General features: G+C 55.6%; 49 protein-coding genes (1 of these 49 cut by a window edge). 19 read left to right on the top strand and 30 right to left on the bottom strand.

Annotated elements, in window-relative coordinates; genetic code table 11:
* Positions 1 to 28: 28 nt before the first annotated feature.
* On the bottom strand, positions 29 to 1,519 hold the full coding sequence (locus AC6I6N_RS01600) for an MFS transporter (protein ID WP_497942804.1): 1,491 nt from the start codon (positions 1,517 to 1,519) through the stop codon (positions 29 to 31).
* Positions 1,520 to 1,631: 112 nt separating this feature from the next.
* On the opposite strand from AC6I6N_RS01600, the gene soxR reads away from it, so the two are divergent.
* Entirely contained in the window at positions 1,632 to 2,090 is a 459-nt protein-coding gene (gene soxR / locus AC6I6N_RS01595; RefSeq protein ID WP_497942801.1) for a redox-sensitive transcriptional activator SoxR, read from the top strand.
* Between the two features lie 120 nt (positions 2,091 to 2,210).
* On the opposite strand, the gene AC6I6N_RS01590 is transcribed toward soxR, so the two are convergent.
* From AC6I6N_RS01590 to AC6I6N_RS01580, 3 genes are all read right to left on the bottom strand, one after another.
* On the bottom strand, positions 2,211 to 2,747 hold the full coding sequence (locus tag AC6I6N_RS01590) for an AmiS/UreI family transporter (protein WP_094196416.1): 537 nt from the start codon (positions 2,745 to 2,747) through the stop codon (positions 2,211 to 2,213).
* A gap of 382 nt (positions 2,748 to 3,129) precedes the next feature.
* Positions 3,130 to 4,023 (bottom strand): arsenic resistance protein, encoded by an 894-nt coding sequence (locus AC6I6N_RS01585; RefSeq protein WP_420884932.1) that lies wholly within the window; start codon positions 4,021 to 4,023, stop codon positions 3,130 to 3,132.
* Between the two features lie 101 nt (positions 4,024 to 4,124).
* Entirely contained in the window at positions 4,125 to 4,367 is a 243-nt protein-coding gene (locus AC6I6N_RS01580; RefSeq protein ID WP_094196415.1) for a hypothetical protein, read from the bottom strand.
* 126 nt (positions 4,368 to 4,493) lie between these two features.
* Here AC6I6N_RS01580 and AC6I6N_RS01575 point away from each other — a divergent pair, with 126 nt between their 5' ends.
* The gene (locus tag AC6I6N_RS01575) at positions 4,494 to 4,937 is read left to right on the top strand and encodes a hypothetical protein (RefSeq protein WP_497942799.1); all 444 of its coding nucleotides are present in this window, start codon (positions 4,494 to 4,496) and stop codon (positions 4,935 to 4,937) included.
* Positions 4,938 to 4,952: 15 nt separating this feature from the next.
* Here AC6I6N_RS01575 and AC6I6N_RS01570 read toward each other — a convergent pair whose 3' ends face one another.
* Together AC6I6N_RS01570 and AC6I6N_RS01565 are read right to left on the bottom strand one after the other, a co-directional pair.
* Positions 4,953 to 5,876, bottom strand: coding sequence for a DNA/RNA non-specific endonuclease (locus AC6I6N_RS01570; protein WP_108727324.1), 924 nt, complete (start codon positions 5,874 to 5,876; stop codon positions 4,953 to 4,955).
* Between the two features lie 186 nt (positions 5,877 to 6,062).
* Positions 6,063 to 6,464, bottom strand: a complete 402-nt coding sequence (locus tag AC6I6N_RS01565; RefSeq protein WP_230018566.1) for a DUF1090 domain-containing protein — start codon at positions 6,462 to 6,464, stop codon at positions 6,063 to 6,065.
* A gap of 347 nt (positions 6,465 to 6,811) precedes the next feature.
* Here AC6I6N_RS01565 and AC6I6N_RS01560 point away from each other — a divergent pair, with 347 nt between their 5' ends.
* Positions 6,812 to 7,132: a DUF202 domain-containing protein gene (locus AC6I6N_RS01560; protein ID WP_230018568.1), complete on the top strand. Its 321-nt coding sequence runs from the start codon at positions 6,812 to 6,814 to the stop codon at positions 7,130 to 7,132.
* 17 nt (positions 7,133 to 7,149) lie between these two features.
* On the opposite strand, the gene AC6I6N_RS01555 is transcribed toward AC6I6N_RS01560, so the two are convergent.
* From AC6I6N_RS01555 to AC6I6N_RS01545, 3 genes are all read right to left on the bottom strand, one after another.
* Positions 7,150 to 7,617 (bottom strand): PaaI family thioesterase, encoded by a 468-nt coding sequence (locus AC6I6N_RS01555; protein WP_199827879.1) that lies wholly within the window; start codon positions 7,615 to 7,617, stop codon positions 7,150 to 7,152.
* 40 nt (positions 7,618 to 7,657) lie between these two features.
* Positions 7,658 to 9,487 (bottom strand): SLC13 family permease, encoded by a 1,830-nt coding sequence (locus tag AC6I6N_RS01550; protein ID WP_321266181.1) that lies wholly within the window; start codon positions 9,485 to 9,487, stop codon positions 7,658 to 7,660.
* A 112-nt stretch (positions 9,488 to 9,599) separates the two neighbouring features.
* A complete protein-coding gene (locus AC6I6N_RS01545) occupies positions 9,600 to 10,406 on the bottom strand; it encodes a sulfite exporter TauE/SafE family protein (protein ID WP_094196410.1) in 807 nt (268 codons plus the stop codon).
* A gap of 106 nt (positions 10,407 to 10,512) precedes the next feature.
* On the opposite strand from AC6I6N_RS01545, the gene AC6I6N_RS01540 reads away from it, so the two are divergent.
* Entirely contained in the window at positions 10,513 to 11,280 is a 768-nt protein-coding gene (locus AC6I6N_RS01540) for an AraC family transcriptional regulator (protein ID WP_497942792.1), read from the top strand.
* A gap of 121 nt (positions 11,281 to 11,401) precedes the next feature.
* On the opposite strand, the gene AC6I6N_RS01535 is transcribed toward AC6I6N_RS01540, so the two are convergent.
* A complete protein-coding gene (locus tag AC6I6N_RS01535) occupies positions 11,402 to 12,307 on the bottom strand; it encodes a hypothetical protein (RefSeq protein WP_249462124.1) in 906 nt (301 codons plus the stop codon).
* Positions 12,308 to 13,149: 842 nt separating this feature from the next.
* On the opposite strand from AC6I6N_RS01535, the gene dapD reads away from it, so the two are divergent.
* From dapD to AC6I6N_RS01505, 6 genes are all read left to right on the top strand, one after another.
* On the top strand, positions 13,150 to 13,968 hold the full coding sequence (gene dapD, locus AC6I6N_RS01530; RefSeq protein WP_497942789.1) for a 2,3,4,5-tetrahydropyridine-2,6-dicarboxylate N-succinyltransferase: 819 nt from the start codon (positions 13,150 to 13,152) through the stop codon (positions 13,966 to 13,968).
* A gap of 2 nt (positions 13,969 to 13,970) precedes the next feature.
* A complete protein-coding gene (gene dapE / locus AC6I6N_RS01525; protein ID WP_108727322.1) occupies positions 13,971 to 15,107 on the top strand; it encodes a succinyl-diaminopimelate desuccinylase in 1,137 nt (378 codons plus the stop codon).
* Entirely contained in the window at positions 15,101 to 16,024 is a 924-nt protein-coding gene (gene prmB, locus AC6I6N_RS01520) for a 50S ribosomal protein L3 N(5)-glutamine methyltransferase (RefSeq protein ID WP_094196406.1), read from the top strand. The genes dapE and prmB overlap by 7 nt, the downstream gene beginning before the upstream one ends.
* Positions 16,021 to 17,946 carry an ABC-F family ATP-binding cassette domain-containing protein gene (locus tag AC6I6N_RS01515; protein WP_094196405.1) on the top strand — a complete coding sequence of 642 codons (1,926 nt, stop codon included), beginning with the start codon at positions 16,021 to 16,023 and terminating at the stop codon, positions 17,944 to 17,946. Before prmB ends, AC6I6N_RS01515 begins: the two co-directional genes overlap by 4 nt.
* Before the next feature lie 494 nt (positions 17,947 to 18,440).
* Positions 18,441 to 18,818, top strand: a complete 378-nt coding sequence (locus AC6I6N_RS01510) for a hypothetical protein (protein ID WP_230018577.1) — start codon at positions 18,441 to 18,443, stop codon at positions 18,816 to 18,818.
* Between the two features lie 235 nt (positions 18,819 to 19,053).
* Positions 19,054 to 20,973 (top strand): metallophosphoesterase family protein, encoded by a 1,920-nt coding sequence (locus tag AC6I6N_RS01505; protein WP_497942785.1) that lies wholly within the window; start codon positions 19,054 to 19,056, stop codon positions 20,971 to 20,973.
* Between the two features lie 32 nt (positions 20,974 to 21,005).
* On the opposite strand, the gene sorU is transcribed toward AC6I6N_RS01505, so the two are convergent.
* The 6 genes from sorU to purN form a co-directional block, all read right to left on the bottom strand.
* The gene (gene sorU / locus AC6I6N_RS01500) at positions 21,006 to 21,314 is read right to left on the bottom strand and encodes a SorU family sulfite dehydrogenase c-type cytochrome subunit (protein WP_497942783.1); all 309 of its coding nucleotides are present in this window, start codon (positions 21,312 to 21,314) and stop codon (positions 21,006 to 21,008) included.
* 53 nt (positions 21,315 to 21,367) lie between these two features.
* A complete protein-coding gene (gene sorT, locus AC6I6N_RS01495) occupies positions 21,368 to 22,588 on the bottom strand; it encodes a SorT family sulfite dehydrogenase catalytic subunit (protein ID WP_094196402.1) in 1,221 nt (406 codons plus the stop codon).
* Positions 22,589 to 22,981: 393 nt separating this feature from the next.
* Positions 22,982 to 25,276 carry a UvrD-helicase domain-containing protein gene (locus AC6I6N_RS01490; protein WP_094196401.1) on the bottom strand — a complete coding sequence of 765 codons (2,295 nt, stop codon included), beginning with the start codon at positions 25,274 to 25,276 and terminating at the stop codon, positions 22,982 to 22,984.
* Entirely contained in the window at positions 25,273 to 26,499 is a 1,227-nt protein-coding gene (locus AC6I6N_RS01485; protein ID WP_094196400.1) for a DesA family fatty acid desaturase, read from the bottom strand. The genes AC6I6N_RS01490 and AC6I6N_RS01485 overlap by 4 nt, the downstream gene beginning before the upstream one ends.
* A gap of 99 nt (positions 26,500 to 26,598) precedes the next feature.
* Positions 26,599 to 27,864, bottom strand: coding sequence for an RsmB/NOP family class I SAM-dependent RNA methyltransferase (locus AC6I6N_RS01480; protein ID WP_230018809.1), 1,266 nt, complete (start codon positions 27,862 to 27,864; stop codon positions 26,599 to 26,601).
* Between the two features lie 173 nt (positions 27,865 to 28,037).
* Positions 28,038 to 28,694, bottom strand: coding sequence for a phosphoribosylglycinamide formyltransferase (gene purN / locus AC6I6N_RS01475; RefSeq protein WP_121738711.1), 657 nt, complete (start codon positions 28,692 to 28,694; stop codon positions 28,038 to 28,040).
* Between the two features lie 49 nt (positions 28,695 to 28,743).
* Between purN and AC6I6N_RS01470 the strand changes: the two genes are divergently transcribed.
* From AC6I6N_RS01470 to AC6I6N_RS01440, 7 genes are all read left to right on the top strand, one after another.
* Positions 28,744 to 29,709 (top strand): bifunctional riboflavin kinase/FAD synthetase, encoded by a 966-nt coding sequence (locus AC6I6N_RS01470; RefSeq protein ID WP_042487846.1) that lies wholly within the window; start codon positions 28,744 to 28,746, stop codon positions 29,707 to 29,709.
* Positions 29,699 to 32,539 carry an isoleucine--tRNA ligase gene (ileS, locus tag AC6I6N_RS01465; protein ID WP_497942779.1) on the top strand — a complete coding sequence of 947 codons (2,841 nt, stop codon included), beginning with the start codon at positions 29,699 to 29,701 and terminating at the stop codon, positions 32,537 to 32,539. Before AC6I6N_RS01470 ends, ileS begins: the two co-directional genes overlap by 11 nt.
* Entirely contained in the window at positions 32,532 to 33,065 is a 534-nt protein-coding gene (lspA, locus tag AC6I6N_RS01460; protein ID WP_497942777.1) for a signal peptidase II, read from the top strand. Before ileS ends, lspA begins: the two co-directional genes overlap by 8 nt.
* A gap of 20 nt (positions 33,066 to 33,085) precedes the next feature.
* Positions 33,086 to 34,270 (top strand): bifunctional phosphopantothenoylcysteine decarboxylase/phosphopantothenate--cysteine ligase CoaBC, encoded by a 1,185-nt coding sequence (gene coaBC / locus AC6I6N_RS01455; protein ID WP_497942775.1) that lies wholly within the window; start codon positions 33,086 to 33,088, stop codon positions 34,268 to 34,270.
* Positions 34,271 to 34,344: 74 nt separating this feature from the next.
* Positions 34,345 to 34,806: a dUTP diphosphatase gene (gene dut / locus AC6I6N_RS01450; protein WP_042487854.1), complete on the top strand. Its 462-nt coding sequence runs from the start codon at positions 34,345 to 34,347 to the stop codon at positions 34,804 to 34,806.
* Between the two features lie 136 nt (positions 34,807 to 34,942).
* Positions 34,943 to 35,938: a 23S rRNA (adenine(1618)-N(6))-methyltransferase RlmF gene (gene rlmF, locus AC6I6N_RS01445; protein WP_497942773.1), complete on the top strand. Its 996-nt coding sequence runs from the start codon at positions 34,943 to 34,945 to the stop codon at positions 35,936 to 35,938.
* A 324-nt stretch (positions 35,939 to 36,262) separates the two neighbouring features.
* Positions 36,263 to 37,447 carry a restriction endonuclease gene (locus tag AC6I6N_RS01440; RefSeq protein WP_497942771.1) on the top strand — a complete coding sequence of 395 codons (1,185 nt, stop codon included), beginning with the start codon at positions 36,263 to 36,265 and terminating at the stop codon, positions 37,445 to 37,447.
* Between the two features lie 429 nt (positions 37,448 to 37,876).
* On the opposite strand, the gene AC6I6N_RS01435 is transcribed toward AC6I6N_RS01440, so the two are convergent.
* On the bottom strand, positions 37,877 to 38,554 hold the full coding sequence (locus tag AC6I6N_RS01435; RefSeq protein WP_125277489.1) for a type 1 glutamine amidotransferase domain-containing protein: 678 nt from the start codon (positions 38,552 to 38,554) through the stop codon (positions 37,877 to 37,879).
* Positions 38,555 to 39,074: 520 nt separating this feature from the next.
* On the opposite strand from AC6I6N_RS01435, the gene AC6I6N_RS01430 reads away from it, so the two are divergent.
* Positions 39,075 to 39,764, top strand: a complete 690-nt coding sequence (locus tag AC6I6N_RS01430; RefSeq protein WP_094196390.1) for a VIT1/CCC1 transporter family protein — start codon at positions 39,075 to 39,077, stop codon at positions 39,762 to 39,764.
* 122 nt (positions 39,765 to 39,886) lie between these two features.
* Here AC6I6N_RS01430 and AC6I6N_RS01425 read toward each other — a convergent pair whose 3' ends face one another.
* Positions 39,887 to 40,531: a DJ-1/PfpI family protein gene (locus AC6I6N_RS01425; RefSeq protein ID WP_497942769.1), complete on the bottom strand. Its 645-nt coding sequence runs from the start codon at positions 40,529 to 40,531 to the stop codon at positions 39,887 to 39,889.
* 32 nt (positions 40,532 to 40,563) lie between these two features.
* Entirely contained in the window at positions 40,564 to 40,683 is a 120-nt protein-coding gene (locus AC6I6N_RS01420; protein WP_497942766.1) for an SDR family oxidoreductase, read from the bottom strand.
* Between the two features lie 785 nt (positions 40,684 to 41,468).
* Between AC6I6N_RS01420 and AC6I6N_RS01415 the strand changes: the two genes are divergently transcribed.
* On the top strand, positions 41,469 to 42,473 hold the full coding sequence (locus AC6I6N_RS01415; protein ID WP_441382427.1) for a hypothetical protein: 1,005 nt from the start codon (positions 41,469 to 41,471) through the stop codon (positions 42,471 to 42,473).
* A 256-nt stretch (positions 42,474 to 42,729) separates the two neighbouring features.
* Here AC6I6N_RS01415 and AC6I6N_RS01410 read toward each other — a convergent pair whose 3' ends face one another.
* The 11 genes from AC6I6N_RS01410 to clpS all read right to left on the bottom strand — a co-directional run.
* A complete protein-coding gene (locus AC6I6N_RS01410) occupies positions 42,730 to 43,467 on the bottom strand; it encodes an ABC transporter ATP-binding protein (protein WP_108727311.1) in 738 nt (245 codons plus the stop codon).
* Positions 43,464 to 44,300 carry an ABC transporter ATP-binding protein gene (locus AC6I6N_RS01405; protein WP_162496890.1) on the bottom strand — a complete coding sequence of 279 codons (837 nt, stop codon included), beginning with the start codon at positions 44,298 to 44,300 and terminating at the stop codon, positions 43,464 to 43,466. The genes AC6I6N_RS01410 and AC6I6N_RS01405 overlap by 4 nt, the downstream gene beginning before the upstream one ends.
* Positions 44,297 to 45,403: an ABC transporter permease subunit gene (locus tag AC6I6N_RS01400; RefSeq protein WP_376912741.1), complete on the bottom strand. Its 1,107-nt coding sequence runs from the start codon at positions 45,401 to 45,403 to the stop codon at positions 44,297 to 44,299. Before AC6I6N_RS01400 ends, AC6I6N_RS01405 begins: the two co-directional genes overlap by 4 nt.
* Positions 45,400 to 46,332, bottom strand: a complete 933-nt coding sequence (locus AC6I6N_RS01395; protein WP_094196387.1) for a branched-chain amino acid ABC transporter permease — start codon at positions 46,330 to 46,332, stop codon at positions 45,400 to 45,402. Before AC6I6N_RS01395 ends, AC6I6N_RS01400 begins: the two co-directional genes overlap by 4 nt.
* Before the next feature lie 128 nt (positions 46,333 to 46,460).
* The gene (locus AC6I6N_RS01390; RefSeq protein WP_094196386.1) at positions 46,461 to 47,618 is read right to left on the bottom strand and encodes a branched-chain amino acid ABC transporter substrate-binding protein; all 1,158 of its coding nucleotides are present in this window, start codon (positions 47,616 to 47,618) and stop codon (positions 46,461 to 46,463) included.
* A gap of 128 nt (positions 47,619 to 47,746) precedes the next feature.
* Positions 47,747 to 51,520, bottom strand: coding sequence for a trifunctional transcriptional regulator/proline dehydrogenase/L-glutamate gamma-semialdehyde dehydrogenase (gene putA, locus AC6I6N_RS01385; protein ID WP_497942753.1), 3,774 nt, complete (start codon positions 51,518 to 51,520; stop codon positions 47,747 to 47,749).
* A 111-nt stretch (positions 51,521 to 51,631) separates the two neighbouring features.
* Positions 51,632 to 52,246 (bottom strand): PqiC family protein, encoded by a 615-nt coding sequence (locus AC6I6N_RS01380; RefSeq protein ID WP_108727309.1) that lies wholly within the window; start codon positions 52,244 to 52,246, stop codon positions 51,632 to 51,634.
* Positions 52,243 to 53,895, bottom strand: a complete 1,653-nt coding sequence (locus AC6I6N_RS01375; RefSeq protein ID WP_321266150.1) for a PqiB family protein — start codon at positions 53,893 to 53,895, stop codon at positions 52,243 to 52,245. The genes AC6I6N_RS01380 and AC6I6N_RS01375 overlap by 4 nt, the downstream gene beginning before the upstream one ends.
* Positions 53,896 to 53,905: 10 nt before the next feature.
* Positions 53,906 to 55,195, bottom strand: a complete 1,290-nt coding sequence (locus AC6I6N_RS01370) for a paraquat-inducible protein A (RefSeq protein ID WP_497942748.1) — start codon at positions 55,193 to 55,195, stop codon at positions 53,906 to 53,908.
* Between the two features lie 3 nt (positions 55,196 to 55,198).
* Positions 55,199 to 57,520: an ATP-dependent Clp protease ATP-binding subunit ClpA gene (gene clpA / locus AC6I6N_RS01365; protein WP_094196382.1), complete on the bottom strand. Its 2,322-nt coding sequence runs from the start codon at positions 57,518 to 57,520 to the stop codon at positions 55,199 to 55,201.
* Between the two features lie 93 nt (positions 57,521 to 57,613).
* Positions 57,614 to 57,671 carry the 3' portion of an ATP-dependent Clp protease adapter ClpS gene (clpS, locus tag AC6I6N_RS01360; protein WP_026482895.1) on the bottom strand. It continues 266 nt past the right edge of the window, so the window shows 58 of its 324 coding nt (coding positions 267-324); its start codon lies off the right edge, out of view — the gene reads right to left on this strand; it ends in the stop codon at positions 57,614 to 57,616.

The raw sequence follows: 57,671 nt of genomic DNA, 5'->3' as shown, positions 1-57,671 counted from the left end.
GGACACGAAAGCAGACTTGCACTTCCTTTTAATCAGACTGTTTTTTAGCCTTGCAGTTCCGTGCGACTATGATCCCAAACAATGGCGCGACGGCAAATACGCCAAATAGATAATAAGCAGCCTGACGCGTCCCCGCCACTCCACCCGGATCAATAAGTCCACCTGCATTGGCAACCATCCCCGCCAAAGCCGCTCCGCTGGCCGTTGCGAAGAGCTGAATGGTGGTGATGGATGCCCCGGCCAGTTCTTGCTCCTGAGCAGAAGCGGCTTTTAACACCCGTATCAGCAAATGGGGCCAGGCCAGCCCTACTCCCAAGCCGATCAGCGCCAGTGCCAAACAAATCAGAACCAGGTCCAGAAACAGGCCCGTGCTGGTCTCCGGTACCAGAAAGGCGAGCCCGAGCATGCCCAGCAAGCCGCAAACCGGCCCGACCAGAATCGCCCGCTCAATCGCCCGTCCGCTCAGCCCCGAGCTGATGACAGCACCTACCGTCCAACCCGCTCCCATCAAGGCGGCCAGGTAGCCCGCCACCAAAGGAGACTGCTGATGCAAAACTTGCAGAAAAAGCGGTGCGAAAACCTCTCCGCTAGTGACAGTCAACACCAACAAGGACATCAAGGCATACAAACCGGCAATCTCGGAACGAAACTGAAAGGTCCCCGACGGCAACAAGCGGCTTGGCGAACGTTTTTCGACGGCAATCAAGGCGGCACCCAGCACGAACGCCAGCGCCAGGCCCAGGACATTGTGCACCAGCTCTGCCGAGGTGCTACCCGCAGAAATAGCCAGCACAGCCAGCGTCAATAAAATAAGCTGAATCAACGGGATAGATGCCTTTGCCTCAGTGCCGGATTGAGGCTCCCGTTTAGGCAAGACACCAGAAGCCACTACAGCAAAAAGAACTGCGATCAGGGCAACGGATCCAAAAGCAGCCCGCCACATGCCCCACTGCGCAAACAGGCCGCCGATCGCCGGGCCAGCAAGGGTGGCCACACCCCACATGCCCGACACCAAAGCCATCGCACGGGGCCATAACTGCTCGGCAAAAACCACGCGAATCATGGCGTAGGCCAATGCAAAGAGCAAACCCCCACCTATGCCCTGAACAAAGCGACCGAACAGCAAAATGGACATGCTGGGTGCCCCCGCACAAATCACCGCCCCCACCGCAAAGGTCACGGCGGCCAGGCCGTAGCTTCCTTTAGGGCCTGTCATGGTCAGCAACTTGGGGGACAAGGCCGAACCCAGGATGGATGCCACCACAAACAAGGTCGTGTTCCAGGCATAGAGATCCAGTCCGCCGATATCCTGCACAACCGTAGGCAAAATGGTGGTCGCAATATAAACATTGACGGCATGCAGCACCACGCCGCCCGCCAGCACCAGTGCACGCATGGCATTGGCGCCAGACAATAAATCCCCCCAGGCTGACTGGCTGGGCGCCCCCTGCCCCCCATTCGCGGCCAACTGGTCTTGTGCCGCTGGCACCTCGCCCGCAGGGGCTTGCTGATTCTTCATAAGATCTCGACTCGTTCACAATAAGACGCCCCGCTGCTCAAGGAGCTTGCAGGGGCAAGAGTCGTCTTTTATAAAACCTCATGTATAGATGAGGTCAAGAGAATCAGTCACCATGAAAATCGACATTACTATCCCGCTATCGGTAGGCGAAGTTGCACGCCGCAGCGGAGTAACCATTGCCACCGTGCATCACTATGAGGCCAAAGGCTTGATTCAAGGCTGGCGCAGCGATGGCAATCAGCGACGGTATCACCGCGAGGTTTTGCGGAAGATCGCGGTAATCAAAATTGCCCAAAGAGCCGGTATTCCGCTGGCAACAATCAAGGAGGCCTTGGATGAGCTGCCATCCGGCAAGCCACTACAGGCCAAGGACTGGGCGCTGCTCTCAACCCGCTGGCTCGACATGCTCAATGATCGGATCCGCAGCCTGACCCAACTTCGTGATGAGCTGGATGGCTGCATAGGCTGTGGATGCTTGTCCATGACGAATTGCCCGTTACGAAACCCGGGGGATCAATTGTCATTGGTGGGAGATGGGGCTGTGTTACTGAAGCAGAAGAGCACCATTTAAGGCATTCACCAGCAGGATCTGCTCAATTAGGCAAAGAGCCTTCAATGCCGCCCCGAGGGCCCGGTCGGGATGCCAGGCCTGTTCTTATGGGGATTTTTATCAAGCGAATACTAAGCCGCTTTAAATCACGCCCCAGAAATACAGCAAGGCAGGCAGCAGCGCCGTCAACACCCCCTGTACGGCGGACACCATGCCTGTCAAGCGGGCAATGGGTTTATTCAGGACCAGCAGCAAGAAGAACAGGAACCAGAGGACGGCCCAAGACAGCCAGCTTAGCACTTGCCAATAATCAAAAATCCGCTCCGCAAGACTCAGGTTGGTGATCGCGGCAGGAACGGCAATGCAGGCCACCGCCAGGGAGTACCAACCCAGCGCACGGCCGTCACTGCCAGTAAAGGCGTTCACCCCGACCCAGAAATAGGTCAGGGCAAACAGGCCCAGGTAAATGGCGGACAAGGGGGAGTACACCACGCTGTTGGCCGGATTCAGGATGTGAGACATGCAGATGAATCCCAACACGGCGGTGAACAAATTAACAATGGCAGCATCTTTAGCATCCACCAGCCTGCCCGCGTGGTGACCTTCAGAATAGTAGAGACGAACACCATTCACGAACAGGCACAGGCCTGCAAACGCCAGAAAAGCGGCAACTAGCATTTTGAAGATTTCCTAAGTAATAGAAAGCGGGCACAGAACATGCCCGCAACATGATGTTGCACTCAGAGCCGAGGCGGAGCAGATCATAGAGCCTGGTAGCCCAATCGCCATGTATGTTTTTTTATAAGCTCTATAAGAAAAACCGCGCATTTTTACGGCGGTTTTCCAGTGAGTAATCATCCTAAAAAGCAAAGATTTTGCACGGGCTTGAACAGGTCAGATCAGCCCTTACCCATTTTGAGAACGAAACCTAGCCGAAAACAGGACAAACGTTCTCCATCAATACGTGGAAAATCCCATCGAATTCAGGACAAGCGTGCTGCAAATGATATTTGCCAGCCAACAAACGGCTTACACAAGAAACCACTCAAGCCTGTTCGTTTTAGCCTCCGCGAGCCAATACGCGCACATAGACCAGTTGCGCCAGCAACTCCACCAAGGTCTGGGTCAAAATGATAGCGGGCAACAAGGGCAAGGCACCTGGAATAGCCAGGGCCAAAGGCAGAACAACCAGGGAGTTACGAGTCGCGCTGCTAAAGGCCACTGCTCGTCGCAAAGGGACTTCCAGACGTACTTGTTGCGCCAGCACCCAGCCAATGACAGGAGCCAGGACGGCAAACAGAACATACACTGGCAAGACGCGCCACAACACATCCAGCGCCGGCTCCAATTGCCTCAAAACGGCAGCTACCACAATAAACAACACCAAGGCGGTAGCCGGGACAGGCGCCAGGCCTAAACCCGTCTGGATCTGCGCCCAGACGCGACTTTTCCCAGCAAGATACTGAGTCGCCCCCGCCAATAGCAGTGGAGTCAAAATCAGAAAAAAGAAGGCGTCCAGAAAAGGCCCGGCCTTGATGTACAGGCCAAACTGTTCTCCCAATGCCAACTTCAGGAACAAGGGTAAAAGCAGCATTTGCACCACAAGCAGCACCGGCGTAGCCGCTAGCAAGCTTCGCGCATCTGCACGGCCTAATTGAGCAAACGTGACAACGTAGTCAATGCAAGGGGCCAGCAGCACCAGCAACACACCCAGACGCAGCATGGTATGGTCTGGCAGCAAGGGCAGCAGCGCAAAGACAAAGAGAGGAATCAGACAAAAATTGGCCACGAGCAGCACGGCCAAAAAGCGCAGTTGCGTCAGCGCCTTACCCAGTTGAGAAACAGGCACCTGCAAAAAGGTGACATACAACATGAAAGCCAGTGCCGGATTGATCCAGTCGACCAAACTGGCCGGCATCACCCAGACACTGGCCATCAAACCGGCCAGCAACATCGCCACACAATAAATGGCGATTTGCCGACTTTCCAACGCTTCACGAATCACGGTCAGCACCTCGCTTGGCAGCAAACCCGCAGCACTGCCGTGAAAAAACCTTACAGACCGCTACGACGCAAACGGGCGGCCGACTGACGATTCAAGTCCCGAGCCTCACGCTCGGCATATTCGCTTTCACCAGCTTCGTAGCGTCCTTCATGCATGCAGGACTCACGATCCCAGGTACATTCATTGAAGAGTTTGGAGACGGGGCCACCGCCTGGTTTGGCCGAAGAACACGCCGCCATCAAGGCAGTCAAACCAATGACCGCAGCACCTTGGATCAGTCGTCGAAGCATCATTTCGTCTTCCCTACAAAAAATCTTTTCTTACCGCAAATCGAAACGACAGCCAATCGCGGACAATACGAACACTGTACCCCGAGGCCTAAAAGCTCGTCGATTCCCTTTCCTGTTAATTTGCAATTTATGACTCAAGAACAATTTCTGCTATTGGCCCAAATTTTGCACTTATCACCCAGCCCGGAGCTTGAACACGAGACGCAACGTCCAGAGGGGCCCCTTAGCCCAGAGGCACAACAAATCCTGGCTCTACATCATCAACTCAAGCAGGCCTATGTTATTCACCGGCCCACCGCGTTTCGGGTTGTGGTCAGCCATGACGATCTGGATCGATTCCCTGGCGCGCTGGACCTAAAACAGGGCATGCGCGTCCAACTTGTCTCCTACATCAGTGAACGCTACATCAACGTTCGCATCACCGAAGTTCCCTCTACACCCAAGGCCTATTTCCGAGGGATGGTCACGGAGCAAAACACCGGCTACACGCTATTTGAAGTCGGGGACAGCGTGTATTTTTCTGAAGATCAAGTGCACGCTGTCCTCAAGCCGTCGGCCGGGCGACATCCCTGATCCCGGGTCCCGCCTCTATCCCAAGGTTTTCAGGCTGGAATCGGGCAACAAATGCAGCCCAGTCCGACGGACAAACTCTTCGTAGCTGATGGGTGGGCTAACGCGAGTGGACGCCTGATTCGCCTGCCAATGTACCCAGGAGCGTCGAGTGCTTGCGTCGTACACCAACTTGAATAAATGACTGGGAACGGCAACCTGACTAGAGCCAATGCTTGCCGCACGGCGCGCATACACTGGCCCGGTAAAGACATAGACATTACCGGCAGCACGGGCGACGTATTTACGAGTATCCGCTTCAATCTTGTTCCAGGGACCGGCATTATGAGTCTGATTTTGCGGCACCATATTAGCCAAAGAAAAGCTTTGGGCCATACTCTGTTCAGAGGCCATGTCCCCTGCCGGAGCCATATGTCCACGTGAAAATCCCGAGCCCCGGTAGTCATTCAGTTCGGCGCGTTCCGCCTGAGGCAAACGGCCTTCGGCATAAAAACGATCCGTACGCTTGACGCCCTTGGCCGACTGAATCTGTTGCCGATTCAAACGCTGCACAACAAACACCGGGGTTTTGGTTTGGCCGCTATGCAAAATCGCAAAAGCGCTAAAGCATAACTCCCGTTGCGCATAAGCCATGGGCACAACAGGCCGTGAACCGGGAAAGAACTGGGGGCATTGCGCAAAAGAGGTCTGGACATACCCATCAATGGCAGCGGGGACGGGCGCACTGTCTTGCTGAACGACCGTGGGCCAACCCAAAGACACCAGAAACGGCTCAAGACTTTGCCAGTTCAGCCCCTGTGGATGAAGCCAAGCAGTCGCAAGCCCAAAACTAGTGAGGGCCGCTGCAATGACTGATTTCAAAAATCGGGACGGGCTACTCTGCCCTACCTTCTTTCTACTACTGGTTTTTGTACCGCGACGACCTGTGCTTTTTCTGCTCATACCACTCTTGTTTTATGCTTGGTCGGCCTACATCATTGCGCCGACTGCACCTGTGATTATAAGCAGTCCTTTCTATATAAAAGGAACGTGCCCCCACCGGGAGCACGTATTTCCTTCTGACTCCTGCCTTTTTCAGTCCATTTGATGAGCCTAGCAGAAGCGGATTCAAAAGCTGGAGCGCGCTTCTTACTTTGCGCTCAAGGCCTGCAGCTCTTTCAATTCCTCTTGCAACTGCTCCAGCTTGGCGCGATCGCGCTCCAGCTTTTTCTCCAGCTCCTGCACCTTGTCTTGCCGCCCTTCAGCACGCTTTTCGGCGATTTCGTCAATACGATCCTGAATGTCCTCTTCTTGCTCGCGGATATCATCCTGCACATCGCGCAGCAAGTCAGCATCTCGACAATGCATTTGCACATTGGCCAATGCGCGCTGCAGACCACGCTCGCGGTGCACATTCCCGTGCTGGCGCGCATAGTCGATCTGGTTCTGGATCTCAGCAGCCCGATACTGGCAAGCTGGGTTATCCGCCCAGGCGGGCAAAGCCATCACACCTAAAACGGCACTCACGCACCATACAGAGCTTTTCATCATGATTACTCCTGCTGTGTTCCTGTGGAACACCATCATACAAGCGCATTCGCTGTTTACCTGGAGTGGACGCTTATAACAAACTTCGTCGTCTTGTCACGAATACGTGATTAAATTCGAAGATTCCTTCGTTTATGTCATGATCAAGTAACAGAATTGTCGCAAATTGTGCCAAAGAACTTACACAACGTGTCTTTAAGCATAAAACAGTTCAGTTACACTCAAAATCCTCATAAAGCAAACTTTTACTTTTCATCGTGTCCAACATCACCATCAGGAAATGGATCTTTTTCCTGTGCGCTGCTTTGATTGTTTTGTGGCTCTTTCCCTTTGCGCACATCAACGAAAGTTTGCTCAACTCCTCCCAGGCGTATTCCGCCTGGCATACCAGTGTGCTCAACTCCTTGATGCCTTTGTCGATCCTGGCGGTTGCCAGCTTGATCTGGGCAGACAAAGCAGTGTCCGCCTGCCTGGCCATGGCCGTCAACACCGTCTTGTTTTCACTGGCGATCAAAAATATCTGTGATACCGCCGACCGTTTCTCTCACGTGTGCGGTATTGATGTTTCTGTTTCCTACGGAGCCATGCTCTATGGGCTGGGCATGGCGGCGCTGTGGGTATTACTACTTAGCTATCGCTGGAAAAATCCTAAAGAGCGGTCCGGTCCCTGATGCAGCTCAGTCTGGTATCAGGACTTCTCCGCCCGCCCCTGCATCACCATAATCGTTTGCTGCATCAACGCACATAAGGTGTGCTTGCCCTCTTCCATGGCAAATACCTCGGCCTGCGTCACGATCAAACTGCGGCCCTGACGAACCACAGACCCTCGGGCCAATAAAGACTCCCCTTTGGCCGGCGCCAGAAAATTCAGCTTGTATTCCACGCTGAGCACGCTGGCGCCCAAAGGCGTACAGGTCATGGCGGCATATCCTCCGGCCGAATCAGCAATCATGCCCACAACACCGCCATGTACAAATCCATGCTGTTGCTGAACCCCCTCCCAATGCGGCAGATGGATCTCGACCAGGCCTGCCTCGACCAACGGCATGGTGGCGCGAATCAAGCTCATTGCCTGCTGGCGGGAAAAACTGTCTTGCACGGCTTGCCGCATGGATGGGTCCAATGCGGGCTTAGCAGAAGCGAGGGCTGAACGCATGACTGAGATCTCCTTGATTTTTATCGTGGATACAGCGGTGTCAAACGGGATTGAACGGCCAGAAAACGGGAATCAACATCACGCCCAAGACCCAGAAAATCAAGTTCAAGGGCAAACCGACTTTCAGAAAATCCGCAAACCGATAACCTCCCGCGCCATAGACCATCGTATTGGTCTGGTAGCCCACGGGGGTTGCGAAACTAGTGGAAGCGGCAAAGGTCACTGCGATTAAAAAAGGCGTGGGATCAACCCCCATCATTTTGGCCGTGGACATCCCTATGGGCGCCAGTAACACCGCAGCGGCGGCATTGCTCATAAACTCGGTCAAGACCAAGGCCATCAGATAAACCACTGCCAGCACCGTCAACGGCCCAAAAGACTCGACCAGGCCGACCGTGTTTTCCACCAGAAACTGGGCGGCCCCCGTCTCACTCATGGCCAATCCCAAGGGCAACAAACCAGCCATCAAGATAATGATGCGCCAATCGATGGCGTCGTAAACATCATCTGCCTTCAGGCAACCGGCCAGCGTCATGGCTACGGCCCCGAGCAATGAGGTGACACTGATGGGCACCCAGCCCAAGGCAGGCACCACAATCACCAAGGCCATGGTGACCAGGGAAAAAGGTGCGCGCCAGCCCATTTCTTTTTCAGCCTCACGCTCGGAGAGCACAATAATATTGCTGTCAGCCCGCAAGTCAGCCGCCTCGGAGGCCGGGGTCAACATCAACAAAATATCGCCCACCTGTAAACGTACAGCACGCAACTGCTCACGCAAGACCTGGCCACGGCGATGAATCCCCAACACAGTGGCATTCCTGTGCCAGCCCGCCCTCAAGCTGCCCAAGGTACGCCCGCTGATACGCGAACGCGGCGCTATCATGACCTCCGTCAAAACCTGATCAACCTGTTCAAAAGATCGTTGCTCCAACTTGAACTGCGGATCTACTTCCAGACCGGCTTCTTTGCGCAACTCATCCAGCTTGGTCCAATCTCCACGCGCCAACAGCACATCGTCCTGCTCAATCTTCTGCTCTCGCGGCCCCCACACTTTGATATCACCGCGCAACAGCTCCAGCACAAAGACGCCATACTGCTCACCCAACTTTGCGTCGCCAACAGACTGACCGATCAAGGAGGAGTCCGGCATGACGCGCAGTTCGGTTATGTACTTGCCCAACTCATATTGCTCGACCAACTCGCCACCGCGCGCCGCAGGCAATAGCCAGCGCCCTACTGTCAGTAAATAAATACAACCGACTGCCATGCAAATGACACCCAGCTTAGTGAATTCAAACATCGTGAAGCCTGGATGCCCCATGTCGCGAGCAATGGCATTGACCAACAGGTTGGTAGACGTTCCAACCAAGGTACAGACCCCGGCCATTTGCGAGACATACGACAAAGGAATCAGCGCTTTGGAGGCTGACATGCTTATCCGTGCGCTAGCGGCCATCACGATAGGAATGAATACCGCCACCACTGCCGTGTTATTGACAAAGGGGGCAATCACCGCCAGGACCAGAAACAAAAGCACCAGAAACTGAAGTGGGGAGCGGGCCTTGCCCAGCAAATCCCCAATCCCTGACAGCGCACCGCTATTTTGCAGGCCGGCGGCCAACACAAACATCGCAGCGACGGTGACTGTGGCCGGATTACTGAAGCCGCCTACGGCCTGTTCAGGAGTCACCAAGCCCAGAATAGCCAAGGTGCCAAGCACCAATAAAGCAATCGCGTCGATTCGGAGTTTTTCTGTGGCAAACAAGACAATCGCAACTAAAGCCAGGCCCAAAACCACTGCAATTTCGCTTGTCATGCTGCCCCACTCCTGTTTGTTCTGTGCTGCCAAGTATAGGTAAAAATGCAGCACTCCAAGCGCTGCATTTCGCCGTACTGAACAAAAAAACACAAGTTTTTCAAAACAGGCAAAGCAAAACCTGCTGCATCAGGTAGATGCTGATACCGCAGCACCCTGGCCAGATCTAGACTAACAGCATCACCAGGAACACCCCTGCCAACAAGGCGATATAGGCTTTGGCGTGAATGCGGTCGGGGATCTTGCCAATCCAGCGTGAGGTAAAACGAATCCCCAGCCAGGAACCCAGCACCAATACCAGACAGGCACGCAGGTCGATGTAACCCGCATGCCAAGGCCCCAATGAGTCTGCATTCCAGGCCAGCATCGCGTAGCTCAGGCTGCCCACCACCGCCATAGGCAAGGACAAGGGATTTGCCGCTGCTGTGGCGGCCGTCATGCTGGCACCGCGTCGGCGCATCAAAGGTACCGTAATCACGCTCCCGCCCACGCCCAAAAAGGCGGCGATCGCACCAATAAGAACGCCGGCCCCGGCGCTGCTGGCCTTGCTTAAAGGGCGCATGGCCTTGCTTGCTGTCTGCGTAAAACCCGCTCGAAACAGGCTATCAAGAATCGTCAGGCCCAGATACACAACAAAAACCCAACGCACCCAGGCCCCACTCAAGGCCATGGCCGCTACCGCACCGGGAATCGCCCCCAGGGCGATAAACCAGAGCAAAGGACGCACCTGCCCCCAAGGCACGGTGCCAGCCTTGTGATGACGCCAACTGGACAGGCCAGCCCCAAAGATCATGACGCAGGTGGACGTGGCCACCGCAATATGCATGGCCGCCTGCCCCATCTGGCTGTCTACGCCATACAGAGCAATCAACACCGAATACAGCACGGGAACCACCACAAAGCCACCACCGAAACCAAACAGCACGGTGGTCACCCCGGCCAGCAAACCAAAAAACAGCAATAGCAAATACATAGCCGCCCATCAAAAGAGATACCAAAACCCAAGAATAGGTCGCTCCGCCTTGGCTGACATGCTAAAACCGGTCATTAATACTTTCGTTTCGGCCAGAGGCTTGCTGATGCACAATGTACGACTGGATAGCGTGGATGCCACCCCCCGCCCCTTGCTGGCGATTGGCACGGACTACGCCCCGGGCACTCTGCTGGACTTTCATGTACACCGGCGGGCGCAAATGCTCTATGCCATGACAGGCTTGATGGAAGTAGAAACGGACGATGGCGCCTGGGTCATTCCACCCTACAGTGGCGTCTGGATTCCGGCCGGCAAGCGCCATCGCGTGCGCATGCAAAGCGCCAGTACGCGCAGTCTATATATAGAACCCGAGGCCGCCCCCCGCCGCAGCACTCATTGCGAAGTGCTGGTGATTACGCCCTTGCTGCATCACTTGCTGCTGGCCTCCCTGGCCTTGCCCGCCTTGTACGAGGAAAATGGCCGCGACGGTGCCTTGGCTCAGCTTCTCTTGCATGAAGTTGGCCTGGCACACACCATGCCGCTCTTTGCGCCCATCCCCCAAGATTCCTCCTTGGCCGCTCTGTGCAAAGCATTCCTGGGCCAGCCTAATATCCAAAGCACGCCAGAACAATGGGCCAAGCAATTGAACAAAAGCCTACGCAGCTTCACACGTCTGTTCCGGCAGCAAACCGGCATGAGCTTTAGCGAATGGCGGCAACAAGCCTGCCTGTTGACAGCCTTGACCAAGCTGTCTGCCGGCCAATCAGTCACCCAGATTGCGCTGGACCTGGGCTATGACAGTGCCAGTGCCTTTTCCACCATGTTCCGTCGCCGTTTAGGGCAAGCTCCCAGCAACTTTATTCGTGTTCCCTGACGCGTCGGGCCAGGCAGCAGCTTGATCGAAGCGGATACAAAAAGGCCCCCGAAGCTCTGAAATTCGGGAGCCTTGCACCGCTCGCTTCAAGGGATAAGCGGTTCATCGTCGTACAAAGGGCTTAACGCGTGATACGCGCCCGCCCACCAATCGTGGCCGCCAGACTGGCCACAAAGGCACCGACCAACAAGGATGCAAATGCCCACAGCGCGAAAGCAGCAGCAGCCTTGCGAGCGGTATCTGCTGCTTCGCGTGCTTGCTGCTCCAACTTCTCGGCTGTTTCCTTGGCTTGCATTTGAACTGAGTCCAGACGTTCCTTGGCCTGTTCAGGCGTCAGACCGGTGCGATTGGCCACCAGGCGCAGCAAGTAATCCTGATCCTGCTGGGACACCTCACCTTCTTTCAGGCTGCGCGCCAGAATGCGGCTGACTTCACGCTCAGGGTTGCCCGTGTGTGCCGATGCGTTGGCAGGGTCAGCCGGACGCAACAAGGCGTCGGTGAAATAGCTCAGACCTGGACCTTGAGCATGATCTTTCCCTGCCTGGCCCACAACCGCCGACGCGGCACCCACTCCGGCCCCAGCCAGATTCGCCCCTGCCTGTGCCGTACCTGACACCACGGAGGCAACGCCCGAGCCCAGCAAGAAAACGCTGACAACCACACTGACAGCCCACACAAGAAAGCCATGCGCCGTATCGCGGAAATGAACTTCGTCGCCATGCACACCGGCCCAGTTAGTACGCAAACGGCCAGTGACATAACCCGCAATGCCATAAGCGACGATCTGTGTGACAAACAACCAAACAATCGTGCCGATAGCCATGGTGGTGCCCGAGGCCCCGTCATTGCCCCAGGGAGAGATCGCCATGAAACCCAGCCCCGTCCCGCCTACCAGCAAGGTAGCCGTCAAGGCTGCGGCGATCACCGCGCCCCCGATGATAGCTCCCCAAGACACCGCGGAATGCGATGACTCTGCGCCGGCGTGCGTACCCAAAGCTGTCTCCGAACCCAATTGTGTTGTAGCCATGATGACTCCTTACTCAAGATTGTGATCGCAAATACCTTAGTGCCAAAACAAGGCCAGCAAAATGATGATAGGAATAGGGACACCTAAAAGCCATAAAAGAATCGATCTCATAACCCCTCCATTAAAATGAAGAAACAAGAGCAAAATCCGGCTAAAAAAAAACAGCACAATCATTCTAGGCAGATAAAAATCGAATGAATTTTAAAAAATGTAAAAAACACTACTGAATCATTGAGCATAATGACGACCCCTTTTTCTTCACACCAACACGGAAACATGCGTAGGGAGAAAACGGTCAACCGCGTTTTACTTAGCGCTCACAGAGGAAGGGCAGAAATTTTCAAGCTGAAAAACAATCCGACACAAACGCCAAGCCAAGCCTGATCAAGAACACTGCATACGATCACCACAGTAATTGGCGCTTATTTTTTATTATTTTGAAATAATTAATTACGTAGACGACTTAATAAAATAAACGCAATAAACAATAAAAAAATAGTCCTATAAAAAAAAAGAAATTTTTATCAAAAAACAAGAATTCAGAAAAACCGCCTTAAAAGAAAAAGAAACAGCGCAAACATGCACGTCCAGCCATGCTGCTCGTACGGTTTCACGGCTCAATCCTGGTCCAGAAACCACAACCGTCCCCCTTCACCCACCCTCATCCCACACTCATCTGCTCTCAAAAGCGACAAAGAAAGCCATAAAACCGTGCATGGATGGGGCAGACTCGGTTATTCTGTTGCCTCCATTCAAGCACGGCCGCTGCGGTAGTTAACCGCGCATCATGCGCCTTTATTCCGGTACTGCCCATGACGGCCTGCATTCACAGAGCCTAGCCTATGAGCGACCTCCAAAGTCTGATCGAGTCAGCGTGGGAACAACGAGCTTCCCTCAGCCCCCAAGAACACAGCATTGAACTGCGCACGGCCATCCACACCGTGATTGAAAAGCTGGATTACGGCTCCCTGCGCGTGGCGGAAAAAATCGACGGACAGTGGCAGGTCAACGACTGGATCAAGAAAGCGATCCTCCTGTCCTTCAGAATCAACGAGAACCGCGTGATGGCCAGCGAGCCCGCTCCCTTCTACGACAAAGTGCCACTGAAGTTCGAACAGCATGATCAGGCCGCTTTTGCCCAGGCCGGTTTTCGCGCCGTCCCCGGTGCGGTGGTGCGCCAAGGTGCCTACGTCGCTCCAGATGTCGTGCTGATGCCCTCGTTTGTGAACATCGGCGCTTATGTCGGTGAAGGCACCATGGTCGATACCTGGGCCACCGTGGGTTCCTGCGCCCAGATCGGCAAGCATGTTCATCTATCGGGCGGCGTCGGTATTGGCGGGGTATTAGAACCTCTGCAGGCCAACCCCACTATCATTGAGGACAACTGCTTTATCGGTGCCCGCTCCGAAGTAGTGGAAGGGGTCATCGTGGAAGAGAACTCGGTGCTGGCCATGGGCGTGTTCCTATCGCAGAGCACCAAAATTTACGAGCGCGAAACGGGCAAGATTTATCAAGGCCGCGTCCCTGCAGGTTCGGTGGTGGTCCCTGGTTCCCTGCCTTCGGCCGATGGGCTGTACAGCCTGGCCTGCGCCATCATCGTCAAGCGTGTGGATGCCCGTACCCGCGCCAAGACCAGTATTAATGATTTACTTCGCGCCTGAACATGAGCACTGACTTTTCCGTACTAGATACCCTTAAAGCCCTGATTGCCCGCCCCTCGGTGACCCCCGAGGACGCCCACTGCCAGCAATGGCTGGGCGCCAGGCTGGAGCAAGCGGGCTTTAGCCTGGAACATCTGCCCAGCGGGCCGGTGTCCAACCTATGGGCCCGCCGTGGCACCGAAGCGCCCTTGTTTGTTTTTGCGGGTCACACAGATGTGGTCCCTGCCGGGCCAGAAGCCGCCTGGGACTCGCCCCCGTTTGAACCTACCGTGCGCGATGGACAGCTCTATGGCCGTGGCGCTGCGGATATGAAGGCCTCGATTGCGGCCTTCATCCACGCGGTTGAAGAATTTACCCAGGCCCATCCTGAGCACAAAGGTTCGATTGCCCTGCTACTGACTTCGGATGAAGAAGGCCCGGCAACCGACGGCACCGTGCATGTTTGCCGGGTCCTGAAAGAACGTGGCGAACAACTGGACTATTGCATCGTGGGCGAACCCACTTGTTCACGCCAACTGGGTGACACCATTAAAAATGGCCGTCGTGGCTCCATGTCCGGTCATCTGATCGTAAAGGGTCGCCAGGGCCACGTGGCGTACCCGCAGTTAGCGATCAACCCACTGCATATATTCGCGCCTGCGCTGCACGAGCTGACAGACCGCATGTGGGACGCCGGCAATATCGACTTCCCACCTACCAGCTTTCAGATCTCGAATATCCATGCCGGTACTGGCGCGGGTAATGTGATCCCCGGTCAGTTGGATGTGCATTTCAACTTCCGTTTTTCCACCGAGCAAACCCCTGCCGGCCTACAAGCCGAAGTGGAGTCCATTTTGCGCCGTCATGGTGTGGACTTCCAACTGGAATGGACAGTAAGTGGCGAGCCCTTCCTGACCGAGGCTGGCCCGCTGAGCCAGGCCCTTGCCAAGGCCATCGAAACCGAAACCGGCGTACAAACCGATCTGTCCACGACAGGCGGCACCTCCGATGGCCGCTTTATCGCTAAAATCTGCCCTCAAGTGGTCGAATTTGGCCCGCTCAACGCCAGCATTCATCAAATCAACGAGCACGTTGCGGTTGCTGACCTTGAGCCTCTTAAAAACATTTATCGCCGTACACTGGAATCCCTGCTTTGTTAAGCCCTTGCATCGATCATTCCTCCCTGCTTCAAGCCCAGCAGGAACTGCGCACCGTGCGCGACGTGTTGCGCTGGTCTGTCAGCCAGTTCAACCGCTGTCAGTTGGCCTTTGGCCACGGCAGTGACAATGCCTGGGACGAGGCCGCCTACCTGCTGCTGCACACCTTGCATCTGCCACTGGACACGCTGGACCCGTATCTGGACGCCATCATGCTGGAGTCCGAGCGCGCCGCCTATCTGGCTCTGGTTGCCCGCCGCTGCAACGAGCGCGTGCCCGCCGCCTACCTGACCGGCGAAGCCTGGCTGCAAGGCCATCGCTTCCGCGTCACCACCGACACCATCGTGCCGCGCTCTCCGATCGCGGAATTGCTGGCAGAGCAGCTCCAGCCCTGGATTGCCGACCCAGACGCCATCTACAACGCCTTGGATTTGTGTACCGGCTCAGGCTGCCTGGCTATTTTGACGGCGCTGGCTTTCCCACAAGCGCAAGTCGATGCGGTGGATCTGTCCGATGCCGCGCTAGAAGTGGCGCAGTCGAATATCGATGCTTTTGAGCTGAACGATCGCATGAGCCTATACAAGAGCGATCTGCTGGATCAATTGCCACAAACCGCCTACGACCTGATCATTTGCAACCCACCGTATGTGAATGAGCAGTCCATGCAGAACCTGCCCCAGGAATACCAGCACGAGCCACAACTGGCTTTGGCTGGCGGTGACGACGGCATGGACCTGGTACGTCGCATTCTGGAAGCAGCCCCCAATTTCCTGTCGCCTGAAGGCGTACTGGTATTAGAAATTGGCAATGAGTACGACAATTTCATCGCCGCTTTCCCGGAGCTGGAGCCTATCTGGCTAAGTACGGAAACCGCTGAAGACCAGGTGCTCTTGTTAAGCCGGGAGCAACTGGCTCTGTGATACGCGCAACTGGAATTACGCTGCGTCGCGGCGTCAAAGTCCTGCTGGACAATGCGGATTTCATCGTCAATCCGGGTGAGCGCCTGGGCATTGTGGGCAAGAACGGTGCGGGCAAGTCCTCGCTGTTTGCTCTGCTGCAAGGCGAGCTGGATCTGGACGGGGGTGACCTGAGCATCCCCGAAGTCTGGGAAGTGGCCAGTGTGCGCCAAACCATTCCAGACCGTGACCGCCCTGCCCGCGAATTTGTTATCGACGGCGACGAGCGTCTGCGTGCCTTGCAGGAAAAACGCGCCAACACGCCCGATAGCGATGGCCAGGCCATTGCCGAGCTGGAAAACGCCCTGATCGAAGCCGATGCCTGGTCCGCCCCTTCGCGTGCCGAGCAACTGTTGGCCGGCCTGGGTTTCCGCCCCGATCAATGGATGCTGCCCGTGCGCGAGTTCTCCGGTGGCTGGCAAATGCGCCTGTCCCTGGCCCGCGCCCTGATGGCCCCTTCTGACCTGCTCTTGCTGGACGAACCCACCAACCACCTGGACTTGGACGCCATGCTCTGGCTGGAGCGCTGGTTGGGTTCCTACCCCGGCACGGTCCTGCTGATTTCGCACGACACCGAGTTTCTCGATGCGGTGGCCCGTTCGATTCTGCACGTGGACCAAGGAAAGTTGGTTCGCTACAAAGGCGGCTACAACGACTTTCTGGTGCAACGTGCCGAGCGCGTCCAACAAAGCCAGATCGCCTACGAGCGCCAAACCCGTGAAGCCGCGCGTCTGCAAAGTTTTATTGACCGCTTCAAGGCCCAGGCCACCAAGGCCAAGCAGGCACAAAGCCGCGTCAAGGCTTTGGCCCGCATGCAGACCGTAACGCTCTTGCGCGACGACTCAAGCGTTTCCATTCGCCTGCCCTCGCCCGAGTACACCCCCGATCCCTTGCTGACATTGGATCAGGCCGATCTGGGTTACCCCGGTCAGGACAAAGCGATTTTGAGCCAGGTCCGCCTGATGGTGCGCGGCGGTGCCCGTGTGGGTATTTTGGGGATGAACGGTGCGGGTAAATCCACGCTGGTCAAAACCCTGGCTGGCAAGCTGGAACCTATCAAGGGCGAACGCCTGGAATCCAAGGGCCTGGTAATTGGCTACTTTGCCCAGCACCAGTTGGACTCCATTGACCCGGACTCCACCCCCCTGCAACATCTGGCGCGTCTGGCTCCGGATGTGCGCGAGCAGGAACTGCGCAATTACCTGGGCTCTTTCGGTTTTAGCGGTGATATGGTCACCAGCCTGACTGCCCCCTTCTCCGGGGGGGAAAAGGCGCGTCTGGCCCTATCCCTGATTGTCTGGCAAAAGCCCAATCTGCTCTTGCTGGACGAACCAACCAACCACTTGGACGTAGATACCCGCGAAGCCCTGGCGGCTGCTTTGGCTGACTACGGTGGCAGCGTACTGCTGGTATCTCACGATCGCCACTTGCTGCGTTCTACCGTTGATTCGTTCTGGATCGTGGCCGATGGTCAGGTTCAGGAGTTTGACGGCGACCTGGAAGACTACCGCGACTGGCTACTGGCCCGCAGCGCACAATCACGCTCGGAAGCTCGCCAGGAAGCGCGTGCTGATACGGGCAATGAAGGCACAGACCGCAAGACGCAACGCCGTCAGGAAGCCGAGCTGCGCCAACGTCAGGCCCAGCAACGCAAGCCCCTGGAAAGCCGCTTGAAGAAAGTGGAGTCGGCCATGGAGAAAGCTCAGCTGCGTTTGCAGGAGCTGGATACCTTGATGCAGGACCCCGACTTTTATTCGGACAGCTACAAGGACCAACGGCCCGCCTTGATGACTGAGCATGGTGAACTCACCAAAACGCATCAAACGCTGGAAGAAGAATGGCTGGAAATTCAGGAAGCGATGGAAGAAATTGGGCGGCAGGTCTAGCACCATCAACTTCGTTCTGCTCATGAACTCCTGAAAAAGAAGGCGCCATATCCACCAGGATTGGCGCCTTTTTTAGCTCTTGATGGTCTGTAAAACACGCATTGAGGCTTTACGAGATTGCTGACACCTTGGGGCTGAGACAGGGCTATGGCACAGGTACTCTCAACCTGGCTATGACACCCCACGTCCTGCGTTTTGCTGCAGTACGTCATTCACTGCCTGCGTTTAGCTAAGGCGATTCCGACCGCTAGACAGCAACAAGCTCATATCAGCCAAGCTCCTCTCGAAAATTGAATCGACAACTCAGCGTCCTGATCACTTCTTCCCGAAGCTGGCACAGCCCCACTAAGCGCACAGCAGACCCACAAGGGAGTCTTTCACCTATTCCGGCGAATAAAGCACACACGGCGAAAGAACTGCCCGAGCAGGCGGATTAATGGTACAAAGCAGCGCATTCACTTTGAATCATTAATCGGCTTACTCAGGACCCGCACATGCACCTTGCTACACAGGAATTCCCCCGTATCTGGATCTCGAACAGCTCTCCATCCAACTGGAAAGCAGAACTGGAAGCCTTGCTGAATCAAGGACAACGCTTTGTCTTGCTGACCCGCGAGCTGCCCGGTGCAGAGGAAGGTGCGGACAAGGAGGCGTTCTCGCAATGGATCAAGGACAACCGCAGCCGTTTAAGCGTTTCCTGTGCCGCCAGCCTGGTGGTCGTGGACAATGCCTTGATGGCCTTTTCCCTGAATGCCTTTGTCGCCCCCTTGAGCGAAAAACTCGGCTTTCCGGTACGTGTGGTGCATGAGGACGATCTGGACGCACAAGTGACTGCGTTTCTGCAAGCCAAGCCGGAAATGGAAAACAGCTAAGCGGCATGCTCTCACGGACAAGTGCTTATCAGCCGGACGCGAAGGGCTCGCTTTTTGACAGGCGACCCTTCTTGTTGGTATTTCACGCATTAAGCACTTTATCTCCACATGCAGCGGCAATGCAGGCGTACCGATAGACAGAGCTGGCACTGCAACTTTCTACACTCTACACTGTCCATTGTCTTTTCTGATTCTGGCTGTTACCCGTTTGAGTCTCTCCCAACTTTCATCGAACTTGCCTCCAGTACTAGCTGGCCCTATTTTGCGTCGCCTGGATTCCCAGCGGTTAGTCCTGTGGCTGGTCGGCAGTTCAAGCCTGTCACTGGATCTGATCCTGGAGCCAGAAGGTCACCCCACTCAACGTATCTCGCTAGATGCGGATCAGTGCCGCATCGTGCCGCTTGGCACACACGCCTTTATTCATTTCCTGGATGTAGAACTCACTACCGAGCTGCCCCTGGACACGCTGGTGCACTACGATCTGATCCTCTCGGCCGGCCATGGAGCGGGACAAGGGATTGCGGATTGGGCGCCACATCTATTGCATCAAGATCAGACCAAACCCAACTTTGTATTGGCCAGCCGCGCTGATAATCTGATGTTTGGCTCCTGCCGCAAACCTCATCACGCCTCACGCGATGGCCTGGCGCAGGCCGACAGGGTCCTGAGTGAACACATCACCGAGGCCAAAGCCCGACCCGCCTTGCTCATGCTGTCCGGCGATCAAGTCTACGCCGACGATGTGGCAGGCCCCATGCTGGCGGCCATTCATTCTCTGCTAGCGCGCTTAGGCTTGTATGGAGAATATCTGGAAGGCGCTGTCGTCTCGGATAGCGAAGCCCTTTACCAGCATCCCGCCAGCTATTACCGGCGCGCGGATTTGCTGCCAGCGTTCAAATCCAACGACGATCTGCGTGAGCGTTTTTTTGGTGGGGTAGAAAAACCAATTTTCACCACCGCGAACGCACACAACCACTTGGTGACACTGGCTGAAGTCTTTGCCATGTACTTGCTGGTCTGGTCCCCCACCCCCTGGCAGATCATTGCCGAGCCAGCGCCCCCTTGCCTGGAACCCAAACATCAGCAACGTTGGGAGCGTGAAGCCACTGCTCTGCAGGGGTTTCGTCAGGATCTGCCCCAGGCAGCCCGTTTGTTGGCGCACGTGCAAACCTTGATGATTTTTGACGACCATGACATCACTGATGACTGGAATCTGTCGGCCAAATGGGAAAGCGTTGCCTACGGCCATCCTTTTTCACGGCAGATCGTGGGCAATGCCCTGATCGCCTATTTATTATGTCAGGCCTGGGGTAACCGCCCCGAGGTCTTTGAGTCTGTACTGGACACGGTCACCGCCTGGACCCGCTCGCCCGATGAGCATCAACGCCTTGAACATCAGACACAGGATGCAATCATCAAGGAGCTGCTGGAGTTTCGGCAGTGGGACTATGTCCTGCGCACCCAGCCTACGTTGATTGTGCTGGATACACGCACGCGCCGCTGGCATAACCGCCGCCTACCCAGCCGACCTTCTGGACTGATGGACTGGGAGTCCCTGACCGAGCTGCAACACGAGTTGCTGGACGAGCGTGCCGCAGTCATTGTGTCTGCCACGCCCATGTTCGGCGTCAAGCTGATCGAAGTCATTCAAAGCATCTGTACCTACGCGGGCTTTGCCCTGACGGTGGACGCAGAAAACTGGATGGCCCACCGAGGTGCCGCCAACACCATGCTGAACATCTTCAGACATTCACGCACTCCCGGTAACTATGTCATTTTGTCCGGCGATGTGCACTACTCCTTTGTCTACGATGTACAAGTGCGTCATAGCAAACATATTCCACATATCTGGCAAGTCACCAGCAGCGGCATCAAGAACGAATTTCCGGAAAGTTTGCTGAACTGGCTGGATCGGCTGAATCGCTGGCTCTATTCTCCACGATCCCCCCTGAACTGGTTTACGCAACGCCGTGACTTAAGCATCAGCCCACGTCTGCCAGATCAGCGCAAACACGGGGAGCGCGTCTGGAATGGCTCCGGCATTGGGCAGATCTGGCTGGATGAGAAGGGCCGCCCTGCCCGCATCCTGCATCACAACGCCAACAAAAAGCCGCCTACCGAATTTCTACCTCCAGATCAGGAGAAGAAAGGGTAAGGCGGCTAGCGTCTGGCTACTACAGGTATAACTTATTGACCCACTACAGAGCTGACGTAGGTGGCGATAGCATCACGCTCTTGGTCACTCAGGGTCTGGGCAAAGGACGGCATGGCACCCATGCCTTCTTTCATGACTTTCAGGATCTGCTCCTTGCCTGGCTTGAGCTCATCCAGATCCGGACCGATTGCCCCGGCTGAACCAGCGTCAGCCAAGGTATGACAGACCGCACAGGCAATGGGCTTGGCGCCCGTTAAAAACAGTTCCTTGCCTGGCTCCTGAGCATAAGCCTGGGTACTAAAAACAACGACAGATACTGCAGCAACGAGATATTTCTTCATGATTCGCTTCCATAGCCGCCCCGAACGGACGGGGCGGATACAACATTCAAGACTTAAACGACAGTGACAGCCAGCATGTGGTCACGCCAGCTATTGTTCAAATAGCCACGGTTATTAGGTACACGTTCTTCAGGCTGGACCGTGCCTGCTTCGCTGGTTGCCCGACTAGTAATTTCATACTTGCCAGGTTTCAAATCCACGCCCACCACGAACTGGCGCCACGCATATTTGCCCAGATCAGGGCCTACAAAGCTTGCTTTCACCCAGTTCTTGCCACCATCGACGGACACCTCCACCTCTTTGGCGGCCGACATGCCCCCAAAAGCCAAGCCCTGAATCTGTACCTTGCCCGCCTTGAGTTCTTCGCCAGGCTCACCACTAGGGCTGGTCACCCAGGACTTGACGGGCATTTCCCATACCGACTCCTGATTCGGGTTGGATTTTTCACCAACCGGCGCCAGACGATAGCTGTTTTGCTGAATGTTGGCGGCAGACTGTTCCTTGGTAAACGCCAACTGCTTGATGTACTTGACGTTGTTGACGCCGGTATAACCAGGCACAACCAAGCGCAAGGGACCACCGTGAGCCAATGGGATAGGCTGACCATTAATTTCCCAGGCCAGAATCGCGTCATCAATGGCATCCAAAGGAAGCGAACGCTCCACCATGATGGTGTTCGGGTCCAGTCCCTGAGGAATTTCCTCGCCACCTTGCCCTGTCATGTACTTGGCACCCTCGTCCATCCCACCGACAGCCTCCAGCACAGCCTTGATCGGCACGCCGGTAAAGACCACACAGCCTGCTGCGCCAACCGTCCACTGTGTACCGCTGGGTTTCTCGGGGAAAAAGGCACGGCCATTGCCCGAGCACTGCAGCACCATGGGCACAGCCACCAAGCCCAATCGTTTCAGCTCGGCTACGGTCATGTCTTTAGGATTTTTGACACCCTTGATCGACAGTACCCATGCGTCCGGATCGGCCACGATTTGTTCAGACGGGGGAGTCACGTTATTGCGTACGAACAAGCGGTCCAACGGTGTGATCAGCCCCGAACCAAATGCGCTGCGCTTGGTTTCAATGGTATTGGCACTGTGCACGATCAAGCTGTCGGCATGTTTCCAAGATGCATAGGCGGGCAAGGCTTTAGCCTGCGTTTTTGCCTTTTCCTGCGCCAGTGCGGCTGACAAGGGAGTCAGGCTTGCCGTTCCGGCCAGGGCCATCATCCCGCCCGTGGACAACAGCATGCGCCGGCGTGAAAGATTGCTAGGTTCCATGATCGCCTCCATGTGTATTTGGTATTTGTAATTAATTTAGGCTTCGATTTTATGGCGGCACCATCTTTATAACTAGAATCCATAACCCTTATATATAACGCTCATATAGAGGTTTAGCGACAAATCCTGAAAACGAGAACGCCTGATTAAACATGCGGTTTCCATGCAAGATCGCCTTTTGCCTGAACGGTGAAATCAGGCGTCGTTTTTTCTTGAAAGGTGGCAGCGACAGGCAAGACGGACTACAAAAAATAAACAGTGTGAAAGAAGACGCGTAAGAAAAACTGCAGCCGTCTAAAACTTCCCACGGCATTGGGCAGACCATAAAAAAGCCCCCGGGGGGTCCCGGGGGCCTTCGAACTGCAATTGATTGACTCAGTCTTTGTTTCGTCTTCAGCTAACAGGATCCAGCTTGGCGATGGCCAAGGCCAGAGTCTTGCTACCAACTTCACGGAACTGAATCAAGGCCTGGGCGTCGTCACCCTGCCCCGTCAGATTAACGATGGTGCCGTCACCAAAACGGTTGTGATGCACTCCCTGCCCCACACGGAACGTCTGCCCATTCACTTCCAGCACACTGGTGTGGCTACGACCGCCGTAAGGCTGGGCCGAATAGCTCTTGTCTTTAGACTCCCAGCTTTGACCGCGACGAAATGCCCCCGAGCTAGCCTCGGATTGCATGGGCGGGCTAGTGTAGCGGGCCGACAACCACTTGATATGTTGCTCCGGCAACTCTTCCAGAAAGCGCGAACGCATGGCGTAACGCGTCTGGCCGTGCAACATGCGGCTTTGCGCCAAGGTAATGTATAGACGCTGACGCGCCCGCGTAATCGCCACGTACATCAAGCGACGCTCTTCCTCGATACCGCCCGGATCGAACAAGCTGTTCTCATGCGGAAACAACCCCTCTTCCAGGCCAGTAATGAAAACCGCATCGAACTCCAGACCTTTGGCGGCATGGATCGTCATCAGTTGAATGGCATCCTGGCCTGCCTGGGCCTGATTGTCCCCTGCTTCCAAAGAAGCATGGGTCAGGAAGGAGCCCAACGGCGACATGGGGGCCAGCACAGAGGCAGCCGGCTGATCTGGATTTTGCATGGCCTGCTCGGACTCGCCCGCCACGGCTTCAGGCACTCGACCTGCGGGCAGCTCAGCAAAGCCTTCCTCACCCACAAAAACCGTGGCCGCGTTGACTAACTCCTGCAAGTTTTCCAGGCGTTCGGCACCTTCGCGGTCGGCCTGATAATGGGCCAGCAAGGTACTGTCGTGGACAACGTGCTCAATCAGCTCGGGCAAAGACAAGATCTGCGCCTGGCTGGCCATATCCTGAATCAGGTTCGAGAAACGCATCAAGCTGGCAGCCGCACGTCCTTGCAGATAAGGGATGGCACGCAGCAAACTGGTACCGCGCTCGCGCGCCAAATCGGCCAGTTGCTCTACCGAACGGGCACCAATTCCGCGAGTCGGGAAATTCACGACGCGCAGAAAAGCGGTGTCATCATCCGCGTTATCCATCAGGCGCAAGTAAGCCAGCACGTGCTTGATTTCCTGACGCTCGAAGAAACGGTGGCCGCCATACACTTTGTAGGGCAAACCTTGGGAAAACAGCCTGTGCTCAATCACTCGGGACTGGGCGTTGCTGCGATACAGAATGGCAATTTCACGACGTGGCTTGCCTTCAGCAATCAGGGCGCGAACTTCATCCACAATCCACTGTGCTTCCAGGGCATCCGAAGCCAGTTCGCTGATGCGTACCAGCTCGCCTTCGCCGCTATCGGTCCACAGATTCTTGCCCAGGCGACCACTATTGTTCTCGATCAGCGCGTTGGCGGAATCCAGAATATGACCGCAGGAACGATAGTTCTGCTCCAGGCGGATCACATTGCCACGGGCATAGTCGCGCTCGAAGTCGGCCATATTGCCCACGTTCGCGCCACGGAAAGCATAGATCGACTGGTCATCGTCGCCCACGGCAAACATGCAGGCCTGATCACCGGCCAACAGACGCAACCAGCGATACTGCAGCACGTTGGTGTCCTGGAACTCGTCCACCAGAATGTGTTTGAAGCGGCGCTGATAATGCTCGCGGATTGGTGCATTGCGAGACAGCAGCTCGTAAGCGCGCAGCAGTAGCTCGCCAAAGTCCACCACACCTTCACGTTCGCACTGCTCTTGATAAAGCTGGTAAAGCTCGATCAGGCGGCGGCGGTGAGGGTCATGAGCTTCCAGGTCGCCAGGACGTTGGCCGTCTTCTTTACAGGCGTTGATGAACTTCTGAATTTCCTTGGGCGGAAATTTCTCATCATCCACATTGTTGGCCTTGACCATGCGCTTGATGGAGGCCAACTGATCTGCCGTATCCAGAATCTGGAACGTCTGTACCAGACCGGCATCGCGGTAATGCATGCGCAGCAAGCGATTACACAGGCCGTGAAAGGTCCCGACCCACATTCCGCGAGTATCGATAGGCAATAAAGAAGTAAGCCGCGTCAGCATTTCGCGCGCGGCTTTGTTGGTGAAGGTAACAGCGGCCAGTCCGTGAGGGCTGACCTGCCCAGTCTGGATTAACCAGGCCATTCGGGAGGTCAGGACACTGGTTTTTCCGCTACCCGCTCCGGCCAGCACCAGGGCATGGCCAGAGGGGAGAGTAACGGCGGCTCGCTGTTCCGGGTTTAAGCGATCCATCATGCCGCGTAGCGGCGCAGACGCAAGGCGAACTGCTCAAGACTTTCAATACCACTTTGCTGAGCGCGCTGGCACCAGGTGCGCAGGTCAGACAGCAACTGCTCGCTGGAGGCGCTGGAACTTTCCCAGATACCGGCCAGTTCACGCTGCATGCGTACCAGGATGGACAGACGGGAATCGCCAGCCGCCACGGTTTCCAATTCAGCACGCTGCTCGGGAGCCAGAACGTCGTCGCCACGACCAATCCAGTCGTTGCAGCTCTCCAACAGGGACCAAGAGCAATTTGGGTTGTCTTTGTTCACCTGAGGCTTCAAACGAGCAATTTCTTCCGAGGCCGTGGTTTTGATGATGTCCGCATAGCGGGCCAGAATTTCGTAGCGGTGCGTAATAACGCCTTGCAAGGTTGCCAAACTGATGCCGTCGATTGGGGCATTAGAAGGCACACTAGGTTCCAGACGCAGCTTGGGAGCAACCTTCTTGACCTTGGCCAGACCCAGTGCCTTGAACACCGAGATATAGCACCAGCCCAAGTCAAATTCGTACCATTTGCTGGAGAACTTGGCGGACGTACCGTAGGCGTGGTGGTTGTTGTGCAGCTCCTCACCACCAATGATGATGCCCCAAGGGAATACGTTGGTGCTGGTATCAGGGCTGGCAAAGTTGCGGTAACCGATCGCATGACCCAGACCGTTGACCACACCGGCGGCCCAGAAAGGAATCCAGGCCATCTGGATAGCCCAGACCGTCAGGCCCAGCAGACCGAACAGGAACAGATCAATACCCAGCATGATGGTAATACCCAACATGCTGTATTTGGTGTACAGGTTGCGCTCGAGCCAGTCATCGGGAGTACCGTGACCGAAACGCTTCAAGGTTTCGGGGTTGGTGGCTTCCTGGCGGTACAGTTCTGCACCACGGAAGAACACCTGGCCCAGACCAAAGACCACGGGGGAATGGGGATCGCCTTCGCGTTCACATTTGGCGTGGTGCTTGCGGTGAATCGCAACCCATTCTTTGGTGACCATACCGGTGGTCATCCAGAGCCAGAAACGGAAGAAATGCATCAGCGCCGGGTGCAGGTCTAGCCCGCGGTGCGCCTGACTACGGTGAAGAAATACGGTAACTGACACAATAGTGACATGAGTCACCGCCAGAATGACAAGAGTAAGCTGCCACCAAGACAGTTGCAGCCATCCGTCAGCAAGAAAAGAAAGAAACGATTGCATAGACCCTTTTAGACCTGATCTTTGTTAAGGGAAACCGGAAAAGTGTAGCCCACCTAACCAGTTAACAATAACATTATTTAAGGACGAACTTGCTTTAAATCAAGCACTTTCCGTGATTCGTTCAAGTGCCGCACCAAAGAAACAGTCTGTCTGGTGACGGTCCGTGCGCAGATTCAAATAAGGCCCCTCTAGCGCAAGGGCGGGACATTTGTCCTTCAAGATTTCCCGGGCATCCAGCAGTCGGAACTCGGGGTGTTTGTCCAAGAATGCCTGCACTTGTTGCTCGTTTTCTTCGGGTAAAAAACTACATGTTGCATAAACCAAACGGCCTCCTGGTGCGACACACGCCGCAGCCTGCTCCAGAATGTCGGCCTGCATCTGAGTGTACTGCTCCAGAGCTTGTGGGTGTTGACGCCACTTAAGATCAGGATTTCGACGTAAAGTTCCCAATCCGCTGCAAGGCGCGTCCACCAATACGCGCTGCGCCTTGCCATGCAGGCGGCGAACACGCTGGTCGCCCGATTCCTGTATGACAACAGGCACCACATTGGACAGGCCGGCACGTGCAAAGCGCGGCTTGGCCTTGTTCAAACGGCTTGCCGATACGTCAAAGGCGTACAAACGGCCTGTAGAGCGCATCAAGGCGCCCAGCAGCAAGGACTTGCCACCGGCACCAGCGCAGTAGTCAATCACCATCTCGCCACGACGAGGCTCCAGCAAGGCGGTCAGCAATTGGCTGCCCTCTTCCTGAATTTCCAGCTCGCCTTTCTCATACTGTGGCCATACTGCGACAGATGGGCGGCCTTCAATACGGATACCCCAGGGTGAAAACGGCATGGCAACCGGTTTGAAGCGGGCCATGGGGCCATTTTGCAACTGGCGCAATACCGTATCGCGCTCGGCTTTCATGGGGTTGACGCGCAGATCCAGCAAGGCCTGCTCGTTCATGGCGGCCATCAGCTTGTAGGAATCCGGGATCTCTTTCAGACGCTCTTCCAGCCACTCGGGCAGACTCAGGCGTACGCCAACCGGCAGACCGTCCACGTTCAGGGCACGGATATGGCCCAGCCACTGGCGCTCTTCTTCCGTCAACCCCAAAGACAGGGATTCCTGACCGATTGCGGTAGACAGGCCCAGAATGGCCAGACGACGGGTGGATGGGCCTACGCCGCTTTCCGCCCAGTTACGGTACTGACGCAGGTGGCGCAGCACATCGAACACAGCTTCGCGAATCTCGGCACGGTCACGCGAGCCCATTTTGGGGCGGGTACGCGCCCAGCGTGTCAAAGCCAGGTCGGCGGGGTGCTTCCACTGCAAAACTTCACCCAGGGCGCTGGAGACCTGCTCCAGACGGCGCTGTGCCATCGCTCCCGGCTCGGGTGGACCCGAGGGCTTGTCGCGGCGTGCTGCATAAGGGCGACCACGCGCTCCGGACTCGTTACGTTGGGTAGACGAGGACGGGCGCTTGCGGTCCGAGCGGCCGCGGGATTGTTGGTGATCAGACATGAATATTCAAAAATTCCAAATAGCCCGCTCAATCAGGCGGGAAAATAAAAGCCGCGATGCGCAAGTCCGGCAACCTCGACACGGCCATCAGCCTGTAAACGCACTCGCCCCTCGATCAGCCAGCGGACGGCCTGGGTATAGACGTGGTGTTCGGTTGCCAAAACGCGCTCTGCCAGGGTTTGTGCATCATCGTCGTGCAGGACGGGCACGATACTTTGGGCAAGGATGGGACCATCATCGAGCACAGGGGTCACAAAGTGCACCGAGCAGCCATGAAACTGCACGCCCGCGTCAAGTGCCTGTTGATGGGTATTCAAACCGGGAAAGCTAGGAAGCAAGGATGGGTGTATATTGATGAGCTTGCCTGCATAGTGCTGAACAAAATCGGTGCTCAGGATGCGCATGAATCCCGCAAGTAGAACATAATCTGGCTGGTAGCGGTCAATCACGCGTGCCAAAGCCTGATCAAAGGCTTCACGTGTTGCAAATTCGCGATGCGAAACCGTCTCGGTAGGCAGCCCTTGACGCTGCGCCCATTCCAGTCCGGGCGCATCGCCCTTGTTAGAGATGACCGCCTCAATACGGCCATTTAAGCCCGCTGTCTTGATCAGTTCGCCAATGGCCTGCAAGTTGGAGCCCCGGCCTGAAATAAGCACAACAAGGCGACAAGGTAGGGTGGAATCGGTCAAAATCCTGTTTCCCGAGAAATAACGAATCCAAAATTGTAAACTCTCGCTTGTGAAATCTGATCTAAAACTCTATCGCTCTCTGCCACGGCGCAACAGCACGGCCCGCAGCGCTGTCACCATTGGCAATTTTGACGGGGTCCATCTGGGCCATCAGGCCATCTTGCACCGCGTCAATGAAGTGGCGCGCCAGCAGGACCTGAGCTCCTGTGTGATGACCTTTACGCCCCACCCGCGTGCCTTTTTTGCGCAGCGTGGCCAACGGCCCGAACTGATCCCCACGCAGATCAGCGGCCTGCGCGACAAGGTCGAAGCCCTGCACCAATGCGGCATTGAACAAATTTATCTGGCCCGCTTCAATCAGGCCATGGCCGATATGTCGGCCGCCACCTTCATTGACGAGATTCTGGTCCAGGGCCTGAACACCGGCTGGTTGCTGGTGGGCGAGGATTTCCGCTACGGCCACAAACGTGCCGGCGACATTGAAATGTTGCGCGAAGCGGGCAAACGCCATGGCTTTAGCGTCGAGACCTTGCACGATGTGGCCGATGCCGATGGCCGCCGCATCTCCAGCTCGGAAGTGCGCACCGCCCTGGCCGTGGGCCAACTGGACCGTGCCCGTGCTCTGCTGGGCAAACCCTTTCATATTAGCGGCCATGTCATTCATGGCCAGAAACTGGGCCGGGACATTGGCTACCCGACCTTGAACGTGCGCGTTCCCGAACACTGTGCCGCCCGCTCCGGCGTGTACGTGGTCCGGGTTCACGGACTGACCGGACAGGCTCTGCCCGGCATTGCCTCCTTGGGGGTACGCCCAACCGTCATCGACCAGGGACGGCTGCTGTTAGAGGTGCATTTACTGGACCAACGCCTGGATGCTTACGGTAAACTTGCCCGTATAGAATTTCTGGAATTTGTCAGGGACGAAGAAAAATTCCCGGACCTCATCACAATGATCGCCGCCATCGACAACGATGCACAACGCGCTCGCGACTACTTTGCTTCAAATGGACTATAAAAACTCTCTCAATTTGCCCGACACTCCCTTTCCCATGCGTGGTGACCTCGCCAAACGTGAGCCGGGCTGGATTAGCCAGTGGGAAGAAAACAAAGTCTATGCAGCAATTCGACAAGCCAGTGCCGGTCGTCCCAAATTTATTTTGCACGACGGCCCTCCCTATGCGAACGGCGACATTCACATTGGTCACGCGGTCAACAAGGTTCTGAAAGACATCATTGTCAAAAGCCGCAATATGGCCGGCTTTGACGCGCAGTACGTGCCCGGCTGGGACTGCCACGGCATGCCTATTGAAGTCCAGATCGAAAAGAAATACGGCAAGAACCTGCCTGTGGCTGAAGTTCAGGCCAAGGCGCGCGCCTACGCTCTGGAACAGATCGACAGCCAACGCAAGGACTTCAAGCGTCTGGGCGTGCTGGCCGACTGGGACCTGCCTTACCTGACCATGAACTTCAGCAACGAAGCCGACGAACTGCGCGTGCTGTCCAAGATCATGCAAAAAGGGTTTGTGTTCCGTGGCCTGAAACCCGTGAACTGGTGTTTTGACTGTGGTTCCGCCCTGGCAGAAGCCGAGGTTGAGTACGCGGATCGCACCGACCCGTCCGTGCACGTGGCCTTCCCCTTCGCCCAGAAAGACAGGCTGGCAGCCGCCTTTGGCGTGGACAGCGTGGACGATGGCGCCATCGTCATCTGGACCACCACCCCCTGGACCATCCCTGCCAACCAGGCGCTGAACGTACATCCTGAAATCAGCTACGCTCTGGTCAAACTGGACAGCCCACGTGCTACCGGCTCCATGCTGATCGTGGCCGAAGATCTGGTGAAGTCCTGCCTGGAACAATGGGGCCTGAGCGGCCAGGTTGTAGCCACCGCCACTGGTGAAGCCCTGAACCTGATCGAATTCAATCACCCTCTGGCCCACGTGGACGCAGGCTACCAACGCCGCTCCCCTGTGTATCTGGGCGACTACGTCACCCTGGACAGCGGTACGGGCGTGGTGCACTCGGCTCCTGCCTACGGTATTGAAGACTTTATCTCCTGCAAAGCCCATGGCATGAAGGACGACGATATGCTCACGCCCGTGATGGGCAATGGGCATTACGCCGAGAATCTGCCCCTGTTTGGCGGCCAGATGATCTGGAAGGCCAATCCGCAAATCGTGGAAGCCTTGCAGAACGCCGGTACTTTGCTGAAAACCGAACAGCACCCGCACAGCTACATGCACTGCTGGCGTCACAAGACGCCCATCATCTACCGTGCCACCAGCCAATGGTTTGCCGGCATGGACAAGGAAAACAGCAGCGGTCGTACCTTGCGTGAAATGGCGCTGGAAGCCATTGATAACACCGAGTTCTACCCCTCCTGGGGTCGTGCCCGCCTGCACGCCATGATCGCCAACCGCCCTGACTGGACCTTGTCGCGTCAGCGTCAATGGGGTGTGCCCATGGCTTTCTTTGTGCACAAGGAAACGGGTGAACTGCACCCCCGCACGCCCGAGCTGATGGAACAAGTAGCTGAGCGCATCGAAAAGAGCGGTATCGAAGCCTGGCAAAACCTGGACCCACGCGACCTGCTGGGTGACGAGGCCGACCTGTACGAGAAAAACCGCGACACACTGGACGTATGGTTTGACTCGGGTACCACGCACGCCACCGTGCTGGGCGGCAAGGATCACACTACCCACGGCTCGCACGCTGACAAACTGCAATGGCCTGCCGACCTGTACCTGGAAGGCTCGGACCAGCACCGTGGCTGGTTCCACTCGTCTCTGCTGACTGGCTGCATGCTGTATGGCCGCGCACCCTACAAAGCCCTGCTGACCCACGGCTTCGTGGTGGACGGCAATGGCCGCAAGATGAGCAAATCGCTGGGCAATATCATCAAGCCGCAAGAAATTGCCGACAAGATGGGTGCCGAGATCATGCGCCTGTGGGCCGCCTCTACTGATTACTCGGGCGAGCTGTCCATCTCCGACGAAATTCTGAAGCGTGTTGTGGAAGGCTACCGCCGTATCCGCAATACCTTGAAGTTCCTGCTGGGCAACCTGGCCGACTTCGACGTCACCCAACATGCTGTACCTGTTGATCAACTGACCGAGATCGACCGCTACGCCCTGCAAATGACCGCCGACATGCAGGCCGAGTTGCTGGAGAACTACAAGCGCTACGAGTTCCACCCCATCGTGGCTCGCTTGCAGACCTTCTGCTCCGAAGACCTGGGCGCGTTCTACCTGGATATTCTGAAAGACCGTCTCTACACCACCGCCAAAGATGGCCTGCCTCGTCGCTCGGCTCAAACAGCGCTGTATCACCTGACGCAGACCCTGCTCAAGCTGATGGCTCCTATCCTGTCCTTCACGGCAGAAGAAGCCTGGCGCGACATGCACGGAGGTTCGGTTCCTAGCGGCACCATCTTCACCGAGCTGTTCCATTCCCTGCCCGAGCAAGGCGAACAGTCTGCACTAAACGCCAAGTGGCAACGCCTGCGCGCCATCCGTGCCGACGTGATGCGCCGCATTGAAGATGTCCGTAGTACCGGCGCCATCGGCTCCTCCCTGGCTGCCGAGATCGACATCTACGCCAAGGGTCAGGATCTGGAATTCCTGCAGTCCCTAGGCGAAGATCTGCGCTTCATGCTGATTGTCTCCCGTGCCGACGTACACGCTGGCGAAGGCGATGTGCGCATCGACGTTACGCCTACCGAACAGGCCAAGTGCGAGCGTTGCTGGCACCACCGCCCAGACGTGGGCCAGAGCGCCGCGCACCCCACCCTATGTGGTCGTTGCGAGGACAATCTGTTTGGCCAAGGCGAAGTGCGTCACCATGCCTGATAAGGACATGGCCCCTTCTCCCTGCCAGGCCCGACTGCCCTCGCGGCAGTTCTGGGCCTGGATTGGTCTGGCCGCCTTTATTGTCGGTCTGGACCAATGGACCAAACAGTATTTCGACACCAACCTGTTCTATCAGGAACGTTGGAATATCCTGCCCTTTTTTGATTTCACCCTGGTCTACAATCCCGGCGCCGCTTTCAGCTTCCTGGCCGGTGGCCAGGGTTGGCAACGCTGGTTCTTTGTCGGCATTGCCGCTATTGCGACCGTCTTTATCGTGACCATGCTGCGCCGCTCGGCCAAACAGCCCTTGTTTTGCCTGTCACTTAGCCTGATTCTGGGCGGTGCCATTGGCAACGTGGTCGATCGCCTGATGCACGGCCACGTGGTGGATTTTTTGCTGTTCTACTGGAATCAATCCTACTTTCCGGCTTTCAATATTGCTGACGTCGCCATCAGTTGCGGCGCTGCCTTGTTAGTGCTGGACGAGTTCATGCGCATGCGCCGCAACAAACGACAGCGCTCCTGAGTCTGTAAGGATCATGTCCTATGCTTAGCAATAAAAAACTGGTGTTTGGCATCACCGGCGGCATCGCTGCTTATAAAACTGCCGAGCTTTTACGTCGCAGCCAGGACCTGGGTGCCCGGATTGACGTGGTCATGACCGAATCGGCCACGCGCTTTATCAGCCCGGTCACCTTTCAGGCCTTGTCGGGCCGTACCGTCTACACCGACCTGTGGGATGCGCGTGTTCCCAACAATATGGCCCACATCCAACTGAGCCGGGATGCCGACGCCATTTTGATCGCCCCCGCCAGCACCAACTTCATGGCCAAGCTGGCCAACGGTCTGGCCGACGACTTGCTCAGCACCTTATGCGTGGCCCGTGGACACTGCCCCCTGCTGATCGCCCCGGCCATGAATCGGGAAATGTGGCTGCACCCGGCCACTCAGCGCAATGTCGAACAACTGCGCCGCGACGGCGTGCATATTCTGGGCCCCGGCAGCGGCGACCAGGCCTGTGGTGAAACCGGCGATGGTCGCATGCTGGAACCGGCCCAACTGCTGGCTGAACTGACCGCCTTCTTCCAGCCCAAGCTGCTGGCCGGTAAACGAGTTCTGATCACCGCTGGCCCGACCAGCGAACCTATCGACCCGATCCGTGTCATCAGCAACCGCTCCTCCGGCAAGATGGGCTACGCCATTGCGCGTGCGGCTCAGGAAGCCGGTGCACAAGTCACGCTGGTGTCCGGCCCGGTAGCATTGGAAGCGCCCTACCAGGTGCGTCGCATCGATGTAGAAACTGCCCGTCAGATGCACGCCAGCGTCATGTCCCAAGTAAATGATGCCGATATCTTCATCAGCGTTGCAGCGGTAGCAGACTGGTACGTCAGCAATGCCAGCGACATCAAGATCAAAAAGACCTCCGAACAAGCCACGCCGGACCTGCAATTCAGCCCCAACCCCGACATTTTGGCCGAAGTTGCCGCACTGAAAAACGGTCCTTTCTGTGTCGGCTTTGCCGCCGAGACCGACAACCTGATCGAGCACGCCCAGGCCAAGCGCCAGCGTAAGAATGTGCCTTTGCTGGTTGCCAACCTAGCACAGCGCGCCATGAACGCCGACGACACCGAACTGGTGCTGTTTGACGAGCAAGGCCATATGCACTGGCCTGCCCAGGATAAACTGCTGGCGGCGCGCCAACTGGTTCAAGACATCGCCCAGCGGCTTTAAACCCTTTTCTCTTTTATGATGACGGGCAGCGCTAAAGCAGGTGTGCTGCCTCTTTTTTTTTCAGGATACTGTCTATGCACCGCCGTATTGAAGCTCGCATCGTCAATGACTTGTTGGGCACGACTATTGAAGCCCCCAGCTACGCCACGGACGGCTCGGCCGCCATGGACCTGCGCGCCTGCCTGAGCGAAGCCGTCACCCTGCCCGCAGGCGGCCGTACGCTGGTTAAAACCGGCCTGGCCATCAATATGATGGACCCTGGCCTGGTGGCCATCGTCGCCTCGCGCTCGGGCCTGTCCTTGAAGCATGGCGTGCGTGTTGCCCAAGGCATTGGCGTAATTGATGCCGACTACCACGGCGAAATCGGCGTGATTCTGGCCAACGACAGCGACCAGGATTATGTGATCCAGCCCGGCGAGCGTATCGCCCAACTGATGTTCCAACCCGTGGTGCAAGTAGCACTGCAATTTGTGAATGAGTTCTCTACCGAGACCGAGCGTGGTACGGGTGGGTTCGGCAGCACAGGCAAGAACTAAGCATTAAAACTAGGGAAGGATGCGATGCAGAGCGACGTAGTACAGCAAGCATCGCTCCTTCCTTAGTCCTGGCACTTTGCTTTAACAACGTACTAGTGCCACGACTCAGACTTACCCAGGCCAATTTCGGACTTCAATGCGCTCTTCAAAAACAGGTAATTCCAAGGCTGAATTACCCACTTCCAACAAAACAGCGGCCCAGCTCCACCCGCACAACCGCCATCAGGGCCGTTACGACTTTGACGCTCTGATCAAAGAAACGCCCGAACTGGCCGCTTTCGTTTTCTTGAATCCGTACGGTGATCAGAGTATCAACTTCGCTGATCCGAATGCCGTCAAAACTCTGAATCGCGCCCTGCTCAAGAGCTTTTACGGCATAGCGCATTGGGATATTCCTGCCAATTACCTGTGCCCTCCCATTCCGGGTCGAGCCGACTACATACACTATCTGGCCGATTTACTGGCCAACAGCAATAAGGGGGCCATTCCTAATGGTGAGGCAGTACGTGTCCTGGATATTGGCGTAGGTGCAAATGCCATCTACCCGTTGATCGGCCATGCCGAATATGGCTGGCAGTTTCTAGGCTCGGACATCTCGGCTGATGCACTGACATCAGCACGGAGCATTATTCATGGGAATCCTGGTTTATCGGCTGCAATCAAGCTACGCCAACAAAAATCGCCCAGACATATTTTCAAGGGCTTGCTGGGCACAAACGATTACTTTGACCTGACGCTGTGCAATCCACCCTTCCATTCCTCGCAGGAAGAAGCGGTAAGCAGCAGTCAACGTAAATGGCGTGGCTTGGGCAAGGCTGCGCCCAAGCACAATGCTCCTGTGCTGAACTTTGGTGGGCAGAATACGGAGCTCTGGTGCGAAGGCGGCGAGGCGCTTTTCATCCGCCGCATGATAGAAGAAAGCGTGACCGTAGGTGGGCAAGTGCTTTGGTTCAGTACCTTGGTGTCCAAAGCATCGAATGTACCCGGTGTGTTAAATGCCTTAAAGAAGGCCAAGGCGGTTAAGGTCAAAACCGTAGAAATGACACAGGGCCAAAAGCAAAGCCGCTTCGTGGCCTGGACTTTTCTTGATGCTGGAGAGCAAGAGGCTTGGCGCAAGGAGCATTGGCGGTAGGCTTACCTCAAATGTTTAGCGAAACATAAGGCTCATAAATAGCTCTTTCTGCGCTAAAGGTGATGAGTAAAAACAGGTTTGACGGGTGTAAATCGCTGAAGATGTCGGCTCACGGCTAGGAGCAGCCATCTCAAGATGGCTATGGGCACTACACAGCACCTGAGGGTGGAAGACCCCGTAGACGGAAAGGTAACAATAGGCTACCGTCTTCGATCAAATGCAGAGGCTTTTCAGGGCGTCAGATTCGTATCCAGTGGCCACTGATCGAAACTGATAGATAAAGTCTTGCACCTCAGATCTCTCTTCAGCGCGGGAAGGATATGCATGATTTACCAATGCCACGGATGCAACAGAACAACTTTTGAGACGGCCTGCCCTTGGTGCAACAGCTCCGACACATCACCGTCTGCTGCGCTGTCAACTCAGCAGTTGACCCCGCTTGACCCCTCTTTCTACCCTGACTTTCAGTATCAGTCCAAAGGACTTATCAAAGATTTTCTGGGTAAGAAGAAAGAGCAAGCACAGTTGAACGATTTGCTTAACAATGTACTGAGAAAATACGCGCAGCTTAAGCAGCCTTATTTCACAAATTTCATCCATACCACCCGGGAAACTGCGTCAACGTCCAACGACGTCGGGATGCCGGGGCCTAGGCCCGAAGGTATCTACACTGAACGTGAGCTCTTCAGAGAGGTGCTGATTCGTAAGGGGTTTGATGAGCTTGAAGGCTTGCCCTCACTGCTGGACAAGCTGCTTCTGACGACTTCGTTCAACTCAACTTACCTTGGCTTCTCCAGAGAGCTCAGCCGTCACATAAAAGCCGACCTGACCGAGACTCTTCGATCATGGATCGACGAGGCTGGAACGACGTTCAGATCCGATCTTGCTCTGTTTTATTACTACCTCTGGGAAAATGATATTTCCTACCCGGATATTCAATTCAACGCTCAAGCGAACGCAACGGTGAATATTCCTCTGATTTCCTTGTCCGCCTTCCTATCAGGGCTGAACCATTGTGAGCAGGTCTACTTCGACGTTCTCGTCGAGCGGCTGGGGAATCAGCTTGAACACTTCAATCCGAACCGGTTCATCACGATGTATCTGGTGGACGCAATGGACGGGTTCCAGTTCGAGGCCTTTTTGATGGAAGTTTTCCAAACCATCGGTTTCGACGTGAAAGAAACGAAGAAGACCGCTGACCAGGGTGCCGATTTGTTTGTGAGTCGGTTCGGCAAGAATATGGTGATCCAAGCAAAAAATTACACTGGCTCCGTTGGGAATGCCGCCGTTCAACAAGCGATCTCGGCCAAGGCATTCTACGGTTGCGACGAAGCCATGGTCGTGACCAATTCCTATTACACGAAATCGGCCAAAGAGCTTGCTTACACGGCTGGTGTTCGCCTCATCGATCGTGAAGGCTTGCAGACCTATCTGGATGATTACAATCAGAAGCTGATTGAGGTCTTCCAGGCTGAATCGGAGGATGAGGATGAAAAAACAATGGTGTAATTTAACAGTTCGATTAACTGCCAGATTGACCCTCACGGAATTGATTGAGCGTTTCGATGACCATTGAGCGGCAATGCCCATTCTTGATCACAGCTGCTGTTTCGCTCATGTGCAACTGAAAAAGCCTCGTTTTACATGCCAGGAAGCGAAGCCATACAGGGAAAGCACAGTGCACCAAAGCACCAGGCAGTGGTCAACGTTATCAGTCTATGTTGTGGTCGGAGAGATGCGCGAAGCAGCGAAAGCCGATGATGGGCTAAGGATAAGGTTCTAACCATTTCACTCCAATACATGTCGTCTGACCCGTTGCGACGTGACTGGCTGCTTCGGATCGATCACAGTCGCTCACTAAAGACGACTATCGGCTAACCAAGCAAAAAGAATCACTGCACCAACGATGCTGCTCACAGCATCGTTGGCTAGGCGGGTTCACCCCAACATCTTCAGCAAGGCCTCGGCGGCGGGTCTGGATGACGCCGGATTCTGACCGGAGATCAGCAGGCCATCGCTGACCACATGAGGTTGCCAGTCGCTGCCTTTGCTGTAATTGCCACCATTTCCTTTCAACATATCTTCCACCAGAAATGGCACGACGTCGGTCAGACCGACAGCCTCTTCCTCGCTGTTGGCAAAACCTGTAACCGACTTGCCTCGAACCAGCGGTGTGCCGTCAGCCGATTTCACATGGCGCAACACGCCTGGAGCGTGGCAGACGGCAGCAACCGGCTTGCCCGCGGCCAGCATGGTTTCGATCAATGCGATCGATGTGGGATCTTCGGCCAGATCCCACAAAGGCCCATGGCCGCCCGGATAGAACACGGCATCAAAATCAGTGGCCACAACGTCCATGAGCTTTTGCGTCTCGGCCAATACGGACTGAGCCGCCGGATCATCCTTGAAACGGCGGGTGTCATCGGTTTGCGCCGCTGGATCATCGCTCTTTGGGTCCAGTGGCACTTGTCCACCCTGCGGCGAGGCGACCGTGATCTGCGCGCCCGCGTCCTTAAAGACGTAGTAAGGCGCGGCGAACTCCTCCAGCCAGAAACCCGTTTTTTGGCCAGTGTTGCCCAGTTGATCGTGCGAAGTAAGAATCATCAAAATCTTCATGGAGCACCTTCTTTGAATGGAGGATAGGAAAGCAAGCAGTCACGCCAACGAGGTCTTACTCGCTAACGATGCCAATCACCAGCTTACCAAACGGCTGCTGGTAAGTATGCCGATCAAGGCCTGCGACGGCTGCCGAGATCGTCGTCCATGCCGTTGCGAGACAGAACCATGCCTTCCCGCAGCCACTTAAAATGATCACGTTGCGGCACCCACATTGCTAGGTCGTCCGTTCCAGGCTTGCTTGAACCCAAGCTTTACTCAAACAGACAGACGGCGAATTTAACATTGCCAGTCTGGCTAACGTCAGTCAGGAACAAAGGAAGGATTTTGTATATGGATTCACCGCCGTTTCCTGCTGAAAACAAGGTACTGAAGAGACTGTTAGCGTCAACATCGAATTACTATTGATCCTGATACTTTCTAATTACATGCCAAGACTGAAAGCGCGTGCTTAACGTAAGCGGGTCATTCGTCACACCACCGGTTCAGTACGTAATCACACATCAACCTGGGGCTACCCATGAGACATACAGAAAGACACAAGACGCACCGGACAGGATGGCTTCGTGCTGCGGTTCTTGGTGCGAATGACGGGATTGTCTCTACAGCAAGCTTGGTCTTGGGTGTGGCCGCCACAGGAGCAAGCGCAAAGAGCATTCTTGTGGCCGGCGTTGCCAGCCTGGTCGCTGGGGCCATGTCTATGGCGGCGGGTGAGTATGTGTCGGTCAGCTCCCAAGCCGATACAGAGAATGCGGATCTGGCCCGCGAGAAGGCAGAGTTGGCTAAGGACCCCGAACAAGAACATGCAGAGCTCACTGCTATTTATGTCAATCGCGGCTTGGATGAAAACCTGGCTTCAAATGTAGCGACCCAGCTCATGGCTCACGACGCACTCGGGGCCCATGCACGAGACGAGCTTGGCATATCCGAGACCTTGGCGGCCAAACCGGTACAGGCTGCACTGGCCTCCGCTACGACGTTTGCAGCCGGCGCCCTGCTTCCTTTGCTTGTGGTTCTGCTGCTGCCAACGGCTGCACTCATGTGGTATGTCGCAGGCAGCTCACTGCTTTTTCTGGCACTGTTAGGTTTGATCGCTGCCAAGGCAGGCGGCGCTCCTCTATTTGTCTCGACCGCCCGCGTGACCTTCTGGGGGGCATTGGCAATGGGACTGACGGCAGGCGTCGGTGCCTTGTTTGGCGTTGCTGCTTAATTGCAGTTTGTTCTTTGGCAATCATAGGCTCGAACACAAAATTTCCGACACTCTCGACACTCTCTCAGCTACCCACGCTAAGACCCACGACTCCTAAACCTTTCGCCCAACAAACATCGGCCCTAGCGCGCAAACGGATCAATTGTCGGATCACTGTTCCAGACATACTCGGTCCAATGCGCAATGCTTTCGGCTTGCTCAAGGTTATAGAGCTTCTCGACCAGAGCCAACGCCATATCCGTCCCCGCTGACACACCCGAGGATGTGACGTACTTGCCATCAAACACCCAGCGGGCCTGCTTTTGCCAAAGCACATCCCCATCCTGAGCCACCGCAAAATCAAACGCCAGCTTGTTGGATGTGGCTCGGCGCTGCTTCAGAACACCCGCCTTGGCCAATAAAGCCGCCCCCGTACACACCGACACCGTCCACTGCGTTGCCTTGTCCTGCTTCTGAATGAAGGCCAGCATGGCAGCGTTATTGATTTCGCTACGCGTTCCCATACCGCCGGGAACCATCAGAATGTCAAACTGCGGAGCCGTCTCGAAACTATAGGAAGTCTGGGTTTCTATCCCTTGAGACGAACGCACCAGCCCACCCTGCTGAGACACCATGACCATCTCGTAATCCGGCATCCCACCCCACATTTCAACCGGCCCGAATACATCGAGAGTTTCAAACTGATCAAACAGCACAATGCCAATTTGTTTTTTTATTGTGTTCCCTGCTGTGCTGGTAGATGTAGCCGATGCAGTCTTACCGCTCATGATGTGCCCCCTCATGGTTGAAACCCAATAACTCAAATCGTGGTTCGTACCAAACCGCCATCAATAGCCAAATTTTGACCTACGATAAAACTCGCGGCTTCGCTGCACAAGAAAGCACATGCAGCACCGAACTCACGGATGTTACATCTCATCCTGCCGGTACTGGGGCACTCAGCTTTTTTGCCACAGCCCCCAGCTCCCGCAAGCGATCCGTCATCCTGGACAGAGGAGCACCTGAATTGGTTACTAAGGTATCGATATCCTCCGCGCGCGCGACAGCTACGACTTGTCTGCCTACTACCTGAGAAAGATCGTCTTTAATTCGTTTAACTGCCCCGGCGATACTTCAATTTACCGGGCAGCTTCCTTGCAGTTTGTTTTCACCGCGTGATACCAGAATGATCTCTACACCCTCATCGGCGACAGCCTGAGCACACGCCAAGCCTAAACCACTTGACACCCCACAAATCAGAGCACGTCCTCATTAATTCCCAAATCCATTTTTTGGACTCCTTAGCGGATTCCTACGGCGGAGTTGTTCACTCGGGAATGCAATCTAAACCCGCTGTCTTTTTGAATGACCGAAGCAGTTCTATCTGCATGACAATCTGTCGATCACGAGCAGAGTTTCTATGGTAGAGACTTACAGCCTCCATTGTTCGCTAAGAAACTGTTAACTGATTTTGCACCGCACATCTTTACCAATTCGCAGGCAAATACCACCAGCCTCATAAAAAACCATCCAAGCCCATTAAAAACTTAAAATAACTTTACTTAATTCCATCAAAAACCCAAATTTTTCTATATAATAATTAACCAAAAATAATATTACCTATAGAGCTGGATTTCTTGCAAGCCACCATGCCGATATTATTCGTCAAAAACACTTCCAAAACCGTGAGTTTAAAAACCCACTTTACAAACAAGGAGACATTAATTGTCACGTGGTTTTTTAAATTTTATCAGAGATAATCCAGTTTATGCAGAATCAAATAAGAACTGGTATGTAGAGCTTCTAAGCTGCACCTACACATGGTTTGATGCCGTTATTGACCCGTTTGAGGGATTCGATGTAGCGAGTATGACCCGACAGTATCTTAAAGAGTTAAGAGAAGAAGTCCAAAACAATCTCGACAAGCACTTCGTGTATTACCTCGCCTCTCGCATCAAAGTACGATTCAATACGAAGAAAAAACCACGGTATGGATATCTAAATAAAAAACTAACTTTCTATATTGAGATTGGCCGTCGGCGCATACAGAAAAAATGTACTATCGAACTTCGTGACCAGGAAACCAGAGAAGTTATTCAGCCTAAAGTTGTGATCACAGATCGGTATATAACAATTTACAACGAGGTAGGTGGTAAAAGCACCATATCGATTTACGACTTCTTAAACTTTTTTGAAATTGAGACTGGCGTTAATTCAGAGGTTCAATATGTTGGCTACACTAAAAACCCCGCAGAACGGCCACTTAATAGGGATCATCGAGGGTTTGGTGATATGTTGCACTGGACTTCCCGGGGTGACGAGGATTATGACTACTTTATCTTCTATAATCTCTTCAAAGTCCTTTCCATCGGCATAAATCCCGGAGCCATGTTCAACTTTATCGTCCCCAACGCGATGATGGACGAGGTCACCGTTGAAGATGAAGGTCTCATTTTAGAAAAAGCTCTGATCAAATATTTTGATCCTAAACCCCAAGATTTAAACAAGGCACGAGAAACATCAGAGTTAAACAATCGGCTCGAACTGCTCGCCAAACATCATCGGATACAGTCGATCACCTTTGATCTGAGCATGGCTCTACCAAATGAGCTTTTTCGCTTCTATTCTAGGAAGATCGAGCCAACTGATCGGCACAATTTCACTTGCTTAGTTAACCAATCAGGTGCACAAATTGTGCCTGCCAAGAGTTTTGATACTGGGCTAGCATGACCGATACGCACCACTGAACTGCTAGGTAGTCTAGGATGGCTTATTCAAAAAAAACTCTAATCCCGACCATAAATTGCTAAGAATTCAATTTTAAGAGAGGACTATTTCTTACTAGACCCGAAACTACACAATCACTATATTTGCTCTTTGACGGCATCCCTACGTTAATTCACACTACTTATAAGAACTAATACGAAAGCAAAAAAAAGCAACCAGCCCAAAGCTGATTGGCTTTTTCTCTAAGCCCGAAGTTTACTTACGCAGCAAAATCCTCTTCCCCCAGATACGCCGCCCTCACCTTCGGGTCATGCAGCAGCTGCGCAGCCGGGCCTTCCAGGATAATCTGGCCCGACTCCATCACATATCCCCTATCCCCCAACTCTAAAGCCAAGCGCGCATTCTGCTCGATCAGCAAAATCGTCACGCCTTCTTTAGCAATCGTCTGGATCAGTTCAAAAATCCGTTCAACCATGATCGGCGCCAAGCCCATGGAAGGCTCATCCAGCAGCAGCAATGAAGGCCGGGAAATCATCGCCCGTCCCATTGCCACCATCTGCTGTTCCCCACCAGACAAAGTCCCTGCCGATTGTTTCTTACGCTCGGCCAGACGCGGGAACAAGGTATAGATACGCTCGATATCCTGGCGGACTTCGTGGTGGTCCTTACGGGTATACGCCCCCATGGCCAGGTTTTCTTCGATCGTCAGTTGCGGAAAAATCCCCCGCCCTTCTGGCACCATGACCACCCCACGGCGCACCAGTTGGTGCGATGGCAGGCCGATGATGCTTTCACCTTGATGTTCGATCTGTCCTGCAGCCGCAGGCACCAGGCCTGTGATCGCTCGCAGTGTGGTGCTTTTACCGGCGCCGTTGGCACCAATCAAGCAAACCAGTTCACCCTTGCCCACTCGCAGGTCCAGGCCGCGTACCGCCCGAATGCCGCCATAAGCCACATCCAGACCCCGAATATCCAGCATTAACGGTTCTGTGCTCATGACTTTTCCTCTTCAACGGTAATACCCATGTCTTTGGCAGCACCTGCGCCCAGATAGGCTTCAATCACACGCGGGTTGTGTTGGACTTGGGCGGGTTTGCCTTCGGCTAGTACCTTTCCATACTCCAGCACCAGAACTCGATCACACAGGCCCATCACCAGCTTCATATCATGTTCGATCAACAGGACGGTAATGCCGTCACCACGGATTTTTTCAATCAATTGGCGCAGGACGACGGTCTCGGACGGGTTCATGCCGGCAGCGGGTTCGTCCAGTGCCAACAGCATAGGATCCGTTGCCAGTGCACGGGCGATTTCCAGGCGACGTTGGTCGCCATAGGACAGGGAGCGCGCAATCTCGTTGGCGTGCTGGGCAATGCCGACGTAATCCAGCAGCTCGTAGGCGCGGGCCTCGATCTGCTCTTCTTCCTGACGGGTAGCACGATTACGCATCACGGCTCCCAGCACGCCAGCACGGGTGCGGACGTGGCGGCCGATCATGACGTTTTCCAGGGCAGACAGGCTGCCGAACAAGCGGATGTTCTGGAAGGTACGCGCAAAACCGGACTCAGCGATTTGATGGGGTTTGCAGTCGGTCAGGTTGCGACCGGCAAAGGCACAGCGGCCCGACTCGGGGATGTACAAGCCCGTCATCACATTGAACAGCGTGGTTTTACCCGCTCCGTTCGGACCGATCAGACCGTAGATATCGCCCTTGCGAATGCTAAAACTGACGTCGGACAAGGCCTGCAAACCACCGAAGCGTTTGGACAAGCCTTCTGCCTGCAGCAGCACCTCGCCGTCTTTTACGTGTTGGTTCATGGTCAGACTCATGCTTGCACCTGCTTCATTTTGCGCTCACGACGGCGCACCGCAGAGGGCCACAGGCCTTCAGGGCGATAGATCATGACCAGTACCAGGGCAAAGCCAAACAGCAGCATACGAATGCCGTCCGGATCCAGAATCACATCACCAAACACGCTTTGCTGCAGCGGAACCACAACCGAGCGCAACAGCTCCGGGAATACGGAGAGCAGCAAGGCTCCCACGATCACACCGGGGATATGGCCCATGCCGCCCAGCACCACCATACACAGCACGGAAATGGATTCTGTCAGGCTGAAACTCTCTGGGCTGACGAAGCCTTGCATGGAGGCAAACAAGCCCCCTGCCACGCCACCAAACGTTGCACCCATCGCAAACGCCAGCAGTTTGACGTTACGGGTATTGATCCCCATGGCCTTGGCCGCGATTTCGTCTTCACGAATGGCTTCCCAGGCACGGCCAATACGGGAGTGCTGCAAGCGTACGCAGATAAACACAATCAGTAGCGTGATCAGCAGGAGCAGGTAATAGTATTTCTCTGGCCCGGTAATCCGTATGCCAAACAGGGTTTCCGCCTTGCCGAAAATGAAGTCGCCAATCTTGAAGGTATCGACCCGGTTGATCCCTTGCGGGCCGTTGGTGATATTGACGGGCGCATCCAGGTTGTTCATGAAGATACGGATAATTTCTCCGAATCCCAGCGTCACAATGGCCAGATAGTCGCCTCGCAAGCGCAGCACCGGAAAGCCCAGCAGCACACCGAATACGGCCGCCAAGGCGATCCCGGCTGGCAGCACCATCCAGAACGGCAAGTGCAGACCAAAATGTGGTGAGGCCAACATGGCCCAGACATAGGCCCCAACGGCATAGAAGGCGATATAGCCCAAATCCAGCAAACCCGCAAAGCCCACCACAATGTTCAGGCCCAGGGCCAGCATCACGTACAGCAGGGCAAAGTTCAGCGTGCGGACCCAGCTTTGACCGGCCATCCCCAAAACAAACGGCAGAATGGCCAGCACCACACCGATAAGAAGCGCACCGACCCAGACTTTAGCGGGTGTTGCGGGACGCTGTTTGGAGCCAGCGCCACTTAGGGTTTGATTCAAGCTCATGCGCGATCTCCCACACGTTCACCCAATAAGCCCGAGGGACGGAAAATCAGCACCAGGATCAGCACGATAAAAGAGAACACATCCTGATAGTTACTGCCAAAGACCCCATTGGTCAGGTCGCCGATATAGCCTGCGCCCAGAGCTTCGATCAGGCCCAGCAGCAAGCCCCCCAGCATGGCGCCGCCCAAATTGCCAATGCCACCCAAAACAGCGGCGGTAAAGGCTTTCAGGCCCAGCATGAAGCCCATGGTGTATTGGGCAACACCGTAGTAGGTCACGATCATGACGCCTGCGACAGCCGCCAAGGCCGAGCCAATCACAAAAGCTGCGGAGATCACCGTATTGATGTTCACCCCCATCAAACCGGCCACTTCCCGGTTCTGGGCGGTGGCACGCATGGCCGTGCCCAGACGGGTACGGTGCACCAGCACCATCAGGCCGGACATGATCGCAGCGGCACCAACAATAATCAGAATTTGCAGCAAGCTGATGCGCGCTTCGCCCAGTTGGAACACCATCGGCTCAATAATGTGCGGGAAGCTCAAATAATTGCGCCCCCAGATCATCATGGCCAGATTCTGCACAATAAAGGACACACCGATAGCCGTGATCAATGCCGCCAGACGGGGAGCACGACGCAAGGGACGATAGGCATAACGCTCTGCCGTCCAGCCTATGCCCATGCAGACCGGAATCGCGGCCAGAAGAGCCAGTCCCACCATCAGCCAGGCGGACAGCCCTGCCGGGTCCGCGCCGACCAACGACAACACCACTGTCGTAGCCAGCATCGCCCCAACCATGACGACATCACCGTGCGCAAAATTAATCAGGCCAATAATTCCATACACCATGGTGTAGCCCAGCGCCACCAGGGCGTAGACACTGCCCACGGTCAGGCCATTTATTAGTTGTTGTATCAGGATTTCCATAGATTGGGACTCGTGGTCATTGCTCCCTGCCCTGGCGCATGGCGATAGAACAGGGAGCGTGGGCCTGCCAAACACAGGCCACGGTAAAGATGAGCCCCATAGGGCTCAAACTGCAGGATCAAACGCGCTTAGTTAGCCTGACTGACCATGGTTTTTACCATCGTCCACTTACCATCTTTCACTTCATAGATGGTGACGGCAATTTCTTTCAAGTCGCCGTTCTGGTCGTAGGCAATGTTGTTGCTGGTAGCGCCGTTGCGTTTCAAGGCGGCCAGCTTGGGCAGGTAGTCTTCTGCTTTGGAGGAACCCGCTTCTTTCATGGCGGTGATCATGTTCCAGGCACCGTCATACGCGTAAGGCGCGTAAACACCAGGATCAGCCTTGAAGCGGGCCTGGTAGTCCTTGGCGAACTTCTCACCAGCGGCCATGGTGGACAGCGGCACACCGGCCAGGGACGCGTAGGTGCCGTCAGCCGCATTGCCAGCCAAGCGCAGGAAGGTGTCGCTGCGGGTCATTTCGCCCGAAACCAGCGGTGCCTGAATGTCCAGAGTCTGCATCTGGCGCTTCATGGGGCCGGACTGCGCATCCAGACCGCCAAAGAAGATGGCATCGGGCTGTTTGGATTTGATGTTGGTCAGAATGGAGGTGAAGTCGTTGGCTTTGTCCGTGGTGTATTCACGGGCGACGATCTGACCACCGGCTTTTTCTACCGCACGGGCCACCTGATCTGTCAGACCTTGACCGTAGGCGGTCCGGTCATCGATCAAAGCCACTTTCTTGGCAGCCAGATCCTTGACGATGAACTGGCCCACCGCCGCACCTTGCTGGGTGTCACTGGTCATCATGCGAAAGGTATTGTCGTACCCTTGCTGGGTGTACTCAGGCGAGGTTGCCATGGCGATCTGGGGGATACCCGCGTCATTGTAGACACGCGAGGCGGGAATGGTGGTGCCCGAGTTGAAATGGCCCAATACGCCATCCACTTCATCGTCCACAATTTGCTGAGCCACCTGAACGGCGGTACGCGGGTCAGCCTGATCATCCTTGGCGACCAGCTCAAAGCGGGCGGTTGCACCGTCAATCTCAATCTTTTGGGCGTTGGCCTCTTCCAGCGCCAGCACCAGACCGTTGCGCATATCTTCACCGTAGTGAGCTTGCGGGCCGGTCAGGGGAGCCGCAAAACCCAGCTTGATAACCTTGTCAGCGGCCAAGGCGGGGCTAGCCGCCAATGCACCGAAAACCGCTGTCGAAACCAAGGCCAATTTAAAGGTCGTGATGGACTGCATATTGTTCTCCTTCGTTTTTAATATAGCCGCGCTACAAGCCGGCCCGTGCCGTGAGAATAGACGCCGGGCCGCCGCTCCAGGTGAAATGTGCGACCAAACGTGTGCATAGAAATGAGTGCCCGCCAAGATCAACCAACCATCATCAAACTGGCATTGCCTCCAGCTGCCGCTGTATTGGTACTAACTGAGACTTCACGCAGCAAACGCTCGATCACGTACGCTGCGCCCTCCTCCAATTCCTGTGTCAACAGCCCCTGAACCCCAACAATGGGACCAGGGCGTTCAGCCACCTGGCCCAGCACGTGCCGGAGTTCATCGCTGTCGCCTTCAAATAAAACAGCATCATAATCTGCCTCACCCAAATCGGACATGGTGATTTGCTCGGCAGGGGCATCGTGCCAATTGCCCAGACCCAAACGGTCCAGCAAGATGGCCTGGTTGCCGCTTTGTGCGCAGGCCTCACGCTGGGCGCGCCAGCCAGGTACGCTAACGGGCATGCACAGAACGCGCCCTCGTGGGTACAGCCGATACATATTGGATTCACCTGTCGGGCCGGGCAAGACCACGCCCTGTTCCTGCCAAGCTTGCAAGGGCAGATTCTGCGGACAACGGCTAAGCAGTCGGCGCAGGTACAAGGGGCCGCCCGCTTTGGGCCCCGTACCCGACAAGCCTTCACCACCAAAAGGCTGTACGCCTACCACCGCGCCTACCATATTGCGGTTCACATAAACGTTACCGGCGTGAATGCGCGAAACGACACGATCCACGGTTTCGTCCAAACGGGTGTGAACGCCAAAGGTCAGGCCGTAACCACGTTCGTTGATCTGATTGATCAGGCTGTCCAGTTCGCTGCGTTTGAAGCGCATGACGTGCAATACGGGACCAAAAATTTCGCGTTCCAGATCCTTGACCTGTTCGATCTCAATAATGGTCGGCAAGACAAACGTCCCTGTCTGGATACGGTTTTGCTCGCTTTGGGTAATGCGGAAACCCGCCTCGCGCATGGCGCTGATGTGCTCTTCAATACCGGAGCGGGCTTCTTCATCAATCACCGGGCCTACATCGGTACTGAGCAGATCGGGATTGCCCACACTCAGCTCCTGCATGGCACCGTTAAGCATGCTCAGCACGCGTTCGGCCACATCCTCCTGAATACACAGCAAACGCAAAGCGGAACAACGCTGACCGGCCGAGTCAAAGGCCGAGTTCAAGACATCAAACACCACCTGTTCAGGCAAGGCCGAGCTGTCAACCACCATGGCATTTAAGCCACCGGTTTCAGCAACCAGCGGCACGGCCTGACCGTCTGCCGTCAGGCGTGTGGTCAATTGACGGTTCAAGCCCTGGGCCACGGCGGTCGAGCCGGTAAACATAACGGCATTGACCTGCTCACTGGCAGCCAAAGGGGCTCCTACGGAAGGGCCATCGCCAGGCAGAAGCTGCAAGGCACCGGGAGCAACCCCAGCTTTGTGCAACAGCTCGACCGCCGCCGCCGCAATCAGGCAGGTTTGCTCAGCGGGCTTGGCCAGCACGACGTTGCCTGCCGCCAAAGCCGCCGAGACTTGACCCAGAAAAATAGCCAGGGGAAAGTTCCAGGGGCTGATGCACAGCACCACACCCACAGGACGATATTCGTCATTATCAAAGTCGCGCAAGACTTGTCCCGCGTAGTAGCGCAGGAAGTCCACGGCTTCTCGCACTTCAGCAATCGCATTCGCATAGGACTTGCCGGCTTCACGCACCAGCAGGCCCATCAGATCTTGCATATGATCTTCCAGCAGTTGGGCGGCTTGCTGCAAGGCGGCGGCACGCTCTTGTACCGGCGTGGCCTGCCAGATAGGCGCATAGTGGCTAGCGGCTTCCAAGGCCTGCTCCACATCCTGCGCCGTAGCAAACATGACCTGCCCCACCACATCCTGATGATTGGCTGGATTGCGCACCATCGTTGCCTTGGACTCATCCCAGACCGGATTGCCCTGCCCCAGGATGGGCTGAGCCTGACGTGGCAAGGCGGCGGTTTGCATCAAAGTCGCGGCCAAGGAACCCAGGCGATGCTCATTGCTTAAATCCAGACCAGCCGAGTTCAAGCGCTGCTCGGCATCCCAATACAACTGTCGCGGTAGAGAAATCTTGTCATGTGGGCGACCCAAGGGTTGCAGGCTCAAGGCCTGGGCGACGGGATCGGCAATCAGTTGCTCCATGTTCACATCGGCATCACCAATCTGATTCACGAAGGAGGTATTGGCACCGTTTTCCAGCAAGCGACGCACCAGGTAAGCCAGCAAGGTTTCATGCGAACCCACAGGTGCGTAGATACGGCAAGGACGATTCAACTTGCCGTCCTTGGTCGGGCCGACCACTTCGTCGTACAAGTCCTCACCCATACCGTGCAGGCACTGGAATTCATACTGGCCGGTGTAGTAGTTCTGACCGGCCATCACGTAAATGGCGGCCAGAGTTTGGGCATTGTGTGTCGCAAACTGCGGATACACGGCTTCGGGGGCCTGCAGGAGTTTGCGAGCGCAAGCCAGGTAAGACACGTCTGTATGCACCTTGCGGGTATAGACGGGGTAGTCTTCCAGGCCATCAACCTGGGCACGTTTGATTTCCGAATCCCAGTACGCGCCTTTCACCAAGCGGAGCATCAAGCGGTGTCCGCTACGGCGGGCCAGGTCAATCAAGTAATCGATGACAAAGGGTGCACGTTTTTGATACGCCTGCACCACAAAACCAATGCCGTTCCAACCTGCCAAAGACGGGTCAAAACACAGCTTGTCCAGCAAGTCCAAGGACACTTCCAGACGGTCCGCTTCTTCTGCATCAATATTCAGGCCCACATCGTAGTGGTGAGCCAGTTGCGCCAGGGACAACAAGCGTGGAAAGAGTTCACGCATGACGCGCTCGCGCTGGGCACGGCTGTAGCGCGGGTGCAGTGCAGACAGTTTGATGGAAATGCCGGGGCCTTCGTAAATCCCACGGCCCTGGCTGGCACGACCAATCGCGTGGATGGCCTGCTCATAAGCCTGGTAGTAGCGCTGGGCATCTTCCGCTGTCGTGGCGGCCTCACCCAACATGTCGTAGGAGTAACGGAAGCCCTGCTCTTCAAATTTGCGGCTATTAGCCAGTGCCGAAGCAATGGTCTGCCCGGTGACGAACTGCTCGCCCATCATGCGCATGGCGACGTCCACGCCTTTACGAATCAGGGGTTCGCCACCCTTACCAATCATGCGGGTTAAGGCAGAGGATAAATTCTTCTCGCTGTTTACGCTGACCAAACGACCTGTCAGCATCAACCCCCAGGTTGCGGCGTTCACAAACAGCGAGGGAGACTCGCCCATATGCGCGCGCCAATCACCGTGACTGATCTTGTCGCGAATCAAGGCATCACGCGTGGCGCGATCGGGGATGCGCAGCAAGGCTTCGGCCAGACACATCAAGGCCACACCTTCCTGGCTGGACAGGGAAAACTCCTGAATCAAACCCTCGACCCCACCACCACGGCGCTTGGCGCGCAGGGCTTTGACCAGACGAGCGGCCAGTTCCTGGGCACGCGCACTTTGGGACGCACGTGCGGCGCTCAGCAGCAAAGGCAGGCAATCAGTTTCGGGACGGCGATAGGCGGCCGTAATGGCAGCACGCAACACGCTTTGCGGTTGCACATCTTGGGCAAAGCCGTAAAACGGGATCGACGGCATCAACACACCGTCCTCAAGCGCCTCGGCATCGCCCCCACTACGCAGAGCCAACTCGCTGGGCAACACACCACGCTCTATCCCTTCGATATAGGACAGCAAAGCCTGCTTGTGCAGCCAATGTGGGGTGCACTGCAACTGATCAGCCGCACGCCGCAAACGTTCGCGCAGCTCTATATCGACTTTGATCCCTAAGGTTGTGCTCGCCATGCTTCTTATCCCGGTTACGCTTTTTTGACTGCGATATGCCGAAATAATACTGACGGTTAACCCAATTTCGTATTCAGGTTAACCCGTGCAAGAAAAAGTTAACCCTAGCATTTAACTCACACAGATCATGGCCTTGCCCAACATCGCCGGAACAGATTTGCCTTGCATTTGAGCGGCCAGCGCATCGGCCCAGCGCTGCTGCAATTGACGATGTGCCTGCACCAGTTCTGGAACAGTAGACGCCGGCTCGGAGTCCAGCCAGCGGCACTGTTGCGTTTTCCCCTCAAAACCAATTGGCGTCAAGGTCCAGCTCAATTCCAGGGTGGCGCGTTCGCCATAGACAGACTCAAAGCGCTGCACCAACACATCAATCTGCCAGTGAGGTGTTTTCGCAGCGGTACTGGCCAACTGAGGAACACTCAGGCGATCCTGCAAACCGGACACCAAGGCCAGGGACATTTCATCGGGCAAAGGCGATGCCCACTGGCTATCGTTCAGCAAATTAACCTGTCCACCGGCCGCCTGCGTCAGCACAAAGGCTCGGCGATCCAACTGGGCGGGCATATCCATACGCCGCAACTGAAAGCCCTTCCATGCTTGTGTGGATGGGGCTGCAGCCGCCGGAGCGGCATGGGCGGTTTGCAAGGTGTAGTAAGTAGGCGTGGTCGAGGCGCAAGCCGTCAGCAAACCGGCAAACGCCACGGAAATCAGGAAACGGGACATCATGGCGCAGGCTCCGGCAGTACGTCAGGAGAACGACCTCGCAATATTGCCGAGGGCTGGCTTTGCAAGGTATCACTTAAATCACGCAGGGATCGCAAGGAGCGTTTCAGCTCGTTCAAGGTTTGATCCACCGAGGTATTGAAGGAAGAGTCCGAGTCCAGCATGGCGCCCAGTTTCTGAACTGCTGCATCCATGGATTTGAGAGCCCCATTCAATTGCGGCACCGTCGTCTTGTCCAGTTGCTTGAGCACCTGGCTCAGCTCCGTCAGCCCGCTTTGCAGATTCTTGCCAATCTGATCGAACGGAATCGCTGAAATCTTCGTGACAATGTCGCTGACCTGCTCTTGCAAGCGATCAAAATCACCGGCGATCACGGGCACCACCAAGGGTTTGGCCGTCTCATCGAACTCGACCTCATCGGCCTTATCGAAAAACTCCAGGGCAATGTACTGCTGACCAGTAATCAGGCTGGCAGGACGCAACTGGCCCCGCAACCCACGTTCAACCATCGGTTTAAACAAGGCACTTATCGCGTCTTTTTCGTCTGGTCGGGCTTCTACAATCCGCTCGTACAGGTGACCGAAGCGTTGCGGATAAATACGCGCTTTTACTAAAGCGAAAAAGCGTTTGCGCTCAAAGTCGAATTCCAGATCCACGTCGTAGACCTGGCCCAGTTCCAGGCCCCGGAATTCAACCTTGGAACCCGGCCTCAAACCGCGTACAGACTGATGGAAATGAAAGCGCAGCTCCACCGCCGGGCCGTCCGGCTCGGCCATGGCACGATCTTGTGTAGGGAAGAGCTCGTATTGGGTATCTGCTGCTGCTACTTCCGTGGGCTCGCCTTCCATCTGATCAAAAGCCAGACCGCCTGCCAAAGCAGAAACCAAGGAGTGCGTACGCACATTGAAACCCGTGGAATCCAGAGACATATTTACACCACTGACGTTCCAAAAGCGCGAACCCTGGGTCACGAATTTATCATTGGGTGCATCCACAAACACCTGTACACGCACCCCATCACCTTCTTCGTTCAGCTCGTAGCTGCTGACCTGCCCAACCTGAATACCTTTGTAGTACAGGGGGGAGCCCAGATCCAGCGAACCCAGTTCCGATGCGGTCAGCACATAGCGTTTGCCGGCACGGCCACTAATCACTTCGGGTGGGCTTTCCAGACCCACAAAGTCCATTTTCTGCGCCTTTTTGTCCACTTCAAAAGGCGCGTCTACACCGATATACACACCCGAGAGCAAGGTCCCCAATCCCGACACACCACTTAAGCCCAAACGTGGACGCACCACCCAAAAGCGCGTGTCTTTTTGTGTGATGAATTCAGAGCCATCGCGCTCTAACTGTGCGGTCACCAAGACTCCCTTACGGTCCGGGGCCACCTGAATGTCGGAAATCGTGCCCACATCCACTTCGCGGTAACGTAGCTTGGTCTGGTCTACCGCCAAGCCTTCGGCCGAGTCGAAGCTGATCGTGATACGCGGCCCGGTCAACATCCAGTTTCGCAGTACCAACGACGCCCCCACCAAAGCAGCGGCGATAGGCAAAATCCAGATCCAGGAGAATCGGGATCGCTGCGCGGAAATCAGTCTTGGCTGCGCGGGCTCGGTCTGACCGTCAGGCTGATTAGTTGTGGGATCGTGCACCTTGTTTCCTTCAGGAAGTCGCCTGTGATGCAGGCGAAGACAGCTTGGTTTGCGGTTCTATTGTTTGTTCTTCGTCGGTGTCCTGGTCCCAGCCCTGACGCGGGTCGTAGCTAAGCGCGGCCAGCATGGTCAAGACCACGACCATGCCAAAGCTCAAGGCCCCTGCCCCAGGAATAATTTGTGACAGTCCAGGGAAGTTGGCCAGCGCTGCCATCAGGACCACCACGAATACGTCCAGCATGGACCATTGCCCAATCAGCTCGACCATATCGTAAATACGGTTACGTTGACGCTGTACACCATTGCCCCGCCAACGACGCCCCACCAGCAGAACCACCAAAGCCAGGAGCTTGGTAATGGGGACGACAATACTGGCGATAAACACGATCAAGGCCAGGTCCCAGGAGCCCAGTTGCCAAAGCTGAATCACCCCACCCAAAATCGTATGGGCACTCGTACCCATAATGCTGCGCAGCTCCATCACCGGCAAGACATTGGCGGGAATATAAAAGACACAGGCCGTCAGCACCAGGGCGGCAACCCGCCTGCGGCTATTGGGTTTGCGTTTGTGGACAGGGGCTGCACAGCGATGACAGCGTGTATTCTGGCTGGCTTGAACAAAGCCGCAATGGGTGCAGGCGCTCCAGTCCGGATGCGCGTTCAAGACCTGGCGCGTCGCAACTGGAACCAGCTCACGATCCTCTGCCCAGCGCCAAAGACGAGCTGCGGTAATACGGCTCAGGCCCGTCAACAGGAACGTCAGCGCAAAAAATGCGTACAACCCTGGTGCCACAGTCAAATGCCCGATTCCGGCAAACTTCACAATCGCCACAATCAAGCCCAGAAACAGTACGGCCGTCATGGACCAATGCTCCAGATGACTCAGAACACGCAGACCGATGCCAAAATCGCCCGGCAAGGGCTTTTCACGGGCAATCAAACCCAAGGCCCAGAACTGGAAGATCAGTTGGAACAGCGGCAGCCAGAAACCGACCAAACCCGCCATCACGGACAGGCCCCAGTACCCCTGCTGCCAGATCAGCAACAAGGCTTTGGGAAACGTGGGCAATACTGTTTTACCCGCCATGCTTAGATAGACAACGGGAAACAGATTGGCAATCAGGAAAAGGATGAAAACCGCCAGAACCAGCGCTTGCCATTCACGTGGCGAAAAGCGGCTGTGGCGGTAAAGTTCGGTATCGCAACGTACACAACGCGCGAGCCCCGCTCCTGGAACGGGGACTCGCTCGTGTACGGTGTCACAGTGCGTACAGACGATTAAGGGGCGCGATGCCCTCACGGCTTAGTCGACTAATTCCGGCTCGGGACGCGAGGAGGTCTTGCTGCCGGGTTCGTCGGGTCCCGAAGAAGGATATTCCAGTACCACCTCGCCATTCTCGTCCAGATCAACCTCGACCTGACCACCATCGACCAGGCGGCCAAACAGCAGCTCGTCAGCCAGAGCACGGCGAATGGTGTCCTGGATAAGTCTGTGCATGGGGCGGGCACCCATGGCGGGATCGAAACCCTTGGCCGCCAGATGCTCGCGCAAGGCGTCCGAGAAGGACACTTCGACGCGCTTCTCGTGCAACTGGTTTTCCAGCTGCATCAGGAACTTGTCTACCACGCGCAGGATAATGTCGCGCGACAAAGGCTTGAAGCCAATAATCGCATCCAGACGGTTGCGGAACTCTGGCGAGAAGTGACGCTTGATGTCCTGCATTTCATCACCCGAGCGCTGCGGCTGGGTAAAGCCAATGCTGGTTTTGTTCAGCGCTTCGGCACCCGCGTTGGTGGTCATGATCAGGATGACGTTACGGAAATCTGCCTTGCGGCCATTGTTATCCGTCAGCGTGCCATGATCCATCACCTGCAGCAGGATGTTGTAGACGTCCGGGTGCGCTTTCTCGATCTCGTCCAACAACAGTACGCAGTGCGGCTGTTTGGTAACCGCTTCGGTCAGCAAACCGCCCTGGTCAAAGCCCACATAGCCGGGAGGCGCACCGATCAGGCGCGACACGGTGTGACGCTCCATGTACTCGGACATATCAAAGCGCAGTAGCTCTACCCCCAGCACAAAGGCCAGCTGACGCGCCACTTCGGTTTTACCCACGCCGGTCGGGCCGGAGAATAAGAAGGAACCGATGGGTTTGTCGGGTAGACCCAAGCCGGAGCGCGCCATCTTGATGGCCGCTGCCAGGGCGTCAATCGCCACATCCTGACCAAACACCACCGATTTCAGATCGCGTGCCAAGGTTGCCAACTTATTGCGATCGTCGCTGGAAACGGTCTGGGGAGGAATGCGAGCAATACGCGATACCGTCGCCTGGATGTCCGCCTTGCCGATAACCTTTTTCTGCTTGGAGCGTGGCAGCAGACGCTGCGCCGCACCGGCCTCGTCGATTACATCGATAGCCTTATCAGGCAAAAAGCGATCGTTAATGTAACGGGCAGACAACTCCGCAGCCGCCGTCAGGGCAGCTGCCGAATAACGCACCCCGTGGTGCTCTTCAAAACTGGACTTCAAACCACGCAAAATCTGGATGGTCTGTTCCACCGTGGGCTCGGCCACATCAATTTTCTGGAAACGACGCGACAGGGCGTGGTCTTTTTCGAAAATCCCCCGGTATTCCGAGTACGTGGTTGCTCCAAGACACTTGAGCTGACCGGAGGACAGCGCAGGTTTGAGCAGATTGGACGCATCCAGCGTACCGCCCGAAGCCGAACCGGCTCCGATCAGGGTGTGGATCTCGTCGATAAACAAAATGGACTGGGCTGTTTCCTTGAGCTGCTTGAGCACCGCTTTCAAGCGTTGCTCGAAGTCGCCCCGATATTTGGTACCGGCCAGCAAGGCCCCCATGTCCAGCGCATAAACGCGCGCTTCGCTAAGAATGTCCGGCACATCACCACGCTGAATGCGTAGGGCCAGGCCTTCAGCAATCGCGGTTTTACCCACGCCAGCCTCACCCACCAGCAAGGGATTGTTCTTGCGGCGACGGCACAGAACTTGGATGACGCGCTCCACTTCCTTTTCACGGCCAATCAAGGGGTCAATACGACCCAGGCTGGCTTCAGTGTTCAGGTCCGTGGCATACAGATCCAGTGGCGACTTCTGGGCGTCCGAGCGGGTATCCGCTTCCGCCGCCGCAGCGGCCTTGGGAGGCTCGGGAGCGGCGGGCTCCGGATTGGCCTTGGTGATGCCGTGCGAGAGAAAATTGACGACATCCAGGCGCGAGACACCTTGTTGCTGCAGGTAATACACCGCATGAGAGTCTTTTTCCCCGTACATCGCCACCAGCACATTCGCACCGGAAACCACGTTTTTACCGGAGTTGCTGGACGATACGTGCATGATGGCACGTTGTATCACTCGCTGAAATCCCAGCGTGGGTTGGGTGTCAACCTCGCCTTCACCAGGGAAAGTGGGCGTATTTTCGCTAATGAATTTACGCAGATTCTGGCGCAGTGCATCAATATCGGCAGCACATGCTTTCAACACTTCCAGCGTGGAGGCGTTATCGAGCAGGGACAACAGCAGATGCTCTACCGTGATGAATTCATGGCGCGCGGCACGAGCCTCGACAAAGGCCATGTGTAGACTGACTTCAAGTTCTTCGGAGATCATGCTTCCTCCTACACGGCAAGAGTAAAACTAGGGGTTAAAGCTATTCTATGACTAATTTGCCTGATCTGAACAATACGGTAAACCACTAAATGGTCAAGCATCAGGCACCGGCTCCATCACACACTGCAAAGGATGCTGTCGCGACTGCGCC

This window comes from Alcaligenes sp. LTN-3 (genome assembly GCF_059735605.1).
This window is presented reverse-complemented; position numbering and strand designations above follow the sequence as displayed.

Bases quoted from the DNA above. Each gene is read 5' to 3' on its own strand.
- AC6I6N_RS01540 (WP_497942792.1), top strand. From the start codon at position 10,513: ATGCACAATGTACGACTGGATAGCGTGGATGCCACCCCCCGCCCCTTG.
- AC6I6N_RS01600 (WP_497942804.1), bottom strand. From the start codon at position 1,519: ATGAAGAATCAGCAAGCCCCTGCGGGCGAGGTGCCAGCGGCACAAGAC.
- AC6I6N_RS01430 (WP_094196390.1), top strand. From the start codon at position 39,075: ATGAGACATACAGAAAGACACAAGACGCACCGGACAGGATGGCTTCGT.
- AC6I6N_RS01425 (WP_497942769.1), bottom strand. From the start codon at position 40,531: ATGAGCGGTAAGACTGCATCGGCTACATCTACCAGCACAGCAGGGAAC.
- sorT (WP_094196402.1), bottom strand. From the start codon at position 22,588: ATGGAACCTAGCAATCTTTCACGCCGGCGCATGCTGTTGTCCACGGGC.
- AC6I6N_RS01575 (WP_497942799.1), top strand. From the start codon at position 4,494: ATGACTCAAGAACAATTTCTGCTATTGGCCCAAATTTTGCACTTATCA.
- AC6I6N_RS01435 (WP_125277489.1), bottom strand. From the start codon at position 38,554: ATGAAGATTTTGATGATTCTTACTTCGCACGATCAACTGGGCAACACT.
- AC6I6N_RS01545 (WP_094196410.1), bottom strand. From the start codon at position 10,406: ATGTATTTGCTATTGCTGTTTTTTGGTTTGCTGGCCGGGGTGACCACC.
- AC6I6N_RS01510 (WP_230018577.1), top strand. From the start codon at position 18,441: ATGCACCTTGCTACACAGGAATTCCCCCGTATCTGGATCTCGAACAGC.
- AC6I6N_RS01585 (WP_420884932.1), bottom strand. From the start codon at position 4,023: ATGTTGCTGGCCGGTTTGATGGCCAGTGTCTGGGTGATGCCGGCCAGT.
- AC6I6N_RS01490 (WP_094196401.1), bottom strand. From the start codon at position 25,276: ATGATGGATCGCTTAAACCCGGAACAGCGAGCCGCCGTTACTCTCCCC.
- AC6I6N_RS01395 (WP_094196387.1), bottom strand. From the start codon at position 46,332: ATGGAAATCCTGATACAACAACTAATAAATGGCCTGACCGTGGGCAGT.
- putA (WP_497942753.1), bottom strand. From the start codon at position 51,520: ATGGCGAGCACAACCTTAGGGATCAAAGTCGATATAGAGCTGCGCGAA.
- soxR (WP_497942801.1), top strand. From the start codon at position 1,632: ATGAAAATCGACATTACTATCCCGCTATCGGTAGGCGAAGTTGCACGC.
- AC6I6N_RS01420 (WP_497942766.1), bottom strand. From the start codon at position 40,683: ATGAGATGTAACATCCGTGAGTTCGGTGCTGCATGTGCTTTCTTGTGC.
- AC6I6N_RS01485 (WP_094196400.1), bottom strand. From the start codon at position 26,499: ATGCAATCGTTTCTTTCTTTTCTTGCTGACGGATGGCTGCAACTGTCT.
- dapD (WP_497942789.1), top strand. From the start codon at position 13,150: ATGAGCGACCTCCAAAGTCTGATCGAGTCAGCGTGGGAACAACGAGCT.
- ileS (WP_497942779.1), top strand. From the start codon at position 29,699: ATGGACTATAAAAACTCTCTCAATTTGCCCGACACTCCCTTTCCCATG.
- AC6I6N_RS01565 (WP_230018566.1), bottom strand. From the start codon at position 6,464: ATGATGAAAAGCTCTGTATGGTGCGTGAGTGCCGTTTTAGGTGTGATG.
- lspA (WP_497942777.1), top strand. From the start codon at position 32,532: ATGCCTGATAAGGACATGGCCCCTTCTCCCTGCCAGGCCCGACTGCCC.
- dapE (WP_108727322.1), top strand. From the start codon at position 13,971: ATGAGCACTGACTTTTCCGTACTAGATACCCTTAAAGCCCTGATTGCC.
- AC6I6N_RS01380 (WP_108727309.1), bottom strand. From the start codon at position 52,246: ATGATGTCCCGTTTCCTGATTTCCGTGGCGTTTGCCGGTTTGCTGACG.
- AC6I6N_RS01440 (WP_497942771.1), top strand. From the start codon at position 36,263: ATGATTTACCAATGCCACGGATGCAACAGAACAACTTTTGAGACGGCC.
- dut (WP_042487854.1), top strand. From the start codon at position 34,345: ATGCACCGCCGTATTGAAGCTCGCATCGTCAATGACTTGTTGGGCACG.
- AC6I6N_RS01400 (WP_376912741.1), bottom strand. From the start codon at position 45,403: ATGAGCTTGAATCAAACCCTAAGTGGCGCTGGCTCCAAACAGCGTCCC.
- AC6I6N_RS01580 (WP_094196415.1), bottom strand. From the start codon at position 4,367: ATGATGCTTCGACGACTGATCCAAGGTGCTGCGGTCATTGGTTTGACT.
- AC6I6N_RS01570 (WP_108727324.1), bottom strand. From the start codon at position 5,876: ATGAGCAGAAAAAGCACAGGTCGTCGCGGTACAAAAACCAGTAGTAGA.
- AC6I6N_RS01555 (WP_199827879.1), bottom strand. From the start codon at position 7,617: ATGCGTTCAGCCCTCGCTTCTGCTAAGCCCGCATTGGACCCATCCATG.
- AC6I6N_RS01535 (WP_249462124.1), bottom strand. From the start codon at position 12,307: ATGGCTACAACACAATTGGGTTCGGAGACAGCTTTGGGTACGCACGCC.
- AC6I6N_RS01480 (WP_230018809.1), bottom strand. From the start codon at position 27,864: ATGGCACAGCGCCGTCTGGAGCAGGTCTCCAGCGCCCTGGGTGAAGTT.
- AC6I6N_RS01405 (WP_162496890.1), bottom strand. From the start codon at position 44,300: ATGAGTCTGACCATGAACCAACACGTAAAAGACGGCGAGGTGCTGCTG.
- AC6I6N_RS01590 (WP_094196416.1), bottom strand. From the start codon at position 2,747: ATGCTAGTTGCCGCTTTTCTGGCGTTTGCAGGCCTGTGCCTGTTCGTG.
- rlmF (WP_497942773.1), top strand. From the start codon at position 34,943: ATGCGCTCTTCAAAAACAGGTAATTCCAAGGCTGAATTACCCACTTCC.
- coaBC (WP_497942775.1), top strand. From the start codon at position 33,086: ATGCTTAGCAATAAAAAACTGGTGTTTGGCATCACCGGCGGCATCGCT.
- AC6I6N_RS01390 (WP_094196386.1), bottom strand. From the start codon at position 47,618: ATGCAGTCCATCACGACCTTTAAATTGGCCTTGGTTTCGACAGCGGTT.
- clpA (WP_094196382.1), bottom strand. From the start codon at position 57,520: ATGATCTCCGAAGAACTTGAAGTCAGTCTACACATGGCCTTTGTCGAG.
- AC6I6N_RS01410 (WP_108727311.1), bottom strand. From the start codon at position 43,467: ATGAGCACAGAACCGTTAATGCTGGATATTCGGGGTCTGGATGTGGCT.
- sorU (WP_497942783.1), bottom strand. From the start codon at position 21,314: ATGAAGAAATATCTCGTTGCTGCAGTATCTGTCGTTGTTTTTAGTACC.